Below are 55,883 nucleotides of genomic sequence, written 5' to 3' on the forward strand. Positions count from 1 at the left end.
ACAAAAAGAAGCCATAATGAAACAAGCGGTTCGAAGGCTCGAGAATCTTGGTTTTCAGGTAGCTCTCACCGCCTCGACAGCCTCGTAACCATCTTGATTTCACATAAATTCTATGAAGCACAGTTTTAAAAAAAACACTAAAGCTGGGCTTAGTTTCGTATTGCCAATTTTAGATCTATGCTATGTGAAATTTTCGGGGTAGCGCAACGACGGCAGCCAAACATTTTGGCGCTGCCGTCGTGTCATGATTGAGCTATCTTACCGAGGGAGTTGAAAAAACGGCAATCATGAATCCGACTGACGTTACACTCGAAACATTATTTTGTAACCAATTATTCTTGATCCTTGTTCTCGCAACATAAGGGTCAAGTTCTTGTCGCCCGACAATATCTGACACGATTGTGTCCGATGCGGCCCGTGATTCGGGATGATCGGGAGATACATTTCGATGGGATCGCTCCAGCTCATTCCGTCTGCGGACGTTACGGCAAGCAGCAATCGTTGTAAATCCTGTTTTGCTTCATGGAGCGCCGTGACATCACCCACGCTCTGGCCCGCTTTAGATAGGAGCTCCGCGGCTTTTTGCATACCTGTAGAACCACCAGCTCTCTGCATGTGGTTTCTCCATGTGGTTTCTCCAACCTATCGATTCAATATGATGGCTGGTATCATGGATAATGAACATTGGTTTGTCCTTCTCCGATGGCAAAAAAAGAACCCACCGCAGGGTGAATTCCTCTTTTGTTTGTAAAAGTATGCATTAACCTGACTATTTAAACTGCGGCGCAAGATCTTTGTTCGCCTGCTCCTCCGCCTTGCTCAACGCTGTATTCACATCCGACGTCCCGGTGACTACATCTTTGAGCGCTTGCGTGAGATATTTATCCGGCACTCGGTCAAATTGCGTCGATTTGGCAACCGCTTGCGGTTTCGCTTTGGTGATCGCTTCGATATGCTTGCCCTTCAAATAATCGAGATTGCTGCCGAATGTTTTCATGATCTCCGGATATTTGAGCACAGGCAGAACGCCTCTTTGCGCCAAAAGCGTCTGGTATTCGAACGAAGCGGACAAATACGAAATGATTTTAAAGGCGAGCGCCGTATGTTTCGTTTGCGACGAAATCGACAGCATGCTCGGCGCACCGCTGTGGTTGAAGCCGTTAATCGTCGGCGCCTGCGCCATATCCCAGTTAAAGCCGCTTCCCGACTTCGCTTCTGCCTCCACACGGCCCAGTTCGAAGTGGTACGGGAGCATCGCGAGCGTCTTATCTTTGTAGAACTTGTTGAGCGCCGCAGCATAATCCATATATTCAATGCCCTGCTTACTGAAGCCGTTCTTCAGGATGTCGAACGTCTGTCTCATATCAGGGTTGTTGAAGCTGCTTTTCTTGTTCGCCACATCGACAAATCCGGCATTGAAGAGCGCGTAAGTAAAGCTGTAGTTCCCAGGGAAAAAACCGGTATATTGGACGCCGCCGTCCGCCTTCGTTAATTTTTTGCCCAGCTCGAATGCGTCGTCATAGCTCATCCCGTCCTTTGGGTAAGGAACGGCAAGTCTATCGAAAATATCCTTATTATAGTAAAGAACCGATGCATAATTGGAGTATGGGAGAGCGAACAGCTCGCCTTTCGTGCTGAAATTTTTGATCGTATCGATGAGCGTTGGCTGGTACCCGGTCAAATCGATCGAATCCTTTTTCACCATATCGTTCAGGTTCGTCACCATGTTGCCGTCCACCTGAAGCGGAAAGCTCCACGCCGTCGTGAAGTAAATATCCGGCAGCGTGCCGCTGGAAGCGATCTCGCTGATATAAGTTCCTTTGCCCGGCTTGATGACCTTGAAGGTAACATTCGGGAATTTGCTTTTGACCGGCTGGGCGATCCGTTCGTTGAATACCGTTTCCGACATATTCGTCTCATCATAGAACAATAGCTCCACCGGAGTCTGCAAGTCGGCTTTGACGGACTCCTCCTGTTTGGAGGGGGCTCCTGAGCCTTGAGTGGAACCGCCGTTAGCGCAGCCCCCCAGGAGAGTTGCAGCCAAAATGGCAGCAGTGATCGCGAAGCCTTTTTGTTTCATTCGTTGTTCATCCTTCCGCAAGTTTTTAATGTTGCAGCTGTTACTCCTCAAAGCTGTAGAATTCGTTGTCAACTACTCGTCCCGCCCGACTCTCTCAAATAACGCAAAATATCAAGGAGGTGCGCAGCGTAGTCCGCATCCAGCGCCTTTCCGCGCTGCGCGTCGATTTTTTGGCGCAGTACGTCGAGCTCCTGCTCGAACGCCTTGCTCTTCCGTTCTTCCTTTTGCAAACGTTCGGCCTGGGTCAACAAGCTGCTGTATATTCCCTCGTTCCGGATCGAACCGGTTCGCAAGCCGAACAGCAGCGCATCGTCCAAATGATCGGCATCCATGACCACTTGAAGCGTAAATGTCCGCTTTATTGCATTTCCGGCGCGGTCTTCCGCAGTGACGGTCAGCAGGTGACTGCCAATGGAAAGCGACAGCTCCGGAGCATATACCCGGTCGATAACGCGGCCGTCCAAACGAATCTCTGTCGCCGCAACGCCGCTAAGCGGGTCGGTGACAGAGACAATGCCCTGCCACGGCTCTGTCAGCGGAATCCTGAGCGGGCCGTCGAAGCCGATCTCGGGCGGTGTGCCGTCCACCGTAATGTGTGCATTACCCGATACGGTTCCGCTAACGATGGAAGCTTTTACATCCGCAGCGCCCTCAGCAAGAGCTGTGACCAGCCCGGATGCATCAACGGCAGCGATCCGGGTATTGCTCGAAGACCAGAGGATACCGCCGTAAGTCGCATCAACCGGCGTCACCTGCGCGCTTAGCTTCACCTGCTGCCCGGGCTTTACAAAAGGGCTGCCTGGACTTACGGTCACGGCCGAAGCGGGACGATAATCGGAAATGCGCTCGTACTTCACGGCATCCGCTCTCGTATAAATGATATCGGTCGAAGATGCTGCAGAGGTTACCCTCGTCATCTTGACATACTCGGTTCCGTCGCCGGCAAAATCGAACGTGCCGAGATGGATCCAACCGGATGTCCCCGATGACGCATCGATATACGTAACCTCGGTCACCGATTGATGCTTTACTTCCACCTTGACCTGCGTATCGGCGCCCGGAATGTTGACGATTTTGTAAAAGGAGACCGAGTAGCGGCCCGCCGGAAGCTGCGCCATCCATGAAGCCGAAGCTCCTGGTTCCGTAGTATACCGGGACTTTACATTTTTGCTGTAGCCGGTTAAATTGCTCTGAATCCAGCGTCCCTGTTCGCTGTATGCGCCCGGTAATGAGCTGTCGACAATGACGGTCAGCTCCTTGATCGAAATGGAGATCGGCGACGTTGTTATTGTGCTCCCATCCACGGTTACGGTCGCCCAGACTTGAATGCTCCCCGTCACCCCATCTGTCCGCAAAAGCGTCAGCCGGCCGTTACCGTCCACCGCAGCCATATCCGGTCTGTCGAGCTGGTACTGCACGCTCGCGTTTCCTAGATTCCCCGGCAATCCGGTATCCATATAGCCGATCGCTTTGAGCTGAGCGGTTTGCGTCGTTTCCAGCGCGTCGCGATCCGATGTGAGGACGGCCGACTCCCATTGCGGCTTCACCCGCTCACTCACCCACATCACGGCATCGGCTGCGACCCGTGTGCCGTTCGCCTTGTTGGTCAGCTCGACGTACCCGCTGCGTCCCGACGCGAACGGAAACACTCCAAGGAATACCCAGCTTCCGTCGGCCGTTCTCTCGTTCACCGTGAACGACTGCGAGCCCCCGTTGTAGTTAACCGTAAATAGAGCGTTCGTCGCCGCGTCGGCTATGCCCTGAGGAAGCTTGTAGTATACGCTGTAAGTAACGCTTTCCGGCAGCTCCGGCCGAAAGCGGATTTTGCTCGTGGCCGTGCCCGTAGTCGTTTTCGCGTAAACGTAGTTATCGTAGTAGTAATGATCCGCCGACGTATCGCCCACCCAGATGCCTTCCGTTTCCGCGTCGGCGTTATCGACGACGATGGACGGTCCCGGCTGCCAGGCCGGCTGATCCGGCGGAACCGTCACCCGGTCAGGCAAATACAGCGTCCGCGCACGTGTCTTTTTACCTCCCGACTCCATGTAATAAGTGAATGTCCGCGACAAATCGTTTACCTTGATCGACCATTCCATCGGATAGATAGTATCCGGATCCGCCGTATACGTCTTTCCGCCGTCCAGCGAGTAATGTAGCGTCGCCGCTTGCGTCGTTTTAGCCTGCACATAGGCGTCATAGCCGGTCTCATCGGGTCTGACGAGCAGCATGCCTTTGACGGCGTCAATCGGGCTGTACGTATCGAAGAAATAGCTCGCGCCGGACGTGTCGGTGCCTGTTCTTGCCTTGTGCAGCGGCACGCGAATGTCGAGCCCCTCTATGATGACCGCCGTGATTCCTTTGCCCGAAACGGTGACGCCGATTTTCCCGCCCTTCATTACGGTTTGCTCCGGTGCACCGTTATCGCGGATGACCGTTACGGGATATGTTTTCGCAGGGTCGAAGCCGATGATATGCGGATTCAGCTTAAGCTCCGTCTGCTGCGGATCGGCCGATTCATTCGCGAGTCCGATGTAGAAGCGGTCGCCGCTTTCCGCCGTAATCCAGTTCAGCTGCGGATTGCCCGTCTCAATAATGCCTTTGGGCATCCACAGCCATACGCCCGAATGGCCGTAAAACGTTCCCGGCTTATGCCCGTACAGATGATATTTGAACCAAAGGAAATCGGTTTCAAATACGGACGGAAACGAAATATTCCCGTTCGATTTCAGCGTCTGCTCGGTGATCAAATAATCCATCGTTTGGCCGAGCTGCCCCGGAATATGATGATAATAGATCGAGGTCGCCTTGCTCGGACCGAGCAGCGGAAAGTCCGCTTCCAGCTGGCTGACGGCGAAGCCCCTGTAATAATAGCCTGGGTAGCTTCCGTATCGTCCGATGACCGCGTTATGAGCGATATCCTCCAGCAGCTGATCCCCCGTATACATCGCCAGGCGCAGCATAAACGGCGCTTCCTGCGCATTCATCCGGTACGCCGAGGAGGTCGATCCCGCTTCAAACGTAAGCCCGTTCGGCGAGACGAGCCAGCTGTCCGCCTGTATTCCACCGGCTGCATCTTCCGGAAGCTTCGTTCGGGGGTATCCGTACCTATAGCTTTCCGGCCAATGGAACGATTCGAGGTAAGGGTACGTCTGCGGCTGCGGAACGGTCACGGTGCCATCCGGAACCGGACGCGCCGTAAACATGGTGGCGTACCGCTTCGCTTCCTTATAAGCGGCGTTCAAGTAAGCCGGCTCTCTCGTCTCCTCGTACAGCTCCAGCAGCTCCATCCAAAGCTTGCCGTAATTGTACAAAAAATCGGTCCGGTCCGGGCTCCTCGTCTCCGGAATATCGATCTTCTCTGCGAGATAACGGTCAGCTGCCGCCTTCGCCTCCTGCAAATACGCCCTATCTCCGGTCATGCGGTACATCATGAGCGGCTGAATGATCGGCCCTCTGTCGCTCTGCTCCGGATTGCGGAACCGGTATTCCTCCTGTCCCAGTGCAGATATGCCCGCCGCCGTGCCGCCCGTCATTTGGTAAACGGCGGATACGGTTGAACTATCGAATGGCGCGGAGGCCATCTTCCATGAAGACTCCGAGCCGTAAACCGGCTTTTGCTTCGGAGACCAGCCGACATTGTTGCGCGACACGCCGTACTGAATGGACGGCAGCGCTCTCGTATCGTACAGCTTGCTGTCACCGGTCAAATAATACGCACCGAGCAGTACGCCGCTTGTAGTCGTGCGAACGGCATCCTCGTTCTCGATGTCGATAAAGCCTTTGGCCCGGTTCCACCAGCCGCTCGGCGACGGGACATAATCGACCGAGTCGTCCCCCTGCGGCTCCATTTGGATCAGATCGATCATATGGAACATCGCATCGGTCAGCGACTGTCCCGCAGCATTTTGCCGATAGGCGGCATATTGGTATTCGCTACGGAGAATGTCCCGGTAAGTGTCGTACAGACCGCTTCGCTGCGCGATCAATCCGAAATGGAACCGGTACGAGCTTCCCGCGGTCATCTTCGATGCGCTGCCTAGCTGCGGAGCGTACAGAATCGGCTGCACGTCGCCCTCGTTGTTGACAAGACTCATCCCGAGCCGCTGGCCCGCTGCGCCTCCCGCCGGTTCGAAGACAAGCGGCAGCTCATCGGAAGGCAGGAATACCCCATACGTATAAGCCGCATCCGCGCCGTCGTTTTTTTCAACGAGACTCATCGGCGCGGTCAGCTCCCACAGACCGGTCGATTCCACCGTGCCGACCATTTTCGCATGCGACCGAAAGCCGCTGAGCACCTCATTCACTGCAGCGGTTTTCTCTGCAGTGAAAGACTGATAGCCGATCACATAATTGCCGTCTCTCCGCGGGGTAAAGTCGTACGACAAGTCGGGCCTGCTTCCGGCCATCGACCAGCTTACCCTGAAATCGTAATCGCTTACATGCGAGGAGTCGGTAAGTACCGCCGTTTGGCTGTCGGGAAAATCGACCCGGTCGAACGTAATCCAACGATAGTTCATCGTCTCGTAATAGTTGGTTCGCTTCCCCGCGTCCCCGTCGAACACAACCCACTGCTCCTCCAGCCTTTCCGCTGAGGAATGGGCCGGCACCCAGCTCCCGTGATCGTTGAAAAATAAGTCGCGAACGATCGTTTTACCGCCATCCCAAACCGCTTCATAAAAAACAGCTTTATACCTGTCGTTTTGAATTGCGCCTTTTTCCGTGTAGCGAAGATTCGGAAGCGTGCGGCTGCGCAGAGGACCTTGCTGCGCTTCTTTTTGCGAGATATCGCCCTCGAATTTGACGGCATCCGCCCGGGTAATGATGTTGCTGCTGCTCGCCGTAATGCGAGTCAGGCTGACATATTCGGCGCCCACGCCGGAAAAATCGAACGTCCCGAGCTCAATCCATCCCTCCGCTGCGGGGGTCAGATCCAAATACCGGGTATCCGTCTTCCCATTATGAACGATGTCGATCTTCACTCGAGGGTCCGCCTTATCCGGCCATTTGACCTTGTAAAATGATACGGTAGCCGACCCTTCCGCCAGGTTCGGGTTCCACGTGATAGACGAGCCGCCGATGGTCGTAAATCTCGTCGTGGAACCGTTTACACCTTTCACCGTAGTGGAGGTGCTCCAAGAACCTGCGTCGGAATAGCCGGGGTCGCCGTAATCGATGACGATGCTGCATGGTTGACAGCCGCTGATCGACTGGGCTGTTGCAATGCGGTTCGCCCCCGCCGGCTCCCAAAGACCGGCATAAGCGGTGCTTATGCCGGCCGGTCCGGACGAAAATAAGACTTCCATGCAAACGAATACGAATAAGAGCAGCTTGGCGATTATGCGCATTAGAAACTCATATCCTCTCCAAATGGAATTACAGTCTGACTTCTTTGCCCGTTTTTCCCGATTCGTAAATCGCGTTTAAAATTTTGATCATATCTACACCGTGTTCCGGCGTGTTGATCGGTTCGGCCCGGTTATGGAGACAGTCGATAAAATGCCGCAAATGCTCGGCATGCCCCAGTGCTCCGATTGCAGACGGCAAAACCGGCGTAATATTGGTCAATTGACCGGCCGTCTCGGAGAAAAGGCTCAGCTCTCCTTTTTTCAAATGCGCGCCCGACTGTGTGCCCCGAAGCTCGATGAAATTCATCTCTTCCCCGATATTTGACGCCCAGCTGAACTCGATTTGCAGCGCAGCCCCGTTATCGAAACGGATGAAGCCGATGGCCAGATCCTCTACGTCGAACGTGCCGCCCTCCTGCTTTTCACCGAACTGGCTGTGGGCGGAATCGGACAGCTCATTATTGGCAAACTTCGTATAAGTAGCGCCCGATACGGCAACCGGTCTCGGATTGCCCATCAGCCACACCGCCAGATCGATAAAATGTACGCCCAGGTCGATCAGCGGCCCCCCGCCGGACAATTCCTTCGTCGTAAACCAGCCGCCCTTGCCCGGAATGCCACGGCGGCGAATCCATCCGCAGCGGCCTGCATAAATTTCGCCCATCTGCCCTTGTTCGATATATGCTTTCAAATAGCGGGCCGCAGGGGTAAACCGGTTGTTGCGCATGACCATCAGCGTCCGGCTGGATTCTTTGGCCGCATCCGCCATTTTCTGCGCTTCTTCCGGGCTGACGGCGTCCGGCTTTTCGCAAAATACATGCTTGCCGGCCCGGAGCGCCGCTATGGCGATTTCCGAATGGTACAGGTTCGGGGTGCAGATGTCGATCACGTCGATATCGTCCCGACGCAGCAGCTCTCTATAGTCTGTATAGACGGCGGAAATCCCGTAATCGCTGGCCGCCTGCTTCGCTTTCGCTTCATTGATATCGCACACGGCGACGATTTCTACCTCCGGATGCTCCTTGAGCGGCTTGACATGAGCCCCGCGAAAAATGGCCCCTGCGCCGACGATACCCCACTTCAGCTTTTTAGACATGTTCATACTCCCCCATGATTCGTTTAAGTTTAGGTTTCAAGTTTCATTTCATTTCCGAAATGAGCCTGGTCAGATTGGATATGCTCGTTTGGACGCAGTCCAGCGGATTTCTCCGGCACTGATCCTGCTCGACCACATACCACTCCACGCCGCTTGCTTCGCCCCACGCTAAAATCGGTTTAAAATCGACGCAGCCCGTCCCGATTTCAGCGTAAGTCCGTTCCTCGTCGTCCGTCATATCCTTCAGATGAATGATCGGCATGCGCCCTGCATAAGGCCGGATGAACGATGCAGGGTCCAGTCCCGCTTTTTGCACCCAGTATACGTCGATTTCCGCCAATATCCGGTTATTTGGGAGCGGTTCCAAAAGGAACTCTAAAGCGGATACCCCGTCGACTGGCGCATCGAATTCAAAAGCATGGTTATGGTAACTGAGCCGCAGCCCCGATTTGTTCATGACCGAAGCCGCTTCGTTCAATGCTTGCTTGATCTCCCGGTAGCCCGTTTCCGTCCGCTGCTCCGGCGGAATGCCCGGACAGATGATATCCGTAGTCCCGAACAAACGGGCCTCTTCGATCGCCTGCTCCGGCTGGTCGGTAATCATCTTCAGTCCTACATGCATACCGGCCGTTTGCAACCCCGTTTCACGCAGAACGGACGCCAGCTCGGCCGGATCGTAGTGATAATATCCCGCCATTTGCACACCGGCCCATCCCATCCGTTTCAGCTCCCGCAGCAGCTGCGGAAAATCATTCCTGCACTCCTCACGCAGCGTGTATAATTGAACCGCCAATTTATGTATCATACAACTCTCCTATGCTATCATTTCCTGCCTGGCAGATTACCTTTATTGTAATGCGGAACCCTCCTTAAGGAACATATCCAATCCAAGCAAAAAGTTAACGGATCTGCCTATTTATCCGCTATTTTACGTAAAAATCCTTTTTAATAAGGAAAATATACTTTACGAATCTGCGCATCACTTTATACAATGAAGCTACCTGTATTTCCTGTATATGTATATTCGAGGAGGAATATCGATGAAGTTCGTTGCGATCGGACATTCGACTCATACTAGGCCGAGGTATACCGATAGACGCGAAGGATTAAGGCATTATGTCATTAGGCTGCAGACGGACGGCTCCTGTAAAGTGGTCGTAAACGGAGTGACTCATGTAATCCGTCCAGGAGACTTGATGCTATGCAGACCGGGTGACTCGTATGAGCTGATCATCGGCGACGAAAGCACTTGCAGCTCCGACTATTTCTTGTTAATTGAACCCGGAGAGCCGTGGCTAAGCGAATGGTGGGACAAGTTTCACGCCCCTGACAAGATCCAGTTGGGAGTCGATGACGATTTGATTTCCATGTGGAAATTGATTCGTTATGAGAAAAGAAGGCTGCAGAAGGAGAACCCCGATATTGTGAACTGCCTGGTGCAGGCGTTTTTTCTTCATTTGGGACGGCTGATTACAGAGGGCAAAGGCCCGACTGGTTACGAATGCTCGGTCTCCAATCGAATCAAGGATTTTATCGAAAAACGCGCCGCCAGCAAGCTGACGCTGAAAGATATTGCATCTCATGTCAAATTGAGCGTATCGAGAACTTCGCAATTATTCAAATCTGCATTCAATCAATCGATTATGGATTATGTGATCGAAACGAGGCTGATCATGGCCAAAGAATACATCTTGATCGGAGGAAACACACTAGAGGAAATCGCCTATCTGTGCGGATTTTCAAATTATATTCATTTCAACCGGTCATTTCGCGCCCGTTACGGGATCTCTCCAAGCCAGTATAAGAAGAACTTGTGATCGAAGCCTCTTCGATGAAAATACGACTATGGACATTGGTACAATCCGCAAATCCGCCAATTGCATACGTTGTAGAATGATGTTTATCGCGAACGCAAGCTGATACGTTTAACGGATATTATACGAACAATTAATGAGATTAGCGCCACTTACCAGTAAGTGGTGCTTTGTCATTAGCCTGGCCGATCTGATGGAGCAATTCGTGAGCTCTCGCCGTGCACCTGTTCCTGCTGCCGCACGTAGGCCGTCGGGTAGGTCTTCTCCGTTCAGTCCGATTGGCGCCACCGCCGTTGATAGTCGCCTTTGGCGATACACGTGCGTAGCAACGCACCGCTGTACACCGTCATCGGAACAGCAATAAATTAATGCTATCGCGTCATTTAACTAGTATCTTTACTTTCGTACCATCAGGATACTTCTCAAGTTGATTACTCACCCATGAGCCAGCTCCTCGATTATCCGAAGGGTTAATATACATTACATCGGCACCTTTACCGCCTTCTACACACATCGCCATTGGAAATTCATCTCAATCCAAATTAGGCTTAGTAGGGATGCCCTTTAATGATTCATTTCTATTCTCGTCTGCTCCCTTACGGTCAATTGTGCAAACTGAAGATTCGCCTTTTTCAATCGCTGACTTTATGTGCGCGGCTGTCTCCGGAAAACGATCAGATGGAAAAATTAAAGTAAGTGATGTCTCAGTTGCTTGATTGATGGGCGTAACAATAATTGTAAGTTTACTTTCTTTATTAAAATATAATATTGAAACAATAATGAGTAAGGTCAACAAGTATTTAAGTTTATTTTTCATTTTAATTGGCCTTCTAAATGGATTTTTTATTGTCGTGACCCACTGTCCGCAGCAAGGTTCACACCATCCGAAGCTACACCTTTAAAGCGACTATTAAGTTTCAATAATACTATACAGGGACGAGTATTCATCATAATCTATTCCTTGGTAACTCTTAGCTCGATCAATAATAATTTGAGCTTGATCTATCTTCGTCTGCAGTTGCGGATAAAGCAATAGCCGTTCAGATTCTTTACATTTAATAAGTATGATTCTGTAATAATCAACTTTTTTATCAAAAGAATAGTCTAAGGACCGTTCAGTAAAATCGAATGGCTGACTATAATCAACTAAACTTTGAGCGTTCCGACGGGATATTGCCTCGTTAATGGATTGAAGACCAGCTTCACGTAATCGACGATCTTGGAATTCTATATCGTTCTGCCGAGATATTACGTCGTTTATGAATTGTATGCCTGTTTCCTGGCGCTTTTGGTTCTCAATTTCGACGCGTTCTTGTTCAAGTTTTTCCTTGGCTTTCTCAGAGCGAGCCACAGCATGAGCCAACATAATTTCTTGATGCTCATCTTCATTACCATACCAGCGCAGCGACCGGCTATTCCTTGAGGCCAAGGTCTGGAAAATAAAGTCCTAGACTGTCGTTGGTTCATTGAATTAACGTCTCCGTTAGTTCAACGTTTTGGTGTACTGCTAGCTCGTTAACCTATTATCTCAAATGTCTAGTATCTGGCCATAAAATCTCGACCTTTTGTAGTATGATTCGTTTAGGAATTTTGAATTCTGTATATAGCTCTTGCATATTTTTCTCATTATATTGCGATGTCTTCACATGTTTTGTTTTTGTATCCAGAATTCCTATTTCCTCCAAACTACCATCTTTTCTTTTAAAAACAACATAACGTTCATCCCAACCGACCTCGGCTACATTAGGATTAACAATTGTTTTTTTGTTACTTCTTGGCGCTATTTCATAAATCTCATCTTCTTGTGTAACTTTATAGATCGGACGAAGGAATGTGAGGGCATAGACCCGTCGAGATTTGGGAGAGTGAATCCCGAGGACCTTGTGGAGAGAGACGTGCAGCAAACGATTTTCATGGAGATGTTGTAATTAAGTCAGCACCTTCTATTCCTGCATGCGCCCTAACGGATCTATCTAACCGCATAAGCTCTCGTTTCAACTCCTATTTAAACAGGGTATGTGAAATCCTACGAATGAGCGAGCATTCGTGAGAGAAACCTTATTCTCATAGGGAGCTGAACAGCCTGCCGGATCACGCCGGCAGGCTGTTTAATTAAAGTAACGTTCCCCGTTAGAGCGGAACACCTTGTACGGCGCGACTATTTCTCCAACTCATAGCGGGTCGCGATAATGCCCGACTTGAGCGTTCGGCTGGACAGCAGCTTGAGCCTGATTTTCTCGACGCCGCCGTCGAATACCGATTTTCCGCTTCCCAGGACGACCGGACAAATCGTCAATAGGAATTCGTCGATCAGGCCGAGCTCAAGCAGCGTCTTCGCAGCCCTCGGGCTGCCGAAGATAACGAGATTTTTGCCAGGCTGCTCCTTGAGCACCTTGATTTCCTCTGCGATTTTGTCCTTGATCAGCATCGTATTGTTCCATTCTGCCTTGTCCATCGTGCCGGAAATGACGATCTTCTTAACATCCTGCAGCCATTTAGCATGCTCCATACCGTGTCTCGACGCATTCGGATCATCCAGCACCGTGGGCCAGTAGCTCTCCATCATCTGATACGTCGTACGTCCGTAAACCGGAGAGCCGACTTCGGCTACGACCTCCTCGGCGTATTTCTCTAATTCCTCGTTGTATGGAATCCAATCCAGTCCTCCGTTCGAATCTGACGCATACCCATCCAGCGACACATGCATGAACAATACGAGTTTTCTCATGTCCGTTTCTCCTCCGATTTCGAATATATCTTGTTCGATTTTTTGGCCGTTGTCCTGTGTTTTGTCCTGCTGTTACGTTCACTATAAATCATTACGTTGCGTAAGGTTCAAGGGGGTATCTGAATTTTTTTGCAGACAACAATGTTGCGCAAAACTGCCCGTCCCTCAGTATTAAGGGTTTATCTCACATATACTCACTCATTCGCAGGATTTTAACACCTAGGATTGCAGATGTTGTATAAGAGAGAGCCGATCAAACATAGCTATCCCAATTTTGGGCATACGGGAACAGAAGAAGTACTGGAACACTTCTCCAAGGGTTATTCTTCTGCACGCATACTCCACACTTACTTGGGGTTCACCATCCCATGACTCTACGGGTCTATGCCCTTACATTCCTTCGTTACACCTGACCAAGGCGTGTTATGCGGGTTTGAATCGGGCTATGTTCTTGTCGTCCGACAGTTTACGGACGACAAAGATCAGACGACAAGAACATGACCCGTTAAACGATAAGAACTTGTCCGATTGTCCACTTCGGCCGTTAAACGAAGATTCCGTACAAAATCAAAAAAGTACCTAAACCCTAGGCCTTGCCCAAAGATAAGTACTTTCCTTCCTTTTGGATAATGGGAGCAGCCGCGGCTGCTCCTTGATCGATTGAATTAACGTTATCCTTTAGCTTAACGAGCCTCTTTTTAAATAATCTGATTTCACTATTCCATAAAAGACTAAATCATCGTATAAACCCCACTTCAATACATGCTGAGGGAAAATACCTTCTTCTTTCATACCGATTTTTCTCATTACCTTATATGAACCTGGATTTTTTGTCATTGCAGCCGCAAAAATACGATTTAGGTCTAAGTCTTCAAATCCAAATTGAACGATTCTTCGAGCAGCTTCTGTTGCATATCCTTGCCCCCAAAATGGTTGACCTACCCAGTATGCAAGTTCAGCACGTTTATGTTTTTGAGATATTCCTAAGCTCATATTTCCAATCAGTGATCCATTTTCTTTTATTATCATCGCAAAAGCGTAACTATCCCCTTTTTCTGAGGATTGACGAACATTTTCAATCCATTGTTCCGCTGCCCCATCTGGGTAAGGATGAGGAATTCCTAGAGTTGTACGTGCCACTTCTTCATTGCCAGCTAGCTGTTGGATCATTTTTGCATCGGATAACTCAAAAAAAACGCAGCGTTAAACGAGTTGTCTCCATTCTTAGTTCAATGAAAAAAATGCCCCATAGCAAGGGCTACAGGGCTAAGGTTTATATTTAAAAAGGGGGTCAACTCTTATTATAGGCTACATTTATTAATGCAAGGTGAAATGATGATTTCAAGTTTATTACAAAATACTGTTAATCTTGTTGTTGAAGTAATCCGTCCTTTTGCTTTATGAGGCCGCCTGATCGATCCCGCGGCAGCCTCTTGGTCTAGTTTTCGAGCTATCGTACCCGTTAGTTGATTCCCTTTAATTTGGTTTTGCATCGATTTCCGTTAAAGTTCATGCATCACGAAGTCCCACCGAGTTAAGGCAGCTTGCTGCCGGCCGCGATGCAGTTGGTCGGTGCGGATGTGTCCCGGCAATTACTTCCTCGTTCCTTGTTTCCGGGACCGAGGGTCGCCAAGACCCGGCGCGTGAATGCGGTGTTTATATGATGCACCCGACTTCTTCGAGATACTTTCACACTGCTTTTCTGTTTCTATTTTTACTCTAGCAATGTATATTTCAGTTAAGTCTTCTTTTAAACGTCACTTATTTATTACCGAGTTGTTCCGCCAAACCGATTAGAAGTCCTTCATTTCCACGAATGTAGCAGAGCCGATACGAGTCCTGGTACTGAACCACTTCGCCAACGAGCTGAGCACCATACTTAGTGAGTCTGGATACCATTTCGTCAATGTCTTCAACGGTGAACATGACGCGTAGATAACCGAGGGCATTTACAGGAGCAGTTCGGTGATCTGATATAGTAGATGGGGTGAGAAATCGCGAAAGTTCAAGTCTGCTGTGGCCATCTGGGGTAACCATCATAGCAATCTCTACACACTGTGAACCCAGCCCGGTTACGCGACCAGCCCATTCACCTTCGACAGTAGCTCGCCCTTCGAGCTTCAAGCCAATCTCCTCGAAGAAAGAGATTGCGTCATCAAGAGATTCTACAACGATGCCAACATTGTCCATTCTTAGTAATTTGTTTTTTGCCATAGTTTTATCTCCTTATGAGTACAAATTTATTACCTGATCATCTTCATATTTATTCTATCAAGAATTACCAATTCCTTCCAAAACGATTACCATCTTGTCACAGTTCATGAAAACAAAGATAAGTCACAGTATAGTAAAATGTGAAATTTGGTTTTCGGATATGTCATATTAACTTTTTTTCTACGAAATTCAATTCGTAATTACCGTAATAAGATCGTTTTACGTAATAAAATTACGTAGATACCCCTTTTCTAAACTCCTAGTCAGCCGACAATTTTGTACATATGCACACGTTAAAGTAATACACTAAATTATTCATTTATTTTTTATTTGTCCAATGACACAATATCACCCTCAATGATGAATCAATCATGCCCCCATTCGATTTATTGACACAAATACACCCGCAATCATGAGTTGATTGTGGGTATATTTGTGTCAATTTAGATTTGCCCCGTACCGTATTCGAATGAGTTATAAAAAAGACTGCCGGAGCAACTATTCTGCTATCGTTCTCCTTTAGCTTAGTACATTTGTTCCATACAAAGGAATTGCGACGCGATTTTTTATGATGTAATATCGTCGAAATTCTGCAAAAGGCGCAGCTCCAGCCCTTTTTCGTTTGTTGTTAGTTCTTGCATGATCGGAATAGTCATATCGGTATTGGGGTTGTATTTCAGGCCCCAGTGCATAATGGCAAAAACGACCGGAAACAGGTCAAGCGCCTTTTGTGTTGGTCGGTACATGGTTTGTGCACGGTTTGAATCCCCTTCTATCTTGACGAGCAGGCCTGCTTCGACGAGTGATTGGAGCCGTGCGCTCAAAATATTAGTTGAGATGTGCTCGCGTGAAGCAAGAAACTCGCGGTAATACCGCTTGTTATGGATAAGGACGTCACGAAGTATGACTAGGCTCCAGGGATCACCCCATATGTCGAGCGCATATACGATTGGACAAACTGTGGAAGGTCGCTTTTTCATGAGAATGATTATACAATTCGTGCTTGCGTTTTGCAACTTTGTACTTGCATATTGCAAGTACAAAGTTTATACTCGGTTTGTAGTCAACAATTAACGAGGGGAGATAACTTGCATGAATCAAAGTTACAGCACTTATTTTAAGGTAGACCAAAGCCCCGAAGAAGTCTTCGCCGCCATCAATAACGTCCGCGGATGGTGGTCTGAGGAAATTGAGGGCACTACCGACGAACTCGGTGAATTTAAGTACCACTACCAAGATATTCACCGCTGCACCATCCAAATCACCGATCTTGTTCCAGGTAAAAAGGTTGTTTGGCACATTACAGACAACTACTTTAACTTCGTAAAGGACAAGAACGAGTGGAAGGATACCGACATTGTCTTTGAAATGGCCAAGAAAGACGGCAAAACAGAGGTTCGATTTACGCACGTAGGCCTCGTTCCCACGTATGAGTGCTACGCCGTCTGTACGGACTCCTGGGGCATCTACATAAGCGGCAGCCTTCGCGACTTGATCACCAAGGGTAAGGGACAGCCCAACCAAAGCGAGCAAATTGCAAACAAACACGGCATAAAGAACTCTTAGAACCCACTTGCCATAGACCGAAGCTCGGCGCTTAGCAACCAAGGCTTTACCAAGAGATTGCGCTGCCATTTCTGAAAGCGTCGATCAAAGTATTAGCAATAGTCAACGCAGACTTCTGCGGGTTTCTCCCCAAAAAACTTGCCGTTATTTGTGGTACGGTTCACCCAGCATAATCTTAATTTAACGTACAAGAATACGTTCGTCGGGAATTAGTCAAGTTCTTGTCAATTACGGGAATGGGATCAAGTTCTTGTCATTGGATTTTGACAAGAACTTGATCTCATAACATAAAAAAGCCGCAATTTACGCAGCAATTAATGAGACTATGTTCTTGTCACACGACATTTCTTATATATTGTTACACAATATAATGATAATGTATTTTCGATCATCAAATAATAAGTTCTATATTGGGGGTTTGTTTTGTGTCAATCCGTACCTTGCATGAGCCCCGATTAATCAGCCGTTCTTTCTTGCCAGTTTGTTGAGTAAATCTGACCGATCTTTGAATGATTTAAGATTTTTCGATCAACTGGATCTCCTTGAGCTCGTTTTTAGACCTCGCAATAGAAGTCGCATATTGTGCTTGCTTTTTGACCGACGAAACAACGTCAATTATGATTTTGAGATATGAATTCCAAATTCGTTCGGAGTGACGTTCTCCTCGTTTACGACGCATTCAAAAAACCTCACGATAGTGAGCGTTGAAGAGCCCAACTGGCGAGGTTTCAAAATGATTTCGCGCTTCATCTTCTCCATTCTGTACATGGTCTGGATCGGATTGAATACGAGATTCACGACTGTTTTATTTTTCGTTCGGATGTACAACTTATCTTCGATATACTCCCGAGGATTGCGGAACTACTTCGGCGTGTCCATGACCTTGGCTTGCTCTTTTATCTGGTCATGTATTTTGGCGAGCACATCAGCTTTCCCTCCTTAAAAGAAAACATGTAGATCATGACCCAAATCATGAATGACAAGCAGATTCCGTTATATAACCCGATCAGGAAATTGGATTCTTCGAGATCGTGCATCATCATCCCCTTCACGTCACGTTATCTTGCCATACAGCTCGTGAAAACGGTTTACGCTTGAGTCTGTGGAAATATAGGAACCTCTGTCGATTGCTGTTCATTCAATACAATTTTTAACATTTTAACTCAACTTTCGCAGCTTGAGATTGGTAGATAAGCCTTGATGTAACTGGGCAATCCGGTCATCCATTGCTGGAGTTGACGTTGAATAAAGCCAGAAAGCTTCTTTCCGGCTTTCGTAGCGATCTCGTTGATCAATTCGACTAAGTGTTGTAAAGCTACTGTCCAATCAAGCGTTCCTACTTCATCACATAGCAAATAAAACAGTCCGCCAATGGAACGCTGGTCTGTACTTTGCCTGTGTTACCAAGCCAGCACAAAATATCTGGCGAACACAATCGTTATATGGCTGACAATCATGTCGTAAGAACGTCCTTGAAACTCTTTCTGCAAACGTAAGAGCAATTTGGCGCACTTAAAGAAGACTTCGATCTCCCGGCGCATTCTGTAAATCCGGATGATCTCTTCGGCGCTCAAGATTAGGTCGGTCGAGACAATAGCGAGCCATTCGCTCTTCTTGGAACGATGGCGGACAAATACGACTGTAACCGGAATACCGGGTGCAAGCTTCGTTCGGACCATGCGAATGATATTTCGGTTCTTAACTTCGATTCGCGGTGCGGATACGTACAATGCCTTTAGACATAGCCTCTTTCCGTTGACGATGTAGCGTTTGTTATCGTTCTTCACCATCCCTATGACATGCAGTCCACGCTGCATAACTTCCTGAATCAGTGGTGCATGGGTAAACCAACTATCCATGAGCACATAAGAAGCGGAAATGCCGGATTGAATAGCTCGGTCTAACATGGTAGCGATCACCTGGGGCGCGGGGAGAAAAGCTTCCTGCCGGCGTTTGTACCCGGAGGAACGCTTATCAATTCCTTCAAACATGCCATTGATGGCCGAATTTGCGGACCTCAGCAAGGCAAAGTCCATTGGGATAAAGGAAAGTCCGTCGGACCAACCCATCGTCAACATGCGGAATCCTTTATAAAAGCTACCTGTAGCATGATCCTTGAAACGTGCAAGCATTTCAACAGCTTGCTCCGGTTGCGTTCGAACATAGAATCCAGAGATAAAGGCCGTCACTCTGCTGGCGGAGGTCAGTTTCTCTACGCGCAGGACCGTTTCGGAGCTGAGTGATAGCAAAAATCGTCGCCACCCATACCCGCTATGATTTAGAAAGCGGTAAACCGTATCTTTGCCGGGAAACGATTCGCTTTTATTGCTCTCTAGTAGGCGAAACCAGTTCTTCTGGTGAAACAGAAGGATGAATACAAGGCGAAACAGATAGGCGCCGATTAAACCGAACTTCTTCTTGAAACCCACAGCATTCAGGTGTTTAAGTACGTTCAATTCTTGAAATGCTGGTTTAATCACTTTTGGCAGTTGATCGAGGGGCTGCTTTTGGTCATCATATAGATGACACCTCTTCTGTATGGTAGTGATTGGTCGCACTCTCACTTTACCAAACGAAGCGGTGTTTTTCTGTTTCTTCAAGCCATATATCCAAATGCACTCAAAACTTTGCTGTAATTGAATTAAGTCGAGTTTCGATCTGCGAAAGTTGAGTTATTTAAAATATCTGCAAACTAACGAAAAACTAAGGTTGATTTTTTAAGCACATTATTTGAATGTTACATAATACTATAATATAATATGATTATGTAACGTGGATTAAGGAGCGTTTAGAATGGAATATGTTGAAGCGTTAAGGGATGTCAAGCAAATCAATGCAATAAAGAAATATTTAAAAAAGCATTCTGAGCGTGACTATCTCCTCTTTGTATTTGGTATTAATACGGGGTTGAAAATTACCGAATTGCTTGAAATCAAGGTGGCCGATGTTTTAGAAAATGAGCACACGGCTAAAAATTTTTATCAGTGTTCACACCTCGATTGCATGAAGGAGGTTTACCTTAACCAAAAGGTAAAAAAAGCCCTTCTCCAATTTGTCCAAACCAACCAGCCGGACACGGAAGACTATTTATTCAAATCTGGCAAAACACAAAAGCCTATCACTCGCCAACAAGCATATCGAATCATTCATCAAGCTGCTGAAGCCATCGGTATTGAGGGGAAAATCGGGACCCATTCATTGAGGAAAACATTTGGATATCATGCGTATAAACGCGGGGTGGCCATCTCACTTCTCCAAAAGCATTTCAATCATTCAACCCCATCTGAAACTCTAAAATATATTGGAATCTCTAAAGAGGAGAAAATGAAAACTGAAATTGATGTTAACCTATAATTTTAAAACCCGCTTAATCCATGTGGCAAATTTTATTAGGAGGAATCAAAAATGAACGTTCGCGAAATCGAGCTCCCTGGAATCGGGAAAAAATTTGAAGTCATCACTAAAAGTAAGGATAAAATTGTGGTGATTATTCATGATGACGGCAGAAGGGATATTTATTATTTTGATCAAGATAATTTCGAGGAGGCAATCGCCAACACTTCCTTTGATGATGCCGAAGCACGGCAGATCGCTGCAATCATCGGCGGTATGACGTATGCGCCAAAGGCATTGGAAACGATTGAAATGGCCTTTGATGATTTGGTCATTGAATGGTTTAAGGTGCAGAACGGGGCGGAAGCAGCCCAGCAAACCATAGGACAGCTCAATATCCGTCAATCCTATGAAGTCAATGTCGTCGCAATCATAAAACAAAAAAATTACAAAGAAATTCATACCCCTGGACCTGAAACACTTTTGGAGGAAGGTGATACTGTGATCGTATCCGGACAGCGAAAACAAGTAAAAATGTTTGTAAAAGAAGTGCTCACAAGAAGGGATGGGTGATACTAGATAATGACGAACACTTTACTTTTTGAAGTCGGAACAGCTTTGGTCATAGTGGCTCTTGCCGCCCTATTGGCAAATCAATTAAAATTCTCCATCATCCCTTTTCTCATCCTTTTAGGGATGGCGGTCGGCCCCCATGCCCCCGAAATTGGAATATTCGATTTCACCTTTATTGAAAGCTCAGAAATCATCGAGTTTTTCGGACGCATCGGTGTTTTGTTTTTATTGTTTTATTTGGGAATAGAGTTCTCGGTCGGAAAATTAATACGGTCCGGACGGTCCATTGTAGTTGGCGGGACCATTTATGTAGCGATGAATTTCTTCCTAGGTTTGATTTACGGGTTTGCTACAGGGTTTCCGGTTATGGAAACGTTAATCATTGCGGGGCTCCTAAGTGTTTCCTCCACTGCGATTGTGGCTAAAGTGGTTGTTGATTTAAAAAGAACAGCAAATTCCGAAACAGAATTGATTCTTGGGATCATTCTTTTTGATGATATATTTTTGGCGTTATTCCTTTCTGTCATGTCAGGCCTCTTGTTAGGCGGCTCAACCACCGTATTTGGTACCATCATATCGGTTCTTATTTCTCTATGTTACATGCTGCTATTTTTCGTTATCGCCCGTAAAGGTACCCCTATCCTAAACAAACTATTAGATATTAAATCGAATGAAATCTTTATCCTCGTCATCTTTGCCTTGCTGTTTTTTGTAGCAGGCTTTTCCGAGAAACTCCATGTCGCTGAAGCCATCGGTGCTTTGTTATTAGGTTTGGCCCTTTCTGAAACAAAACATCGGGAACGTATCGAGCATTTAGTTATTCCCTTTAGAGACTTCTTCGGAGCGATATTTTTCTTCAGCTTCGGATTAAGTATTGATCCATTTAGCTTAGGCGGGGCCATATGGCTTGCTATAGGCGCCATCATTCTCACAATCATTAGCAACTTTGTAGCTGGAATGATTTCCGGGAGAAAAGCTGGTTTATCACACAACGCTTCCTCCAATATCGGATTGACAATCGTTTCGAGAGGTGAATTTTCGATCATTGTTGCTAATTTAGGCCTTGCCGGAGGGCTTATGCCTATTCTTAAACCATTTACAGCCGTTTATGTTTTAATTTTGGCAATCCTGGGGCCATTGTTAGCTAAGGAATCCAAAAATATATATAAATTTTTAAATAACATATTCAAATGGGAAAACAAGAAAAAAAACCGCTCACCCCTTCCCCACAAAAGTCTGTAGAGGTTCAAAAATAACCCCTTTTAAAGGAGGCCTCGCCAAGTGGGCATCGAGTTAGCAATTGTATTGTTAACATATGTCTTATTGGTTGTTATGGCGTATCTGGTTTTTGTCTTTACTAGTGATAAGGAGAAACGCGGAATTATCATTATCAACCGGGCCTATAACTATGCATATTCCGCGTTATCTTTTGGCGTTCTTGTCATCTTTGCCCTGATCAAAATGCCAAATGTCACTTTGGATAAACAGACAACGAACTATTTAATTTTGGCGTGTAAGTTTATTTCGGTTATCACGCTTGGAGGGACTGCGTTTATACTAAACAAATATTATAAAAGGTAAGGAATTTTACCTTTAAACTCAACTTTCGCAGATCGAAAATCGACTTCATTTCAATTACAGCTAAGTTTTGAGTGCATTTGGATATATGACTTGAAGAAATAGAAAAACACCGCTTCGTTGCCAATCTCAAGCTGTGAAAGTTGAGATTTTAATAATAGTCTTTTTATAGTTACATGCTTTTAAAAAACCATTCTTAGATTCACTGCTGAAAGACCTTGAAGATTTTGTTTTTCATGCTGAAAATAATGATGAGACTCTTGATTGCTCAATCCAGAACCCACATACTAGCACACATGTTCGTAAATAGTAGTTTCATAATGTCTTCTTCGCTTATTACATAAGACCAGTTCTTTGTACCAGCGATACCCCTCAAATTAGAGAAGCTGCTTAATTGCCCATTCTCATCAACCATCGGTCAACCCGGTTTTGACGGATCCAGCCAGCTTCAAAAGTCCATAGTTAGACGTGCTCTTGTACGATTGGCCGGACGTATCGTTCCATATCGAAATACTGTCGCGGATTCCGTCACCATCTTCGTCGTTATTGAACTGCAGGTCGAATCCAATCAGATCATTTGATTTCGGTGGCGTACCAATCCAAGAAATAGACGCTTCCACCATGTAGCGCTAGCTGTCCGCTTCGTAGCTGAGACCACACTTCCGCTCTTCGACGCTGGGTTGACGGTCCGTTCGTTGTCAAAGTTAATACGATATTGCCCATCATCAGGTTCGAAATGGTCAGTCCTCCCTCTGTTCTGATCGATGAAAATTTCCACTGAATCTTGCTGGTGCGCTTGAGAGCTTCGTTTTGACAACAAGGTGTCGCTAACCTCAGCTAGTATGTACAGATGTCCATCGTCCCAAAGCGTTCGTACTTTCGCGTTCGATCCTTTAGAACCAATAACCCATCGGTCGGTTTCGACTGCATTTGTATTGTTCCAAACCGAGTCGATACTTCCGTCAATAACAGGTGTTCCCTTCGTCGCTACGGCAAGTCGTGTCCCTTCTTCCAACGTCAGCACACCGAATTTAGACGTATTAATTTCCTGTGTGTTGTTTCTATCGTTCCACGAAGTTTCTATCTTCTCATTCCCTGATCGGTCGGCAATTACTCGTTAACCTAAAAACTAGATTTTTCATAAAGAGCTTTAAACTTCTTCTACTTCGAGCAATCTGTCGGGAATGAGAAGTTCTTGTCAATTTCGGGAAAGGGATAAGGTTCTTGTCATTTGATTTTGACAAGAACTTTATCCCATAAAAATGAAAAGCCGCGATTTAAGCGACCTATAATGAGATAATGTTCTTGTCACCCGACAAAGTAAGTAAAACGTCTATTTGTCTTGCCGAATTGGGCACAATTTTGTGTTATCTGTGTCCGATAGTACCACGAACAAACGAACAAGGGCCAACCGGAGCACCTTCTCCGATTGGCCCTTCTTATTACACCGCTGCGCCCTTCCAAGCTTGCTGCTGCTTCTCCGTCAGCTCGCGCATACGCGGGATCATCGAGTACTTGATGACACGGGAGCCCTTGAACGTCACGTTCAGCTCCAAGCCGGGATCCGCCAGCCGCGTTTGCACCGCCCCTACAACGCTGTCCCGCAGCTCCGCATGCTTCTCAGCAATCCGGAACAGCGCCATCACCGTGTAGGAGAAATACTGGAAATACAGCTCCTGCGGATCGGAGATGAACTCCCAGTTCCGCTCCTCGGTCTCCATCGCCGGCAGGGAGCTGGAATTGTTCAGAATGCCGAGCAGCTCCGGCACGATGCCGGCATCACCCAGCTTGCCGAGCAGGTAGATCGCGGCATACCCGCGCACCTGGTTATACTTCCGGCTCGTGTACGGCACGAACATATCCCGTTCCTGCACCATCTCCTGCAGCACAGGGATGCAGGCGTTATCGCCGATGAGCCCGAGCGTCAGCGCGCTGTTCTTCCGCAGGTGCTCCTCCGGTGAGGCGAGCCACTCACGCAGCTGCGGCACGATTACAGAACCCTGCCGCTTCGCAGACCACATCGCAATGCCCGCCTTCGTGCCGGACAAGCCCACACGGATGTCCTCCACAGCGGTCAGCCATTTGCGCGTATGAAGAGCATCGGTCGCCGGCACGGAGCTGTCCTTGAATTCTACCCCAGCACCACTCTCCAGGCAGCCGGTCTCCACCAGCAGCGGACGCAGCTCCGCGTAAGGAATATCCTTCATGGCGTAGCCTTTCGTAATGCTGAGATAAGCCATCACCGCAGCCGCTTCACCTGTCTTTTGCATATCCCGCTTCATCCGGATGCAACTGGCCAGCTCATGGTCGAGCGACATGCTGCGTCCCGCGATGACGAGCCCTTCCTTGCCTGCCGGGATGAGCACGCCCTTCGGAATTGGAATCGTAAAGTTCAAGCCCCACAGACTCGCCACAACCGACCAGTCCTGCTGCGCCTCGCTCTCGAAGGCTACGTCCTTGCTGTGATTATCCAGGTTCGAATAGGCGAAGAATAACGGCTCGCTCGTATACCGGTCTAGACTGAAGTCGCCGAAGGAGACCGTCTCTTCACCTACAATCAGGCGTCCTTCGCGAAGACCGAGCTGCGGCACAACCTTCAACATGCGTCTGCTATCGCTGTAGGAAGGCTTGAGGTGTGTCTCCAGCAGCGCAGAATTGACGATCGCGGCCGACATCGCTTCCGGATCACCGGCATCCACATAACCCGAATCTGTATAGTAGTGCTCTACCCGACTGTTGTTAAGCCACTGCACGACGTTGGAGAACGGCTGCACCTGTCCGTCCGCGTCCCGCCCTCGGCGTACCGCGCAATCGGCCAGCGCACATACTTCAGCTTCACCGGAAGCGTCAATGATGACCCGGCACGATGTACTTTGAACTGTGCCATCCGTCCCGACCCAACGCAGCCCCTTCACACGCTCATCCTCAAGATACACGCCCAGCACTACGGACTCGTACCGGAACACAACACCGGAAGCCGCAAGCGCCCGCTCCAGGACGATGCTCTTCGCATTCGCATTCACTCCGCTCGCCTTGAGGAACAACTCCTGCTCCAGCTCCGCTGTTTGCCTATCGATCTCCTCATAGATTCCTCCGCGCGTGCCGAAGTAATATCCCGTAACGCCGCCCAGCGTCCCGGCACCGCCCATCCCGTGCATCCGCTCGATACCGAGCACCTTCAGCCCCAGCTGTCCCGCCCGAAGTGCGGCGAGCGCCCCCGCAGTACCGAGACCGACCACGATGACATCGTAATCCTCGCCAAACTGAGGCTCACAGCTCTCCTGCTTCACTTTCCCATTCCAACGCTCCGACAAGATCATACCGTCCGCACCTCCGCTGCGCTTTGTAGTCCGGCCTCGAATGCCGCCACCGGATCACGATACTGAGCTGCTGGACGCCACACCCAACGATCGGCGATGTCGAGCCCGGTGCCCGCCTCGACCTCCACATCGAAGCCATCGGCGATCGTGGCCAGCTGCCACGGACGCAGCGCCTCCGGCCGTTTCGCCCAATGCGCCAGCAAGCGCTCCCGAGCTGATGCCCAATCGTCTTCCGCTTCCAGCGCTACACTAGTAACCCACTCGGTCGCGAACCGTCCCCCATGCACCGGATAACCGTCGCAATCTGGAGGCTGCTGTTCTGGAGCGCTCGAGTTATGGATAACCGCATTCAGCCGCCGTTTCCCTTGATAACCCGCTGCCGCTTGGGGCGCCGTCTCACAGAAGTTAGTCGTATCGACAATACGTCCGGTGAGCACCGTAGATAAGCCAGCCGCATCGATCAAAGTGACCCGATAATCCCCGGAAGGATTTGCCGCCACCTCAATAATGCGAGTCAAAAACCGAACCTCCAGCTTCTCCTTCTGAATAACCTGATGCAGGATCGGCACGAAAGCCGGCCAGTGTATACCGCCCTCAGCCGAAATTATATTTCTGCCGTCTGCTTCCTGGCGAAGCGCCTCAGCCCCAGGCGACACCGAGAACGTACGGTCGATAGCAGCCTGCCGGTAGGTGGTCGTAAACTCCACACCGACACCGCCCGTCCGTTCAAACAATACTGCGCGGTTCCCCGCTGCACTTGCTATGCCAAGTCCTTCGAACGTCGCGCCTGCAATCAGGACATCATATCTTTTCAACGCACTCATCAGCGCACCTTCTTTCTTCAAGATGATATAAGCTTCTTGCAGCTAACGTGTTCACGGCATCAGCCGCCCCGGTATTCCCGCGGAGCCATGCCCGTAATCTTGGTAAACACCCTGGTGAAATACAGCGGATCGCTATACCCTACCGCCTTAGCCACTTCATTAATCGGCTTGGAGGTACTGGTCAGTATTGACTTCGCCTGATCGATCCGTACCTTCTCCACGAACTGCAGCGGACTGACGCCGACCGCATTCTTGAACAGCGCGGAATAATGACTCACCGACATGGACGTTTGTTTGGCCAAAATCGTACGATTCAGCTCCTCCGCATAATGCTGCCGGATGTAACGGACGCTGTCCTCCATCTGCCGGTACGACTTCTCCTGCTCCGTCTGCTCGGCGATCACCACGTTGCACAGCGTATCCATCAGCTGGAATAAGCCCAGCTTCGCCTGCCATTCATAGCCCGCCGCCTTCGAATGCCAGCTGTGATAAAGCTCCGAGGCTTGCTTGTGCAGCGCGAATGTCGGCATCGTCAGCACCCGCTTGAAGGGCAGCGGCATATGCGTAATCGTGCTCTGGCATTCGCTCCCCTCCCACTGAATGTTGAGCTGATGGAATTGAACGCCATAATAGTGAAGCGTATTGTGGGCCGTCGTGCTGATGTCCATCCACATCCCCGGGTTGACATGGAAGACACAGCCCGGCTTCAGTTCGAACCGCTCTCCGTTCAGAATAAGCACACCATCGCCTTTATAGACAAAAACAAGATTAAATACATTCGTCACGGGACGTTCGACGCGGTAATGATGAAGCTCCCAGTAAGCCGCTTCCCGATGAGTGACATCCAAGATTCTAGGATAAAAATGATGCAGAAACTCCTTCTCCATAGCTCCCTCCAGTCAGCTGTGCACCGCAGCATCCGGCGAATGATTCCAGCACAATCGTATGCTGATAAATTCAATATAGTCCCTTGCCAGTCCACAGTAAATTCAAGATCGTCCGAAAAATATGGATAATCGTCTTACATTTCTAACAGCCTAATCGAACGGCGGAAACAGCCCTGGCGGCGACTTCCTGCCGTCCAGCCAAGGCTCCTTCCCGTGAGCTTACTTATTCTTCGCTGTCGTGATTGCTTGATTAATTTTCTCGTCCGCCTGTCTTAACGCCGTGTTCACATCTGTGCCGTTCTTGATCATGGCAGCGAACTCACTCTGCACAACGGAAGCCGCATTCACCAGCGGAGCCAGCTTCTCGTTCGCCGGCGGGATCGGAGCGAATTTGTTATAATACAATGCCTTGAAATTTTTATCCTTGAATAGCTTATGGTTGCTTCCCAACGTAGCGCGAATCTTCTCATCATTCAGCACCGTCGGACGAGCTTCCTTATTCGCCTGCAGCTGGACATCGTCCGAGAGCAGCTCGACGACGGCTTTGAACGCTTGGTCCGCTTGCTTATTTACATTGCTTATGAAGTAATAGATCGTATTCGGCTGATATCCGACCTTAGGCTGATCAGAGAACGTCGGAGCCGATACCACATCCCAATCGAGATCCGGATCGGACTCGAACCGGCCGTAGCCGGACAGCGGCGCCATGACCATCGCCATATTCCGGTTCTTCTGGAACGCCGTCAGCTCCTTATCCGCGTTCAAATCCTCCGTAGGCTTATTGCCCGGAATATCGTAGAACGATTTGTAGGTCTGCAGCAGCCTCTGGAACAACGGTCCGTTGACTGCGCTCTTGTCTTCCCTCGGATTGAGGAACGGGGCGGACAACTGATTCTCCGTCAGCATGTTGCTGTAGAAGAAGCCCATTCCCCGGTACTGCGTCCCGTTATCCACCCGGGTCATCGTCGTCGCCAGCTTCAGCACTTCATCCCAGGTCATCCCGTCCGTAGGGAACGGCACGCCGAACTTCTTGAATATATCCTTATTGTAAAAAAGAACGACCCCATTCGTATACTTCGGCAAGCCGTAGATGGCTCCCTTACTGGTTGCGTTCTTCAGCGATTCGATCGTCGACGGCTCAATGCGGTTCAGATTGAAGTTGTACTTCTTGATCAGCTCAGTCAAGTCATATTCCAGGCTGAGCGGGATTAACGAGCTGTACATGCCTCCGATCGAGGTGAGCGTAATATCCGGCGCCTGACCGGCGACCATCATCTTATCCAGCGTCGTTTCTTTCCCATCGATGATATACTTCACTTTGTAGTTGGGGTATTTCGCTTGAATCGGTGCGGCAATCGTCCTGTCGAATTCGTCTTGGGTGATGGATGGAACCTTGGAGAGGACGAGGAGTTCGGCCGACTCCTTCGTGTCATTCACAACGGACTTCGCAGTCTCGGCTGCCGGCGCCGTTCCTTCGCCATTGCAAGCGGTTACAAGAATCAGTGCCGCTGCCGACGTCAGGAGCCCGAATGTTCTTTTTCTATTTATCTCCATAAAAATCCCCCCAAGTGTAAAGATGGAAAATCGTAGGAACTGAAAGCGCTCTTATGTCTAATTATACGTCTTCCATAATGGGAGTAAATGGAGAAAGCATTGAATAATATGGATAATCGTCTGACGTAACATGGCGAGCTGCGAAGAGGTATGAGGAATTAATCGAACAACTGAGTATAAATACACTGTAAGTCGCGTAAATTGCGACTTTTGCTTTTTATGGGATAAAGTTCTTGTCAACAAATTCCCGTGACAAGAACACGCAAGGGATTTCATCGAAATGGAGACATATGTACAATATTTGATACATATGTCTTGTCTGTTTCGCGGCGAAGCCGGACAGAGCTGCGCGGTAGCTCCTTTTTACATCCTCCAGAAAGCAAAAAACTAAAATAACAAATTACGTGCATAAAAGTTACATGTAATTCGTATACAATGTAATTAAATGGGAGGCGATAATGATGACAGATCATCTCGAACACGCATTGATGGAGAAAATTGACGCAAGGAGTCCCTGTAACTGAAAGGCAATTATTGAATTGGGTTGAAAAAGGAAACCTTAAGTCCAGAAGCAATGGACCGGATTTTATCTAAAAACCAACACTCGACGAATGATATAAGAAAGAACGTTGTTACCATGCGTGTAACAGATGAGATTAACCAAGCACTAGAAGGCTTAGTATCATTATCAGTGGCACAAAGTCGTTCAGAAGTTGCCTATATGCTAATTATTGAAGGATTAAAAGCACGAACCGACCTTTTTAACCAAATAAGTAAACGCTCAGAAGAAATCGAGAAAATAAAAAATGAACTGAAACAAGTCATTTCAGACTTTGGACAATTAAAGTAATCTACATGTAGCGCATGACAGGTACGATAGTGAAAAAAGAATTGCTTCATAATGTCCGAATAAAATAAAGTTATAGACTGGATTTGTTGATCCTACGCGGTCCTCTGAATTGCTAAAACATCAGTCTCAAAATAATTAGTATTTGACTGACTCCGATATAAAACAAGCGGCTGTCATGGACTGGAAAATAAAGTCCTAGACTGCCGCGGTAGATTAAACTAACGTATCTGTTCCCCAGTTGGATGATTCCCATTTTATGGAGCGAAGGCATTCAGCGGCTATTTAAGGAACACTTACTGCCTCGTTATTCTTTCAAGATCCTGCCAAGTGATGTTTCGGTATTTCCTTTTCTTGAGTACCGACAGCGTTCCGTTTAGTTCCAGTACTGCGAACTCGACCTGCTCGAGTTCGAAAATATCCTTCCCTCTCAGGCCTTGCTTTAATGCTTCCATCGAGTATTTATACTTCTTCATTTCCTCCTGCAACAGTACGCCGTCCTTAATAATCACTATCGGCTCTCCTGAAATAGCGGCGTCGGCCTTCTTGCTGTTCAACGATATTCTCATCAGCACATACCCGATTACACTGATGACGAACAAGCTCAAGATGAAATTCATCAAACTGATCTTGAGATTGAATGCCATATTACCGCCGATCGTCCCGATCATCATCGTAAGCACGAACAAATGGTACGAGCTCTGCGCAATCAGGCGAATGCCGATCAACTTCGTGTACAACCATAGCCATAAATAAGCAAGGACCGTTCTTATTATTATCTCTAGGGATTCGTTCAAGTTGTGACCAAGGCCCCTTCGTTCTTCGAGTTGTGAGTTGAAGATTTACGAAAAATCCACGTTTTCCCACTATTATTGCTATGGAGATGTTGTTTTATCCACAAGCAAGGCGACTTTCTCATAATTAAGGCTCCTAACTTCAATAAATCCTTGGTCAGGATGGAAGCTGCCCGCTTTCCCGCGGCAGCCTCTTGGTGTAGTTGAATTGAACTATCCTGCCCGTCCCTCGGTTTTAAGGGTTTATCTCACGTATTCTCACTCATTCGTAGGATTTCATCACCATGTATTGCAGCGATCGACGGAAAAGTAAGCTGTTACCATTGTTGAAATCCTTTTTAGGACATGCGGGAATAGATGTATATTTGTATAGATCGATTGGATCATGCATCCTGCTTTATGTACTAATGCCATGAGTCCACCCTTTCGTTAGACTTCTCTCGATACTTTAATGAACAAGGGAGCCAAAATATCCGAGGTCAGCTTGGGAGCAGCCCCATGAAGTGATCGAGTAGTCTGCGCCTTCAATAACGCTCTTTAACGTTTCCGGCTTTGGAGAGCCGTCCGATTCGTTGCGCCGATCGTACCAATCGCTTCCAGCTCCCAAAAGATCAATGAATCGACCTTTTGGGACGGTCCTCAGAAACGAGTTTGTAAGAAATCATAGCCTTGTTCAAGAACTACCATTGGTGGATGATGCCCACTTGCATGATTAATAAAGAGATAGTTCGACGAATCGGAATAGCCAGCCCGTTTTAAATAGTCCAACGCACCTTCGTTGTCATAAAGTCCTGCTATGAGAACGATAGGCTTGAGTCCACCGATGCGGAGAAGCTCCGAATGGTCCATATGGGCGGATTTAAGTTTATTTAGCTTTTCCCCCCAATACCACGGTTCCGACCAATTCGTCCGATCCCAATCAATTCCGAAATCACTGCAAAGCATGGCTTTGATACGGTGATCTAAACAGCCTGCATATAAGGCCACTTTTCCTCCAAGTGAATGCCCAACTATCCCAATACGCTCGTTATCGACGCGAGGGTCAGCGCATAGAATGTCCACCAGAAGTTGCGTATCGGCAATCAGCTTTCCAATGCCCGTCCACTCAGGATGGTCATGGAGTAAGCTGTCGGCAGACAACCGCCAACGTGAGAAATCTTGTCGTTCCAGCTCGAGGTTCTGATAAGTCAGGTGGTAGGACTCCGCTGTGACAGTAGCATATCCGCGGCGCACAAGATGCAGAGCCATTGCGATGCCAGGTTCGTTGGTTGGCTCAAGAGTGTCGAGGTTGTATCCTGCTGCCCGGTCGGGGTAATAAAAAGGAACGACAACTGCCGGCAACTTTTCGTTGATGGTTTTTGGAAGCATCAATAATGTCTTCTGCACGCTACCTGGACCATTTGCTTGCTCGTACAACTCTCCATTGAATTCGGTCGTTTCGAAACGGCGAACCAGCCGCAGATACGGTTTGTAATCATAGTGGTCCGGCTTGCCGATCATGTCAAACCATTTTTGAGTAGTATTATTTAATTCCGTCATTCTGCTCCTCCTTGTAAATGTAGAGGTAAAATCCGATACGGAACCTCCCTAAAATTAATCAATTTCCCTCTGTAAGAAATAACGTTCGGCGGATGACAATTGTTAAGGTCTCCGTTTATTCATTTTACTCTCCAATAACTGGAAGGTTGCGTATGACTGCCAGTTATTTCAGCCAACAGCAAAAAGAGACCCGCAGGTCTAATTGTATATTTTAAACGGGGGCAATGTTTATTATAGGCTTGATTCATTCATGCTGTATGAAAATAAAATTTCAATTTAATTACATTTAATGAACAAACGTTCTCCGTTAACGTAATGAACCTGCCGAATCCCGATGATTGAATATAGGTGTTTTATGAAGTGACCATTACTTGATACAGCTATTGCTGCCAGTTGAAATTGCTCATCGTCTTTCGATCCTCCGCATTCGTTTATGGCAAAATGTATTTAATCAGCACGCCGCCGACTTTGTCGGTCATGAAGCTCGGCGCCTTTTTCCACAGTTCGATAAAGAAGCTGAAGCTCTCCTTGTCGGGCGGGCCCTGCTCAGCCGCCCCGCCGCTATAGACGAGGTAGGTCAGCTGCTGTGGCTTCGCGCCCCACTTCTCCTTGGATTTGTAGTGGCTAGAGCCCGTCTGCGAACGGCCAAGGTCCAAATACTTCATGCCGCTGCGGATGCCGAAGCGGACCGCCTCCCAGTACATGAAGTTGTTCAAGTACTTGTTGTTGTACTGCGTCAGGGTCCCCCCATACGGGTAGTACAGCGTCTCGTTGCTCGGGCTTGTCAGCAGCAGCATGCCGCCAATCACCTCTCGCGTCTCTTTGTCCAGCACCGTAAGCAGCGTGCTGTTGTCCGGCAAACACTCGAAAAACTGCCGAAAAAAATGCAACGGCTCCGCTGGCGACCCCAATTGCTTCATCCGCTTCACGTACACGCGGTGAAACGCCTCCAGATGGCTGTGGTCGAGCGAGACGTCAAACCAATCGTTCTTGTATACTTTGCGAGTATGGTTGCGGTTGCTGCTCGAGGAAAGTGCCAGCACCTGCTCCTCGTCGTCCGCCAATGGGAGGACGAAGGTAAAGTTCTGCAGACACGCGTGCCACTGCGGATCGCTCACCTGCTGCCCCTTCAGTCGCAGCTGCACGTAAGCGAGCTTGAGCTTGTCCTTGAGGCCAGCCGCGGCAGCGACGGCGAATTGAAACGCTTCCTCGCTGTCCGCACAAACGTCCATGTAGTTGACGAATGGCAGCGACACGCCCGCCTTCTTCAAGCTGAGGCTACGCCCGATGACGAGCGGCACGAACGCATGAATGCGTCCGGCCTCATCGACAACGGCGTGGTAGCCGCAGGTATAGCCGTACGCCCGCAGCAGTACGTCGCGGAATGCCGTTGTATGAAAGACGGTGCCCTTCGCGAGCGCCAGCTTGTCCCACTCCGCCTGCATGCTTGGTTCGTAAGCGACAAATCGTAACATAAGCGGTCTATCTTTTCAGCCAGAAAACGACGCCGACTATAATGGAACGCACAGCCGGCCCATTTCATTGGGTGTTTTTCTTTTGTTAATTACGCATAGATTATGATGTTAAAGCCTAGAGCGGTAAGGTCTCAAACGATAAATTAAGGTGCGAAAGTCGAGTTACTAATTTCGCTGAAATTCCATACTTGAAGTATTCGCGAAGTGATTAAACTATCCTGCCAGTTACTTCAACGGTCATTAAAAAGGAGCTGCTCTCAGGCAACTCCACACTATCGTTCTTCGCTAGCTTAATGCTGCTACCGCCGCTTACCCCACCTCCTCCGCTTTTCCATGTATCTCCTTTTTCTTGTGATAAAACATAACCCGCGGTGATTCTAAATCACCACAGATCGCCACTCCCAGAAAACCGCCGCCTTCGAAACTACCTGCCTGGGGTCTGTCTGTGTTCAGTTCACTAAAGAACTTTATTTCAATTAAATAACTTTATTTTCATTCGCCCATGTGCCCCCGTACCAAAGAACAAAATGAGCTCATCCGCATGCAGCGCAGAGAACAGATCCTGGACGCCGCCGCGCGCGCCTACTTCCGCACGGGCGGTAGCTTTGATATTCGCGACGTCGCCCGCGAGGCCGAGCTCGGTTACGGCACGGTATACCATTATTACCCCAACCGGCACTTATTAATAGAAGATGTGCTGGGCAGCGGCTTCGAGCGATGCGAGCAAGCCCTGGCAGAATGGGCGAACATCTACGGCGGAAGCCCGGATGACAGGCAGCTGTTGACGTATTGCAAGGCGCTGCTCCGGCTGTGGCAGTCGGACACCCGCGCATATCTCGTCTATAAAATGGCGGCGGAACATTATGCAGGCCTGCCTGAGAAGGATCGGCACCCCGCCAAGAGACGATTCATGGAACGGCTGTACGTTCCGCTCCAATCGATCGCCCAGCGCGAAGACGACAGCGTCGACCATATGCTTGCCGTGCTGGTCGGCTGCTGCGGGCTGCGCTACTATGCGGGCACTTCCAAGCTGGACGTCGATCGAATCGCCAAGCTCGCGATGCAAGCTATTACGAAGGAGTACTGATACGAACATGGTCATCTTAAAAAGCAAGCATGAAATCGAGGCCATCCGCAAGGCATGCCAAGTGGTGGCCGAATGCCATTGCAAGATCGCCCCGCTCATCAAACCGGGCATCACGACGAATGAGATTGAGCGCATCTTCGAGGACATTATCTTGAAGCACGGCGCAAAGCCCTACACGAAGGGCTACAAGGGCTATCCATATGCGACCTGTGCCTCCGTCAACGACGTGATCGCGCATGGCTTCCCTAGCGATAAGCCACTTGAGGAGGGCGATATCGTGACGATCGACACGGTCGCGGAGCTCGACGGCTGGCTCGGTGATTCGGCCTGGAGCTATGCAGTCGGGAAGATCTCGCCGACGGCCGAGAAGCTGATGCGCGTCACGAAGGACTGCCTTGACCTCGGCATCGCGCAGGCGCAGCCCGGCAATCGGCTCGGCGACGTGACGAGCGCGATCCAACGGCATGCCGAATCGAACGGCTTCGGCGTCGTGCGCGACCTTCTCGCGCATGGCATCGGCCGGGACCTGCACGAGGAGCCAAACTATATGCATGTCGGTAAGCCCGGCAAAGGCCTCCGCATCAAGGAAGGCATGGTGTTCACGATCGAGCCCATGATCACCGAAGGCACCTACTACCTGACAATCGATCCGGACGGCTGGACCGCGCGGACGCTGGACCGCAAGCTCGCCGCCCAATACGAGCATACGATCGCCATCACGGCTGAAGGTCCACAAATCCTGACCGCGCAATAAAATAATTAGAGGCCGACCACGGGATGGTCGGCTTCATTTTTACGTATTCGGCATAGCATCTTTCTTCATCCGACACATGCGTTCATACGCTCTCTTACAGAGCTCAAAAGCATTTTCCGGATAATAGCAGGCTCCGAGATTACGGTAATCAATAGCTCGTTCCCGTCTTCAAGCCGAAGCAGGTTTGCGGACAGCGTATCCTCAAGGATCGTGATGAGGCTGCTCGCCTGGGCGCGATCACATGCCAGTACGACGAATTCATCTCCGGCGAACCGCGCGACAAAATCGGAAACGACGGCTGACTCGGACAATAACCGGGCCAGATGACGCAATGCAAGGTCTCCCGCATGATGGCCATGGGTATCGTTAATCGAGCAATTCTGTCCTTTATTTCGACTGCGGTCCTATTGCGTTATTCTGCCCCAGAAGGAGCAGCTGCCGCTGCGGCAAGCAGCTCCTGGATCGCTGAACTATCGTTCTCCGTTAGCTTAAATAAGAAACTGCATATTGTATTTCATATTATTGTCTTACGTATGATTAAAAGAGAAAACTAGTTTTGACTAAACTTTCTGTTATGATGAGGTTACATTTTCGGGGCTTCCATGCCATAATTAACCCATTCTTCTTTTGACGGGCCATAAATACCAGGAACGGTTAATCCTGCTTGTCGCATAAGAACCGTCATTTGTCCTCGGTGGTGGTTTTGATGCAGAATCAAAAACATTAAAAGAGACCCATTGGGCATTTTTTGACCTAAAAAGTCTATACGTTCTTCTAAGGTATTATCGATCCATTGAGTTTTTAATGCCTGAACAAATGCATCACTGGCTTGATGATAGCTGTCTGCTATAAACTGAGCTGAAGCAGGAACAGGCCAATCTTCAGTTGGGGCTTCAAACGTTAAATTTGTATTTGAGGCAATTATGTGAATGGCAGCTACGGTATGCCAAGCAATACGTCCTAAAGTCCAATTCTGCGAAGTGATCTCCTGTTTAAGTGACTCATCTGTCAGATTGTTTAGTAGACTCTGTGTTGCCTCGGCTTCGTACTCCCAAGATTTCAAAAAATTGTCTAAGGTTTGGAACATAACAAATCCCCCTAAGCCATTTTATATAATAATTTCTCTAATTTTTTGGATTTTCCTTCCATATTATCAATAAAAACACGAATATCAATACGGACACGTTAATTCGACTAAACTCCCGTTACTTTAACAACAACAAAAGAGCCATAACGAAGCAGGCTCCTTAACTATCGTACCGAGGGAGTTCAATGGAAAGCAGACCAAGGCTGGTAAAAATGCTAATTATCTAGTCCGAATAATGCCAAAAAGATCCATTCCCATGCCTCTTGCGGAAACTGATATATCCCCTTTTAGGACGATAGTAATTCTCTTCGAACCCTTTATCGTTTAAACGCAAATAAATTATTCCTTCGACAACACCGATAATTGCCGGTAAAAGCGTCCAAGAAAAAAACGATGAGCACCTATGCTTCCAAGGAATATCGCAAGTAGTGCTGCAAGTACTCTTTTATTTAATTTCATTTCACCCCTGCTCTCATGATTATTTTCCACTCTTTTCCTTTTGGTTATTATTACGTATATGGAATTAATTGGTTCCCTCTAAAACAACTTAAATTAAGCGTATAAGAAAACGTTCATCGGGTAAGAGTCAAGTTCTTGTCACCCGACGCCGACACTTATTGTTGTCCAATGACACAATATCACCCTCAATGATGAATCAATCATGCCCCCATTCGATTTATTGACACAAATACACCCGCAATCATGAGTTGATTGTGGGTGGTGTATTTGTGTCAATTTAGATTTGCCCCGTACCGTATTCGAATGAGTTATAAATAAGACTGCCGGAGCAGCTATTCTGCTATCGTTCTCCTTTAGCTTAGCTCACGTACATTTGTGAGTACGGGACACACTGGCGAATGCTCTCTCAGGTTACATTCAGGATAATGTCCTTTAGCTCAATCAGTGTCTTGATTCGATAGCTGGCCTGTGAGAAGTCATGTGTTTTTGTGAAGTCGTTATGGACAATAGCACAGTCGATACCAGCCGCCACGGCTGAGTTCAACCCTCTGTTTGAATCCTCTACAACCAGGGACTCTTCTTTGGTAGCTCCGAAGCGCTTTAGGCCGGTCAAGTATGGTTCTGGGTGCGGCTTGGTGCGCTCGTAGTCTTCGCGAACAAGGACGAATTCCATGAATTGTCTAATCTGGCGCTTTTCATGAATAAGTTGAAAATCCGCACGTTTTGCAGTCGTCACGATGGCCATGCGTACGTACTTTGACAGTTCGGCTAGAGTTTCAACTACGCCTTCAATCTCTATGGCTTCTGTTCTTAGATATTCCTGATAATAGACGTTGCGGACCTCACGCTGCTTGCTGATGGTCTGTTCATCAATACCTGCCGCCCTAGCTTGGGACCAAGTGCCCAATGACTGGGTCATGTCGCGGAGGTATTGATCTTTTTCCAAGGTAAATCCAATGTCAGCCAGAGCGCGTTCTCCCGCTTTGTAATACCAGAATTCAGTATCAACCAGAACACCATCATGATCGAAGAGTATGTACTTTTTCATTGTTTCGTTCTCCTTTGTCAGCTGCGGCAACCATGCGTGCCATCACGCGCCGTTGATCACCCATAAGTAGACGGGCGACTGATATTCGCGTTGTCGGATTGAACTTTATTGAAATCTTCAATTGGTAGTTTTCCCTGAATGTTTATTCGTGGGTCATTCAAACACCGCCCAAGGTTTCTTCGTGCTTCGTTCAAACACCTCATTTCTCCCTTCATTATAGAATATTGGCTGCTCTTTTAAATTACCGTACATTTGTTCTTATGTAAACAATTACCTGTTAATATTATCCTGCCCGTTAGCCCCCCATGCTCTCTCGGCACCACAGATGATGAAAATTTTGGTGCGACGTTTTATACTAAACTTACGGCTGGTGAGGAAGGTCGTTGCGCTATGGTGTCGCGAGCCCATCCGTTAGTCTGACTACGACGACCACGGTGCACCAATGAATGTCGCTCCTTTTTAGGACGCACGCGGGGTAGAGTAACCCTTTGCTGGTTGTTGCGCCATTCTTCTCAATTCAACTGCCGTAGAAAGGTGAGTTTTATGGATGTCCTGATCGAGCGAGCTTGCGGTTTGGATGTTCACAAGAAGTCTATTACCGCTTGCATCGTAACCCCCGAAGGAAAGGAGATTAAGACGTTTCGTACCCGCACGGTTTTCTTGCTTGATTTGATCGACTGGATCAAGCTGCATCGCTGTACTCATGTGGCCATGGAAGTACCGGGGTGTTCTGGAAACCGATCGTGAATTTGCTGGAAGCCGAAGAGATTCAGTTCCTCGTCGTTAACGCTCAGCACATCAAAGCCGTTCCCGGCAGGAAAACGGACGTGAAGGACGCCGAGTGGATCTGTGATCTACTCCGTCACGGTCTGCTGAAGGCCAGCTACATCCCAGACCGAAACCAACGAGAACTGCGCGAATTAGTCCGTTACCGCCACAGCCTGATTCAGGAACTCTCTCGCGAGCATAACCGAGTCCAGAAGGTACTGGAAGGAGCCAACATTAAACTAGCTGCCGTTGTCTCTGACATCATAGGGGTGAGCAGCCGCGACATGATGGATGCCATGATCGAGGGCGAAGAAGATCCGGAGAAGCTAGCTGCCTTCACAAGGTGAACGCTAAAGAAAAAGAAAGAATAGCTAGAGTTAGCCTTGCGTGGAAATATGAGCGCACACCAGCGGATCATGCTGACTCACATCGATTTTCTGAATGAACAAATTGTTGAACTGGATATGGAGGTAGCCAAACGGCTCGACCCCTTTCAGCAGGACATTGAACGGCTAGATACGATCCTGGGAATCGGTCGCCGTCCGGCTGAATAAATCTTGGTCGAGGTTGGGACCGACCTTCGTTCGCGCTTCCCTTCCGCTGCCCATCTCTGTTCGTGGGTAGGTCTGGTTCCAGGGCAGAACGAAAGTGCCGGTAAACGAAAATCCTCCAAGACTCGCAAAGGCAACAAATACCTCCGTTCGGCACTCATTGAAGTCGCCCACTCCGTCTGCAGATCCGACAATTATCTCGGAGCTCAGTACCGACGCATCGCAGCCCGCAAAGGCAGACACCGAGCGGCAGTGGTGGTCGCATATTCCATCATGACCATTGTTTACCATATACTCACGCGCGGCGAGGATTACAAAGATTTAGGCGGTAACTATTTTGAAAAACGACAGCAAGAAGCAATTGTTAAACAAGCAGTTCGAAAGCTTGTGAATCTTGGCTTTCAGGTAGCTCTCACCGCTTCGACAGCCTCGTAACCATCTTGATTTCACATAAATTCTATGAAGCACAGTTTTTAAAAAAAACACTAAAGCTGGGCTTAGTTTCGTATTGCCTTTTTTAGATCTATGCTATGTGAAATTTTCGGGGTAGCGCAATGACAAATATTTATGCTGGTTTTACCTGAATGAACATATCGAGTTCACTTCCGTCTTCTTCACCCTTAAATCTTTCATCATATACTTCGAAACAGACAACATTGAATTGCTCATAATTATTAGTGCTGAGCCAGTAAATAAGTTTTTCAAACGTCTCGTTTATCTTACTTATGGGTCCTCTATGAGTTACTCTCGCATATAGGCCAGCGGGAATTTTATACATAAACATTCCTTCTGGCACTTCGCTTAAAGAATCGGTTTTCACACCTGCTAGATAGCCGTGTTCATTTCGTTTGATTAATCCAATTGTCTCATGACGATTTATTCGATCTGTTACTTCGTTTATTCGGGTGAACAAAGCTGGCCAGACATCCCCAGGATTGGTCGGTTTACCAATATTTCCAATACCAATAATCTTACATTCAGGAAAATCAACTAAAATAGGCTGCATTTTTCCACTCCTCTATAAATGGGTATGAATTCCTATTCGTTAGACTGGAATAAAATCCCTTTTCGCCATTTAACTATACTGCCTTTTAGCGCAACAAAGCTGCCGTTCAACGCGGCAGCCATGTCATGCAGTGAATTATTCCGCTAACGGAGAACGTTAGTGACGTCGCGAGTTGATTCCTTTCCTATACAATTTCATGTCTCCTTTTCTTTCATTCCTGCACGCTGAACTTGATGTTAGCTGCCTGACACTCCGGTTGTGATTGTGCCTGCACGCTCGTAATTCACGGCAATAACGCCATTCGGGGCGACTTTGCTTTCCGTCACCTTGAATGCTGCCGGGATCGTGCCATCAGCAAACAACCGCTTTCCACTGCCCAACGTTATTGGATATATCATCAGCCAGAACACATCGACCAAATCATGCTTGATAAGCGTCTGAATGAGATCACCGCTTCCCCAAACGTGCAAATCCGGCCCCTGCTGTTGCTTGATTTGAGTGATTTTTTCCGCAATATCTCCACTTAAAAACACGGACGGCTGCCATTCGCCAGATGTCATGGTGTTCGAGGCGACGTACTTGATTGCCTTGTTGGCCCTCGGCCATACTTCCGCATGTTGCGGCCAATACGGTGCCCAAATTTCATAGGTTTTGCGCCCTAACAACAGATCGAACGGCATGTTCATCTGCCTTCTCAGGAGCGTTCCAACGATCTCGTTAGAATATGACGCTGACCACCCGCCATATGCAAAGCCGTCGCTGATATCTTCGTCTGGCCCGCCTGGGGCTTGTATGACACCATCAAGAGATACATGTTCAAGCACAATAATTTTTCTCATAATTGAGTTCCTCCTAAATCTGGATTACTAACTGACTTAATGTTCTTTCATTGATTTGGTCTTAGAATTCTTTCGTATATCTTTTGAAATTGTCCATAATCGTTGCCAGCCCTCATGCTGCCTCACAACATCTTCCTTGGCGAAATCAAAGTCCATGCTGCCATATTTCGCTTCCATCCTTGTATGAAAATTCCTGCGAACCCGCAAATCATTTTCCGATCTTGGCGAATGCCATATCTTTGAAGCGTTACTCTTGTTTTTTGATTAATAGTTTCCATTTTGAATGACCTCACTCGATTATTGTTTTTTTTATTCTCATTTATTTAGAAGAAATTCGATTGCAAAATTCATTGGTCCAATTGTTCAGGAAGCCCAAATCTGGAAAATAAATAGGATAGTTTGAGTCTTTTATAGTGATTTGATTCAGCTTGCTTTCGACATATGTGCCTTTGAACGCCAACGAACCTCCGACTACGCAAATGGCATAAACAACACGAATGATTATTTTGAAGCGTTTCGAGTAAATCCGCATTTTCTCACTCCTTAAAAATTGTAAATGTATGGTCAATAGACCATACACTCACCACTTACTATAACGATTCCAGTGACTGGAAAGTTGCGGTAATCTGCCCGTTACTTTAATGATCAGGGACAGGCTGCCGCGGCGGTCTGCAGTCATAGCCGTTGTTACTATCGTAAACGTTTATTTATATTAAAGGCTAACAATCATGCTTTCATGTGTCCTTATTCTTTATAGGGAAGTGCAACAAAAAATCAGCATTTCCTCGTTCTAACGGTGAATGAACCATAGAATACAACTCGAACCCATAGGTTCCCGCTAGTTCATACTCCGAATTGCTTATCCATTTATATAGCTCTCCATACGCGTTACCAGCTCTGTCAATGTCGCCTCTATATTCTAAAACGGCATAGGTCGTACGTGGAAGTTCATATGAAATCATACCTTTTGGGGGCTCTGCATCTGGACTAACTTTTACACCAGCTATCCAAGTAAAATGATCAGTATCGGGCTTATAATTCGGTGGGTCGATGAAAAGTCCATAGGTAGTTGGAAGATCTATAGCTCCGTTCACCTCTTCTAGTTTTTCATTAAAAGATTGCTGCAGCTTCGGAATTAACATCTGTTCCCTAGTCTCATTCAACAGAGTTTCTAGCTTCAGTCCAATGATTCGGAAATGTTCCCTTTCAACGATTCTTACAACCATCCTACGACCTCCTATGGAAGTTTGATTCCTTATTCTTTTCTCCAAAAGCACATTTTTTCCTCTTTTTGGAACGGTACCTTCTTCAGCTAATCTGCCATTTAGCGTATTGAGGCTGCCGTTATTTCCGCGCAACCTCGTTGTTCAGCTCTAGTACCCTGTTAGCTGGATGCTGATAACGATGACTCCTAAACTTATTAATCCGCAATTACACATACAACCGGCACCGGCTCCTGGTTCCCTACTATGATTTGTTTAATACCGAAACCGGCGTTCATCAGATTTTGACTTGTCCGTTCGGCAATAAACTGGAGCTTATCTGCAGCTGGTGGCTGATTAAACATATAGACTGTGCCTTCTGGCAACATTCGTCTTCTGATGATTTCCAACTCACGGTCAGCTTTCATCCAGAACAAATTGACGTTCACTGCAAATATCTTATTAAACTGACTTTGACCCAACTCGGCTTCGTGGAATTTGGCGGCAAGAAATTTTGCCTTCCCCACTATTTCATATTCAGCATTTTTTTTCCTTGCTATATGTATCATTTTATCTGATTGATCAATAGCGGTTATCATTCCTTCGATTAACTTTCTGCCGATCAAGGAAACCGCCGATCCATGTCCGCAACCAATTTCAAGCATGCGGTCGTATGGAGCTACCTCTAGCATTTCTACTGCCCATTGGATCCGTTCAGCAATGGTTTCCGCCATAAGAACATCCCTCCTGCCGTCTAACATCCTAACTTGACATTCCTTAAAAACGAATTTAACTTCATTTCTTTGAGCGACGATCACATCTTAGGACGTAATGTATAGACAAAATGATCGTCTTCATCATCCTCGGTTGGTTCTAATTCCCATACCATCCTTCAATTTCAATTTTACTGTTCTCCTAGTCTTCAAACCACTTTTTTTCGTTAGCAGTTTTCAACTATTCTGCCCGTTACTTCAATGAGTATAAAAGTGGAGCTACCCTTTGCAGCAGCTCCACACTATCGTTTTCCGTTTGTTCAATGGCAAGGTTGAACGAAAAAAGCGATGGTTCTGTTCCACCGCTGTGCTCTTTCATTCCGTTAGCAGAATCATAACTTGCGGGAGGCCGTGAAGGCTCTTGCTGTCGTGTACTACTTCTGGTCACGAAGGTGCGTCGACAGATTGTCGAGCGTACCAGACCAGCCGTCGTACACGTACTGATCGCCGGGGTGACCAGCGAATCCGCGTAGGTGGAAGATCATCTCGGTGCGATCGCCCTGAGCGGTGAGGGTTAGTGTCACGACAGGGGAGTCCTCGATGGGAGCATCGGGGTAACCCCAGGTGAAGACGAGCCGTTCGAAAGGAATGACGTCAAGGAACACACCTCCGGTGTGATACTCCTGGCCGGTCTCCTTATTGACCATTGTATAGCGGTAGCGTCCGCCTTCGCGGACGTCGAAGGAGATTGACTCCACGGGTGTCGAAGGTAGCCAGGCGGCGAATTCCTTCTTCTCGGTCCAGGCGCGCCATACGAGCTCGCGGCGGGCATTCAGGGTACGGGTGATGGTGAACTCAGGTGCAGATGTGGTCATGTTCATTGTTCCTCCTTTTTGGTCATGGACTTGAGGTGCAATTCCAGTGTGTCGAAGTGCTGGTTCCACTCGCGGCGGTGCTTCTCGACCCAGGCCGATGCCTCATCGAGAGGCTCGGTGCGCATCGTCAGGGTCCGCCACTGGGCTTTTGCTGTGCGTTCGATCAGACCTGCTCGCTCCAGCACTTTGAGGTGTTGGGAGATTGCGGGTGCGCTTATCTCGAAGTGCTCAGCGACCTCCCCGACTGTAGCGGCCCCCTGTGACAGCCTTGAAAGGATGTTTCGGCGCGTCGGATCGGCGAGCGCAGCGAAGATGAGGCTGAGTGTGTCGCTGGCAACCAATTAAAAATCCCCTTAATTAAGAATATACTTAATAAAAAAACGCATTGTGTGGTCGTGTGAATCTGCTTGGAGTGGGCATTGACTCACAGACCTAAGGATCGTCGGTGCGCATCTCGCCTATGTGAAGTTAAAATCCTTATGAGATGGATTAGAAGAGATTCGAACTTATAGTAGGTAAATATGGATTAGGCCGATCGGGGAATACCCGTTCTAATTTGTCTTCCACTGAATAATCCTGCCAGTTAGCACAACGCGGCTGCCGATTCGTTTCGGCAGCCGTGTCTTTGTTTTTATAAGTATCGTCTTCCGTTACTTTAACTAACTTATATCGCCATTGTGTGTAGATTGTTGCCCTCGGGATCCCAAAATTCAAACTACCATGGCCATCATCTGAAATATCGGTTACTACTACTCCTTTTTTCTTTTAAGTACCGAGATTTCGTCATAAAGTTACTTCTGCACAATCTGAATAAGGTTGCCGCATGTATCGTCGAAGACAGCTATTGTGAGTTCGCCCATTTTTGTCGGCTCCATAGTAAAATTCACGCCGTTTTCCAATAATCGTTTGTACTCTTTATTAATATCTACAACGCCAAACATTGTTGCCGGGATGCCATCGGCACATATCTTTTTTTGATACTCTCTGGCTGCAGGATGGTCATTCGGTTCGAGTAAAAGCTCGGTACCGTCTTGCTCATCGGGAGAAACAAGCGTTATCCACCTAAATTCTCCGACGGGAACGTCATGCTTTTTTACAAAGCCCAGCGTTTCTGTATAAAACTCCAATGCCTTGTCTTGATCTTGAACGAATATACTGGTAACAATGATTTTCATAATGTTTTTCCCTCCATTGATATTTGCTGTGTTCTGCTAACAATCTGGCTCCGATAGAAAAAAAACATACATTCGTCAAAAGTTTTTAATTAAAATTACTCTATCCATCCTTTCAGCAAATTTCTAAGTGGTTCATTATTGAATATAACCACTCGATATTTTCCCTTTTTTTCTGATTTTACGAGCCCTGCATCTTCCAGTGCAGAAAGATGTTTAGCTATCGCCTGTCGCGTAATGGAAAGGTCGTGCTTCGTAATGAGACGCACCGTAAGTTCATACAACGTCTGCTCGTTGCGTTCGGATAGTTCGTCTAATATAAGCCGACGAGTCGAGTCACTAAGTGCTTTGAATATAGCGTCTTTGTCCCAATTCATATATCGAGTATAAGCAACTCTGTGGTTGCTTGTCAAGCATAAGTAACTGTAAAGTTGCGTGATTAAGGAACCGTATCATGCAAACCTTAACAAGTTCCTTTCCCTCGGCGCCTTGGAGGCTCGAAAACCATTAAATCAAAGCTCATTTGAAGTCCTCCTGTTTTTAGATAGATTTCACTTCTTTCATTGTTTGATCGCTAGCCCCGCGTCTATCTATCTTTCATCTCAATTTGCTGGAATTATTTAATCTATCCTGCTCGATTCGCGGAGCGAAGGTTTTCAACAAATGTTCGCCGTTAGCGCATTGATCCGGCTTTGTTTGTACTCCCCCAGTAACCCAAAAATTCAAATCACGCATTCCTATGTGATTATCCATTTCAAAATGTTTTTGTTCCCCATACCATAAGACGAGGGGGTGATGAACTGTGGCAAATCCGGTTTTCATTGGCTCGAATTGTATTGCTCGAATAGGAAATCAATTTTTTCTAATAGCAGAAATTGAAGCAAAAGTACCAGGCGTTGAAATCGACCCGTTATTCGCTATTAGAGCGACTGCTGAACAAGCACGCCGTCTCATACGTTCGGGAGTAATGCGCTGCAAAATTCAAAATACGATTCCGAGAGCGACTCGAGGAAAGAAAGTTGAGCTGAAAGGCGTACTATTCGCGAATGGTCAGATATTTTCGGTATTCGATGTTGAAAATTCTACCGATAAAGCGGTACTCGTAAGAATCAACGTTGCTCAGGCACAGAAACTGATTAGCAAAGGTACACGAATTATTAAAGTGATTCGGCGTCCTTTTATCAATGATTAACCAATTATGGCAAACCTCAGCTAACAACAGGCGGCACCCATGGGAGCAGCCGGTTTGTGACTCGGCAAAAAGTGTCGGTCTGTAATCTTGCAGTTCCAGTAAGGAACCGTGATCCAAAGACCAAGTACATTTTTCGTTTATGGTGTTGGTGAGGTCAGCGTCAGGCCATTTGTGCTTAGATACATTACGGTGAACCGGATCATTCATGATAAATCTAAATTTATCATAATTGTCATAAATACCGTATTAAACTGCCCGATACTTCAATGAACTCAAAGAGGAGCTGTCCTTGTGGCAGCTCCTCGCTATCGTTCCTCGTTAGTTTAAAAATGGAAGGTGCTCATAACTTCCGACTTTAGTAATTTCACTTGATTTTAGTAAGCTCGAAAGCGTTTCTCCTGAATTTCGCTCTAGCGTCGCGGTCAGACGATCACGCGGTAGTGAAGATGAACAACGCCGCTTCGGAAGCGGTGCTCACCGAGCAGCTCGAGCCGCATGCGGAGGTTGTCCGGCAATGCTCGCTTACCTCCACCCAAGACGATCGGATTAACAAGCAGATGACACTCGTCGATCAGTCCCGCGCTCATCGCCTGCCCAGCAAGCTCGGGGCCGCCAATCGTAATGTCGGCTTCTGAAGACTCCTTCAGCCGCCGGATCGCATCAGGATCGAATTCGCGCTCGATCCTAGTCCTAGCGCTTGAAACCGCCTGAAGCGTCCGGGAATACACGATCTTCTCAGCAGCTCGCCAGATCTGCGCGAATTCCCGCATTACCTCCGGTTGATCGCCTTTTTTGGCGCTCGCCGTCTCCCAGTACACCATCGACTCGTACATTCGACGCCCGTATAGGTAGGTGCCAATCGGCCGCTGGAAGTCAGTCCAGAACGCAAACACCTCGTCATCGGAGATCGTCCACTCGATATTGCCGCGATCGTCCTCCATGTAACCGTCCAAAGATACGTTAATAGGGTAGATCAGTTTAGCCATTTCAATAACGCCCTCCAATTTTTAGCCGCCTTAAGCTCCAATAGTACCTGTCTTGACTTCTCCAGCTCGCTTGTAAGTGGCAATAATCACTCCGGTCGGTGTATTCAAACTCTCTGTTAATGTAAAGGCTGCCGGAATCGAGCCACTGTCAAACAACTTTTTCCCTTCGCCAAGAGTCAATGGATGAATTAAGAGCCAGAGTTCGTCCACAAGATCATTCTTAAGTAACATCTGAATGAGCTCACCGTTGCCCTGAACTTGCAAGTCTGAGCCATCTGTTATTTTGAGCTTTTCAATATCTGCCAAGCTTTTGAGGAAAACTGAGTTTTTCCAAGCTGACTTTTCCATGGTATTGGACATGACGTACTTTGTCATATCATTGATACCTGGCCAAATGTCTGCGTGTTCGGGCCAGTAAGAGGCAAAGCCTCCAAAGTTTAATGTCTAAAAGACTTTATCATTATTTGGCATTTTTTTGTTCCAGCTCTTCAATTATAGGTAGGGTATCCGCACGATTTTCCATACTTGATCATTTCGCTAAAAAACCATTCCTGCTGCTGGGTATGGCAAAATGTCGAACGTTTACATTAGATCATGGTGTCGGCCGTGACTTGCTGGTGCGCCTGCTGCCGGTCTACCGAAAGCCCGCCCAAAAGCCAATGAAGCTCACTTTTCGTGACCGTCATCGGAAACTGGCCCCTTCAACAAGAAAGAGTTCTGCCACGACACGTGATCCAGCGTCCACGAGACAACGTACTTGGGATTCGGATCGATCTTGCGTGCGAAGTCGAACACGAATTGAGGCCCGACGCCGCTGCTGGCTATGGCTGGCCAGGCACGCTCCATCAGCTGGTAGATTTCACGTCCAAAAGCAGACCATCGGACTGGTCCATCGGTTCCAACGTATACTGGTGGAGCTCCTCATCGGCAATCATCTGCGTGTGGTCACAGCAACCGTCCAGTGTCACATACACGTCCCATATGCAGCTTCCTTTATGTCTACATTTTATCATCCAACAGCTGACCAGGTTTCTCACGGATTGCTAATGTGCACAGTCCGGGCCCGACCGAATACAACTTTAGTTTAACGGAGGATGGTAAATTAAACGATTCTGCCAGTTTCTTCAACGGGAACAGGGAGCAGTTGCCGCGGCTGAACTGCACCCCAATTGTTAGACAAGGCTATTTGATCAAGCAGCTTGTAGGGCATGAGTACGGAATTTGACTGGACTCATGCCTTTTAATTTTGTCTTTGCACGTTTGTTGTTGTAGTAATCGATGTATTTATCCAGTTCTTGTTTGAAATGATCGATACTCTTAAATAAAGGCGCACTGATTGCATAAAGGGCAGCGGCTAACACAGCCCCTAGAATGGCAGCATTTTTCAAGGTTCCTACCTCCACTATTTCATAAATTTATCAATAGCAAGAGACAAATCCTTTAACACCTTTTCATCACCCGTTGTAACCGCATCGGCCACACAATGCTTGATATGATCCTGCAAAATGATTTTCCCGATATTATTCACGGCTGACTTGACAACAGCAATTTGGATCAAGACCTCACTACAGTTCTTCCACCATTTTTTTTACCGATTCTAAATGTCCAATCGCTCTGGATAGGCGATTGATAACAGATTGTGTGCTTTCGTGCTGATGTTGGTGATGATTAGTAGCCAATCTTATCACTCATCTTGCCAATTATCCCCCCGGGGGGTTATATGTCAAACAATATTTCATTGCATATCAATCACACATAACTGCCCTTTAGCTTAATGGCCATGTGAACAATACATTACAAATTCAACCTTTACTATCACCGCGATTATGCGCATATGTTTGTGTCGCAAAACGATTATGCACCTATGTTTGTGTCGTGGCTTCGCGACACAAACATAGGTGCTTGAAATAATAAATCCCCGATTGACGGGGATCTAAAAGCACTCATGTTTGTGTCGCCGGACAACGACATTGTCGGTTATATATATTGTTACACATTATATAACGATATTTTGGAATTTAAAAAAATAGGTTACATGATTCTTCTTTAACTTGAATGAAAAAGCAGCCGATCGTTGTGACCAGCTGCTGCTGCGAGCTTAAATAGCGTAACTTAAATAGATGTTTTATTAGTTTGCCCCATTTCGGCTAGGGTTATAAGTTCTTATCATTCACTTTAGACAAGAACTTATATCCTTAGTACAAAAAAACAGCGACTTACGCGATTGCTAAAGCATATATGTTCATGTCCTCTGACATCTTCCGCCCTCGGTTGATAAGAACTTTATCGCATTCCCGACAGAAAAAGACCCATCGCTATCATGGGGTTAAAAAATGTTTTGACTATTTAAATAAGTTCTTTAAATTATAAGTCTGAATAAGTTTGATCGACGTAACTTCAGTTACCACTCAATCGCACCCATTTGCAGATTAGCTCAATTTAATTAGAGATGGATAAGAATATTGATAAGTTTCCCGAATGGATCTCTAACAAAAAAACGCCGAACTCCCCATGGCTCCTCAGTTGGTCCATACTCTATTGGAATTCCTGCTTCTTTTATACGAGTTAACGCGTCATCAAGATCATCAACCTCAATTGACAGATCAGGCACAGGTGTCCAGAGCCTCCCTCTAATAGGAAACTAACCTGAGTGCTCATTTTCTCATGCGAACCGTATGTTGCAATAAATCCCATATCCATTAGTTGATCAAGTCCAAGTACTTCCCCGTAAAAATACGAAGCTTTGGAAATGTCCTGCGTCTCTATATTTGCAACAATTCGTTTGATCTTCATTTTTCATCCTCCTAAAGTTTTGATATCTAATTTTTACTCAACAATCGTCCCGTTCGCGGAACTACCTTTATTAAAGTCTTTCTGCTTTCAGAATACCACTGATTACTTTTCATGTAAAAAATGGTTTCACTCTATTAATGAAGACGATAGGAAATCTGGAATATATACGTGACTTAATGTTTTTCAACTTTATTGTTTATGGCAAATTTATAGGCTACCCTTCAGGGTCGCCTATAAATTTGCTTATCATGTTTATTTAATTACAGATGCTGTCTCCGCTCATCTATCCTTTCGTCATCTCCCTCATAATCAACATCGCGTTCAAGAACAAGCCTAGCGAGATGACGGGATGTGCCGCTGCCGCAAATCCGATTTCTTCCGAGAAGACAGCCGTCGCGAAGATCAAAAGGATTAGGCCGATCAGCACCAAACTCTTAATTTTAATGCCCTTGGGCAGTCTGGCCGGAAAAGACAATATAAACAACAATACGGGGATAGGCGCGAAGTACATGGCGAAATTACCGTGCATCCCCCATTGAGACGAAACTACGAACAGCGCGAATCCAGCCAAGAACACCTGTAACGCGATGCAGATCGAAAAAAGTGCGTTCAATATGCTAAAACCTAGCCGCGCGTATTGAGCGGCTGACGGCACCAAAGAGCGGGTTGCGGTCATTTTTTGTACTTCCATCGTTTAATTCCTCCCTTAGACTAGCCTTTCGGAAACCGCACGAATGGTGTAGGGGTACGGATCCAATTGAAACTCCCCTTCTTTAGGATCGAGAATCGTCATTTGAATAGGGTGAACTTCCGGAATCTTCATCGAAGGATACCATCCGATTGCTTTATCCCCCAGGATGAACATTCCGTGCTCGTCACCGAGCATCTGAAACGTCTTTCCGTCCCCGATATAAGGCGTGACCTCAAATCGAGAATCTAGGCGCTGAATTACCTCCGATACGCTGCCGCGAAGCGGAAAACCGATCTCGCTGACATTCAGAATGGATTCGTGATCAAAAGGCTCTGTTGAGGCATTGTCCATTCGATGCCGAGCGATGAATTCCACCAGATTCCCCGAAGGATCTTCGAAATAGAAGGCATGCGCATCCGTTCCTTCGAAATAAGCGATATCTTCGATTGCCTGGATTCCCGCGTACGGAAGGGGCGCAGCGGAAAGTACCCGACAGCCTTTGGCCAGAAGCCAGCTTTTCGCTTCGCGAATTTGGTTCTCGGGGATATTCATTGCCAAATGGTAGGACGGCAGTATCCTTCCCTTCTCCTCGTGAACGAAAGTCAATCGCGTTCCCCAGGCAACGATCGTGATTGAATGTTCCGTTATATCTGCTAATGCAAATCCAAGTCTTTCTGTGTAGAACACCTTCATTTCAGCTAACCGGGCGGTTCTCAGTTCCAATTCGATGATTCTCATCTTACTACCTCCTCCAGATACTTGAGTTTGTCAGGATTTGCAACTGCATAGATGGAATGAATCCTACTATCCGAAGCCTCGAACGAGTAAACGTAAGCAATGCGTCCGCCGATCCTCATTACGATTCCCGGGCTTCCGTTCACCGTAGTGATTATATAGGAATAGTGGCTGTCAGGACGCCCGAACCAATCCATCCATTGCATATAAAACGGAATGACTCGCGTCGCTCCGACGACGGGCTGCTGCGCGGCCGGCGCCTTGCCACCTCCATCTGTATAATGGATGGCGTCAGGAGACAGCAACTGCAACAGGCGGTTCGCATCCCCCGCAATCACGCTTTGGATGAATTGCCGCACTTGCGTCTCCGTAACGGTGCTCGTTGCTATGTCCGGCGGTTCATGGCGGATACCTTTCTTGGCCCGATGAAAAATTTGCCTGCAGTTGAAGCTGCTTTTCCCCACCATGCCTGCAATCTGGTCGTACGGATATTGAAATATTTCCCGCAGGAGAAACACTGCCCGTTCGATCGCGCTTAGCTGTTGCAGAAGCATCAAATAGGCTGTTGAGATCGTTTCCCTTTGTTGATAAATTTCAGAAGGGTCCGAGCTTACGTCTTCAAGATGCACGAGTGGCTCCGGCAACCAAGTCCCCACGTAAACTTCCCGTTGTTTCGCGGACGATTGCAACAGGTTCAGGCAACGGTTCGTTACGATTTTGCACAAGTATGCCTTTTCGTTCCGGATATTTGCGTCCGAAGGCAATTGGTTCATCGCCAGGAAGGCATCCTGTACGATGTCTTCCGCATCCATGACGCTTCCGAGCATTCGATACGCCAGTGAGAACAATAACATCCGATAAGTTTGATATAGTTGTTCCGTGTCCATACAGACCTCCTTTCTGAAATCGTCCGTTTAGTGCGCGAGTATATGGAGTGAAGCTCGCTTCGCGCTTGCTGCCGCCCCACCTGCCAAATATTCACCGTGTGACACCCAATCTCCAGCCACGCACAAGCCCTTGATCTGAGGGACGGCAGGACCTGGATTCTCGACCCGCTTCATATGTGGAAAGTCATGAACGACCGTCATCTTGGGCAAATACTGCTCCGCCACCACTTCCCGTCTCCAACCGGGATGAACGAGATCCATTGCTTGCTCAAGTTGTCTGCGGTCTTCTTGCGCATTGCTCCCCTGCACTTGGAACTTGATCATTTGAAACACTTGAACGTCATCGTTCTCGCTGAGTTCTAGCCCTTTGATTCGTGATGAGTTGACCATAAGGACCGGTTGATCGATGCCGTAGACGAATTGATGCTGCGGTGCGGGAAGTCGACGGAGCCCAATATCCAAACAAGCGGCCGTGATCGGAATGGCCTGCTGCTCCCACGTCCGCAGCGAAGTAAGTTCGGCAGATGAAACCAGCCTGCTCGCTATCTGCGGCGATGTCGTCAGGATCACGTAGGGAACCTCAATCGTTTCGGTATTCTCGCATCGAACTCGTTGCACCCGCCCGTCATCATGCTCAACGGATTTGACTTTCCTACCTGTAATCACCACCACGCCGAGCCGACGTGCTTCCGAACACAATTCCTCGATCAGGGATCCCCAGCCTCTCTTCAAATAATACACCCCAGTGATGGAACGTTGCATCTGTCTGAACAAGGGTCCCGCCACTTGTAAATCCGGAGCTTGTACGTATGTTCCTCCTCGGGCCAGTACGTACAGAAGATGACGTACCATCGGGCTTCCTACTTGCTCCTCCATCCAGTCTCGCAGACTCATGTGTGGAATCGTGGCCGTGTCAAGCTTGAGGATCTTCAAGAGGATGGCTCCGAACCTGTATTTGTCCGCCGCCGATAACAAGGGAGTCTTAAGAAGTGAACTGACCGCAGCCGGAAAAGGGTACACCTGCTCTTTCCAGATTCCGTACGGGGTGAACTCGTCGACTTTTCGAAAAATATCCAGATTTAAGTTCAATTCCCGGAAAATGTCGTACGCATCCCCGGCATAGAGTGCATGCGAACCCAAATTGAATCGTACTCGGTCCTTCTTGTTTGTGATCGCCCTTCCCCCCACCTGATTCTGACTTTCCAAAACGACGACGCGTTTTCCTCCTCTTGCTAAATAAAGAGCTGCGGTCAGTCCGGCAATACCTCCACCAACAACAGCCACATCATACTTTGCATCCATTCGAAGAAACCTCCTTCATGCGTTGTCATTAAACAAGACAGGAAGGAGGCCGAAGATGTGACAAAGTGGAAACAGTGATGTAGAAAAAAAGCAACCCGAATAGCGCAGCCCACATTGAGTTACGACAAGAAATTATATAATTACTATTAGAGGAGAGTTAAAATTTATTAAAAGAGAGAATCATATTTCTGAAGACGAAGCAATTTAAATCATGAATAAGGCAACTGAAAGGTCGGAAGGGTTTTTATTCGATTATTTTCCATATTTAACTCCATCTAAGTGATTAGTGACGGAATTAGGAACACAATTTCTATTAACATCTTTTGTATTTGAAATGAACTGATACATATGACAGTTTGCGACTTTCAAAAATCAATGTATAGTTCTTATTAAACGGTGCAGAAGAGTTGATATCTATGGCTTAGGAGGTAAAAAGAATATAGAAATTATTAAACAGAATATTTAATGATAAATATTACAGTATGAAACACTGTGAACGGGAAGGTAAAATATATGAAATTTTAGGAATAAAATGGTTTAAAAGGTTACTACTTAGAATAGCAAGGAGTAGAAAAAACGAATTCCCATTTAATGGATATTTTTTAAAAGAACTGTCAATAGAAGGAATAATCGAATTTGAGAATAAATCTAAAAAAAGTGAAAGAAGTCACGCCATTATAGCAATACTAATCTTATTTTATCAGTTCAGGATAATTATTTTTTTGGAAGGAACTTTAGATGTATTATTTCTTTTATTTTTTACTGTATTGAATGTTATAACAAATATATATCCAATTTTTCTACAAAGATATAATCGAATTAGAATTAAGAGCGTCCTTCAAAAAATGAAATTGATAAAAAAAAGTAATAATTGCTAAAGGATAGAGTTAGTTGCACAAACTGGAGAAATCCTTAATCAATTATAATGCCACCAATACAAGATTTAACGTAGAAATTTATCAAATAGATCATCATGTTGTTACACTGCCTTCGAATTGCCTATTTTTCGCAACCTTGAACACAAAATGAGAATGCACCGGGAGTATTCTCCTTCGACATCCACTTGATCTAAATAAGTTGATCGGGTGGATGTTACCCCACATGTTATGAAGTACAGGGGATCCATTTGATACTAGTTCCTTTATTTGGCGATTACGTCCACTTGTCCTCAACGTGCAACCGAATGGCCTCTGTTTTAGTTTCTTCAGAATATAAGCTGATCTTTTTCCCTTTGATTGACATAAAAAATGCACCCCTTAGAATTCATCGGATTACCCAGGGGGTTTTTCCAACTGCATTCTAAGGGGTGCACTTCAATCCGGACGGGGGTTGCCTTTCTTAATTAATATTTCTTTTATAGCCAAATGCCATCAAGTTCAGGATGTTTGGATGGGTCGCTTGGTCGCTCATCCGTTGGCAAAACTTTCAACTGTCCTGTCTCCACCCACTTCTGCCGCTGAAAACGTTGCAGCTTGCGGCTCACGCCTTCACGAGCGGTGCCGATCTCGAGGCAAGCTCATATCATAGCTACTGCTGCTCCGAAGTGGAACTCAGCTTGTTCAAGACCAAGAAATGCGCTCTTATTCTCCTGAAAATCGATATTTAATCGGTTCAAATACTCCATCCCTCCCCCCCCCCCAATGGTATAATTATCCTTTTAGGATAGCGCACGCACGTTCGTATGTAAAGGTGATAAATAAGACTTTGCACTACGGTAACCTGCCAGTTAGCACAACGCGGCTGTCGATTCGTTTCGGCAGCCGCGTCTTTGTTTTATAAGTATCGTTCTCCGTTAGCGCAATGAGGGAACCGCTTGTACAAGCCCGCCAGCAGGCATTTATATGCTGTTGCAGAACATCCGAGGGGTAAACACGGCGATCATAGCGGATTCTCAGGACTCGCCGCGCAGGGCTCGCCGGCGGTCATGCAGCACTAGCAGGATGATCATCCCCATCAGCACTCCCAAGACAATGCCGGCCTCTGTGGTCAAGACTCGTGCAAGCGGGTACTCCGGGGAGTACTGCGAATCGGGGTGAATGGCAGAAAAGAGATTATAGGAAAACAGCATTCCCGACGAGATCCAGGCCGCCGCCATGGAGGGTAGGAACCTCCGCGACCTGCGGCGGGAGGTCAGCACCAGTAGACCCCATGCCCCCGCGAAGGCCCACA

The 55,883-nt window shown here is 47.4% G+C and carries 50 protein-coding genes and 6 pseudogenes; 14 read left to right on the top strand and 42 right to left on the bottom strand.

Going from position 1 to position 55,883, the window contains the following annotated elements; all coding sequences use genetic code 11:
• Positions 1 to 769 precede the first annotated feature (769 nt).
• The 4 genes from ACFQI7_RS34805 to ACFQI7_RS34820 all read right to left on the bottom strand — a co-directional run bounded on the left by ACFQI7_RS34805 (position 770) and on the right by ACFQI7_RS34820 (position 9,326).
• Positions 770 to 2,080 (bottom strand): ABC transporter substrate-binding protein, encoded by a 1,311-nt coding sequence (locus ACFQI7_RS34805; RefSeq protein WP_218102945.1) that lies wholly within the window; start codon positions 2,078 to 2,080, stop codon positions 770 to 772.
• Positions 2,081 to 2,148: 68 nt separating this feature from the next.
• A complete protein-coding gene (locus tag ACFQI7_RS34810) occupies positions 2,149 to 7,425 on the bottom strand; it encodes a golvesin C-terminal-like domain-containing protein (RefSeq protein WP_218102946.1) in 5,277 nt (1,758 codons plus the stop codon).
• Positions 7,426 to 7,453: 28 nt separating this feature from the next.
• On the bottom strand, positions 7,454 to 8,521 hold the full coding sequence (locus tag ACFQI7_RS34815) for a Gfo/Idh/MocA family protein (protein ID WP_218102947.1): 1,068 nt from the start codon (positions 8,519 to 8,521) through the stop codon (positions 7,454 to 7,456).
• Between the two features lie 43 nt (positions 8,522 to 8,564).
• On the bottom strand, positions 8,565 to 9,326 hold the full coding sequence (locus ACFQI7_RS34820) for a sugar phosphate isomerase/epimerase family protein (RefSeq protein WP_218102948.1): 762 nt from the start codon (positions 9,324 to 9,326) through the stop codon (positions 8,565 to 8,567).
• 235 nt (positions 9,327 to 9,561) lie between these two features.
• On the opposite strand from ACFQI7_RS34820, the gene ACFQI7_RS34825 reads away from it, so the two are divergent.
• Positions 9,562 to 10,338 carry an AraC family transcriptional regulator gene (locus ACFQI7_RS34825; protein WP_218102949.1) on the top strand — a complete coding sequence of 259 codons (777 nt, stop codon included), beginning with the start codon at positions 9,562 to 9,564 and terminating at the stop codon, positions 10,336 to 10,338.
• A 376-nt stretch (positions 10,339 to 10,714) separates the two neighbouring features.
• Here ACFQI7_RS34825 and ACFQI7_RS34830 read toward each other — a convergent pair.
• The 6 genes and pseudogenes from ACFQI7_RS34830 to ACFQI7_RS34855 form a co-directional block, all read right to left on the bottom strand.
• Positions 10,715 to 11,152, bottom strand: a pseudogene (locus ACFQI7_RS34830) (NucA/NucB deoxyribonuclease domain-containing protein).
• Between the two features lie 93 nt (positions 11,153 to 11,245).
• Positions 11,246 to 11,701: a hypothetical protein gene (locus ACFQI7_RS34835; RefSeq protein ID WP_218102950.1), complete on the bottom strand. Its 456-nt coding sequence runs from the start codon at positions 11,699 to 11,701 to the stop codon at positions 11,246 to 11,248.
• Between the two features lie 792 nt (positions 11,702 to 12,493).
• A complete protein-coding gene (locus tag ACFQI7_RS34840) occupies positions 12,494 to 13,063 on the bottom strand; it encodes a dihydrofolate reductase family protein (protein WP_218102951.1) in 570 nt (189 codons plus the stop codon).
• 678 nt (positions 13,064 to 13,741) lie between these two features.
• Positions 13,742 to 14,233 carry a GNAT family N-acetyltransferase gene (locus ACFQI7_RS34845; protein WP_218102952.1) on the bottom strand — a complete coding sequence of 164 codons (492 nt, stop codon included), beginning with the start codon at positions 14,231 to 14,233 and terminating at the stop codon, positions 13,742 to 13,744.
• 591 nt (positions 14,234 to 14,824) lie between these two features.
• Positions 14,825 to 15,277 (bottom strand): VOC family protein, encoded by a 453-nt coding sequence (locus ACFQI7_RS34850; protein WP_218102953.1) that lies wholly within the window; start codon positions 15,275 to 15,277, stop codon positions 14,825 to 14,827.
• Positions 15,278 to 15,843: 566 nt separating this feature from the next.
• Positions 15,844 to 16,257, bottom strand: a complete 414-nt coding sequence (locus tag ACFQI7_RS34855; RefSeq protein WP_143812996.1) for a winged helix-turn-helix transcriptional regulator — start codon at positions 16,255 to 16,257, stop codon at positions 15,844 to 15,846.
• A gap of 112 nt (positions 16,258 to 16,369) precedes the next feature.
• Here ACFQI7_RS34855 and ACFQI7_RS34860 point away from each other — a divergent pair, with 112 nt between their 5' ends.
• On the top strand, positions 16,370 to 16,843 hold the full coding sequence (locus tag ACFQI7_RS34860; RefSeq protein WP_218102954.1) for an SRPBCC family protein: 474 nt from the start codon (positions 16,370 to 16,372) through the stop codon (positions 16,841 to 16,843).
• A gap of 1,400 nt (positions 16,844 to 18,243) precedes the next feature.
• Here ACFQI7_RS34860 and ACFQI7_RS34865 read toward each other — a convergent pair.
• A complete protein-coding gene (locus ACFQI7_RS34865; protein WP_377518403.1) occupies positions 18,244 to 19,443 on the bottom strand; it encodes an IS4 family transposase in 1,200 nt (399 codons plus the stop codon).
• 193 nt (positions 19,444 to 19,636) lie between these two features.
• On the opposite strand from ACFQI7_RS34865, the gene ACFQI7_RS34870 reads away from it, so the two are divergent.
• From ACFQI7_RS34870 to ACFQI7_RS34885, 4 genes are read left to right on the top strand one after another with little or no spacing between them, the layout of a single operon-like run.
• Positions 19,637 to 20,197, top strand: a complete 561-nt coding sequence (locus tag ACFQI7_RS34870) for a tyrosine-type recombinase/integrase (RefSeq protein ID WP_218102955.1) — start codon at positions 19,637 to 19,639, stop codon at positions 20,195 to 20,197.
• A 51-nt stretch (positions 20,198 to 20,248) separates the two neighbouring features.
• Positions 20,249 to 20,749 carry a cation:proton antiporter regulatory subunit gene (locus ACFQI7_RS34875; RefSeq protein ID WP_218102956.1) on the top strand — a complete coding sequence of 167 codons (501 nt, stop codon included), beginning with the start codon at positions 20,249 to 20,251 and terminating at the stop codon, positions 20,747 to 20,749.
• Between the two features lie 9 nt (positions 20,750 to 20,758).
• Positions 20,759 to 21,991, top strand: a complete 1,233-nt coding sequence (locus ACFQI7_RS34880; protein WP_218102957.1) for a cation:proton antiporter — start codon at positions 20,759 to 20,761, stop codon at positions 21,989 to 21,991.
• Positions 21,992 to 22,030: 39 nt separating this feature from the next.
• The gene (locus ACFQI7_RS34885; RefSeq protein ID WP_218102958.1) at positions 22,031 to 22,330 is read left to right on the top strand and encodes a hypothetical protein; all 300 of its coding nucleotides are present in this window, start codon (positions 22,031 to 22,033) and stop codon (positions 22,328 to 22,330) included.
• Positions 22,331 to 22,734: 404 nt separating this feature from the next.
• On the opposite strand, the gene ACFQI7_RS34890 is transcribed toward ACFQI7_RS34885, so the two are convergent.
• The 6 genes from ACFQI7_RS34890 to ACFQI7_RS34915 all read right to left on the bottom strand — a co-directional run bounded on the left by ACFQI7_RS34890 (position 22,735) and on the right by ACFQI7_RS34915 (position 28,912).
• Entirely contained in the window at positions 22,735 to 22,950 is a 216-nt protein-coding gene (locus ACFQI7_RS34890) for a sugar-binding protein (RefSeq protein ID WP_268966864.1), read from the bottom strand.
• Positions 22,896 to 23,351 carry a sugar-binding protein gene (locus ACFQI7_RS34895; protein WP_268966865.1) on the bottom strand — a complete coding sequence of 152 codons (456 nt, stop codon included), beginning with the start codon at positions 23,349 to 23,351 and terminating at the stop codon, positions 22,896 to 22,898. Before ACFQI7_RS34895 ends, ACFQI7_RS34890 begins: the two co-directional genes overlap by 55 nt.
• 418 nt (positions 23,352 to 23,769) lie before the next feature.
• The gene (locus ACFQI7_RS34900) at positions 23,770 to 25,647 is read right to left on the bottom strand and encodes an FAD-dependent oxidoreductase (protein WP_218102959.1); all 1,878 of its coding nucleotides are present in this window, start codon (positions 25,645 to 25,647) and stop codon (positions 23,770 to 23,772) included.
• On the bottom strand, positions 25,644 to 26,471 hold the full coding sequence (locus ACFQI7_RS34905; protein ID WP_218102960.1) for a hypothetical protein: 828 nt from the start codon (positions 26,469 to 26,471) through the stop codon (positions 25,644 to 25,646). The genes ACFQI7_RS34900 and ACFQI7_RS34905 overlap by 4 nt, the downstream gene beginning before the upstream one ends.
• A 59-nt stretch (positions 26,472 to 26,530) precedes the next feature.
• On the bottom strand, positions 26,531 to 27,358 hold the full coding sequence (locus ACFQI7_RS34910) for an AraC family transcriptional regulator (RefSeq protein ID WP_218102961.1): 828 nt from the start codon (positions 27,356 to 27,358) through the stop codon (positions 26,531 to 26,533).
• Between the two features lie 219 nt (positions 27,359 to 27,577).
• Positions 27,578 to 28,912 (bottom strand): ABC transporter substrate-binding protein, encoded by a 1,335-nt coding sequence (locus ACFQI7_RS34915; protein ID WP_218102962.1) that lies wholly within the window; start codon positions 28,910 to 28,912, stop codon positions 27,578 to 27,580.
• A 544-nt stretch (positions 28,913 to 29,456) separates the two neighbouring features.
• On the opposite strand from ACFQI7_RS34915, the gene ACFQI7_RS34920 reads away from it, so the two are divergent.
• Positions 29,457 to 29,762 carry a hypothetical protein gene (locus ACFQI7_RS34920; RefSeq protein WP_218102963.1) on the top strand — a complete coding sequence of 102 codons (306 nt, stop codon included), beginning with the start codon at positions 29,457 to 29,459 and terminating at the stop codon, positions 29,760 to 29,762.
• Between the two features lie 293 nt (positions 29,763 to 30,055).
• Here the strand turns inward: ACFQI7_RS34920 and ACFQI7_RS34925 are convergent, their stop codons facing one another.
• From ACFQI7_RS34925 to ACFQI7_RS34935, 3 genes are all read right to left on the bottom strand, one after another.
• Positions 30,056 to 30,556 carry a DUF421 domain-containing protein gene (locus tag ACFQI7_RS34925; protein WP_218102964.1) on the bottom strand — a complete coding sequence of 167 codons (501 nt, stop codon included), beginning with the start codon at positions 30,554 to 30,556 and terminating at the stop codon, positions 30,056 to 30,058.
• A 636-nt stretch (positions 30,557 to 31,192) separates the two neighbouring features.
• Complete coding sequence (locus ACFQI7_RS34930; RefSeq protein ID WP_218102965.1) at positions 31,193 to 32,092, bottom strand: acetylxylan esterase; 900 nt, start codon at positions 32,090 to 32,092, stop codon at positions 31,193 to 31,195.
• Between the two features lie 431 nt (positions 32,093 to 32,523).
• Entirely contained in the window at positions 32,524 to 33,567 is a 1,044-nt protein-coding gene (locus ACFQI7_RS34935; RefSeq protein ID WP_218102966.1) for a GNAT family N-acetyltransferase, read from the bottom strand.
• Between the two features lie 541 nt (positions 33,568 to 34,108).
• Between ACFQI7_RS34935 and ACFQI7_RS34940 the strand changes: the two genes are divergently transcribed.
• Positions 34,109 to 34,654 carry a TetR/AcrR family transcriptional regulator gene (locus tag ACFQI7_RS34940; RefSeq protein WP_230415675.1) on the top strand — a complete coding sequence of 182 codons (546 nt, stop codon included), beginning with the start codon at positions 34,109 to 34,111 and terminating at the stop codon, positions 34,652 to 34,654.
• 7 nt (positions 34,655 to 34,661) lie between these two features.
• The gene (gene map / locus ACFQI7_RS34945; RefSeq protein ID WP_218102968.1) at positions 34,662 to 35,408 is read left to right on the top strand and encodes a type I methionyl aminopeptidase; all 747 of its coding nucleotides are present in this window, start codon (positions 34,662 to 34,664) and stop codon (positions 35,406 to 35,408) included.
• A 65-nt stretch (positions 35,409 to 35,473) separates the two neighbouring features.
• On the opposite strand, the gene ACFQI7_RS34950 is transcribed toward map, so the two are convergent.
• From ACFQI7_RS34950 to ACFQI7_RS34965, 4 genes are all read right to left on the bottom strand, one after another.
• Positions 35,474 to 35,779 carry a diguanylate cyclase gene (locus tag ACFQI7_RS34950; protein ID WP_218102986.1) on the bottom strand — a complete coding sequence of 102 codons (306 nt, stop codon included), beginning with the start codon at positions 35,777 to 35,779 and terminating at the stop codon, positions 35,474 to 35,476.
• 212 nt (positions 35,780 to 35,991) lie between these two features.
• The gene (locus ACFQI7_RS34955; protein WP_218102969.1) at positions 35,992 to 36,495 is read right to left on the bottom strand and encodes a DinB family protein; all 504 of its coding nucleotides are present in this window, start codon (positions 36,493 to 36,495) and stop codon (positions 35,992 to 35,994) included.
• Between the two features lie 339 nt (positions 36,496 to 36,834).
• Positions 36,835 to 36,954, bottom strand: coding sequence for an NINE protein (locus ACFQI7_RS34960; protein ID WP_230415679.1), 120 nt, complete (start codon positions 36,952 to 36,954; stop codon positions 36,835 to 36,837).
• Between the two features lie 406 nt (positions 36,955 to 37,360).
• On the bottom strand, positions 37,361 to 38,002 hold the full coding sequence (locus tag ACFQI7_RS34965; protein WP_218102970.1) for an HAD family hydrolase: 642 nt from the start codon (positions 38,000 to 38,002) through the stop codon (positions 37,361 to 37,363).
• A 543-nt stretch (positions 38,003 to 38,545) separates the two neighbouring features.
• Between ACFQI7_RS34965 and ACFQI7_RS34970 the strand changes: the two are divergent.
• The 3 genes and pseudogenes from ACFQI7_RS34970 to ACFQI7_RS34980 all read left to right on the top strand — a co-directional run bounded on the left by ACFQI7_RS34970 (position 38,546) and on the right by ACFQI7_RS34980 (position 39,756).
• Positions 38,546 to 39,117, top strand: a pseudogene (locus ACFQI7_RS34970) (IS110 family transposase).
• Positions 39,118 to 39,165: 48 nt separating this feature from the next.
• Positions 39,166 to 39,324 carry a hypothetical protein gene (locus ACFQI7_RS34975; protein ID WP_329958300.1) on the top strand — a complete coding sequence of 53 codons (159 nt, stop codon included), beginning with the start codon at positions 39,166 to 39,168 and terminating at the stop codon, positions 39,322 to 39,324.
• A 3-nt stretch (positions 39,325 to 39,327) separates the two neighbouring features.
• Positions 39,328 to 39,756: a transposase gene (locus tag ACFQI7_RS34980; protein WP_329958301.1), complete on the top strand. Its 429-nt coding sequence runs from the start codon at positions 39,328 to 39,330 to the stop codon at positions 39,754 to 39,756.
• A 130-nt stretch (positions 39,757 to 39,886) separates the two neighbouring features.
• Here the strand turns inward: ACFQI7_RS34980 and ACFQI7_RS34985 are convergent, their stop codons facing one another.
• The 8 genes from ACFQI7_RS34985 to ACFQI7_RS35020 all read right to left on the bottom strand — a co-directional run bounded on the left by ACFQI7_RS34985 (position 39,887) and on the right by ACFQI7_RS35020 (position 45,505).
• Positions 39,887 to 40,327 carry a GyrI-like domain-containing protein gene (locus tag ACFQI7_RS34985; protein ID WP_218102971.1) on the bottom strand — a complete coding sequence of 147 codons (441 nt, stop codon included), beginning with the start codon at positions 40,325 to 40,327 and terminating at the stop codon, positions 39,887 to 39,889.
• A gap of 236 nt (positions 40,328 to 40,563) precedes the next feature.
• Complete coding sequence (locus ACFQI7_RS34990) at positions 40,564 to 41,166, bottom strand: dihydrofolate reductase family protein (RefSeq protein ID WP_218102972.1); 603 nt, start codon at positions 41,164 to 41,166, stop codon at positions 40,564 to 40,566.
• Positions 41,167 to 41,900: 734 nt separating this feature from the next.
• Complete coding sequence (locus ACFQI7_RS34995) at positions 41,901 to 42,392, bottom strand: GyrI-like domain-containing protein (protein WP_218102973.1); 492 nt, start codon at positions 42,390 to 42,392, stop codon at positions 41,901 to 41,903.
• A gap of 194 nt (positions 42,393 to 42,586) precedes the next feature.
• On the bottom strand, positions 42,587 to 43,102 hold the full coding sequence (locus tag ACFQI7_RS35000; RefSeq protein WP_218102974.1) for a class I SAM-dependent methyltransferase: 516 nt from the start codon (positions 43,100 to 43,102) through the stop codon (positions 42,587 to 42,589).
• 413 nt (positions 43,103 to 43,515) lie between these two features.
• Complete coding sequence (locus ACFQI7_RS35005; RefSeq protein ID WP_218102975.1) at positions 43,516 to 43,956, bottom strand: SRPBCC family protein; 441 nt, start codon at positions 43,954 to 43,956, stop codon at positions 43,516 to 43,518.
• 2 nt (positions 43,957 to 43,958) lie between these two features.
• Entirely contained in the window at positions 43,959 to 44,297 is a 339-nt protein-coding gene (locus ACFQI7_RS35010) for an ArsR/SmtB family transcription factor (protein ID WP_218102976.1), read from the bottom strand.
• Positions 44,298 to 44,747: 450 nt separating this feature from the next.
• Complete coding sequence (locus ACFQI7_RS35015) at positions 44,748 to 45,131, bottom strand: VOC family protein (RefSeq protein WP_218102977.1); 384 nt, start codon at positions 45,129 to 45,131, stop codon at positions 44,748 to 44,750.
• Positions 45,132 to 45,226: 95 nt separating this feature from the next.
• Complete coding sequence (locus ACFQI7_RS35020) at positions 45,227 to 45,505, bottom strand: ArsR/SmtB family transcription factor (RefSeq protein ID WP_218102978.1); 279 nt, start codon at positions 45,503 to 45,505, stop codon at positions 45,227 to 45,229.
• 425 nt (positions 45,506 to 45,930) lie between these two features.
• Here ACFQI7_RS35020 and ACFQI7_RS35025 point away from each other — a divergent pair, with 425 nt between their 5' ends.
• Positions 45,931 to 46,320 (top strand): hypothetical protein, encoded by a 390-nt coding sequence (locus tag ACFQI7_RS35025; protein ID WP_218102979.1) that lies wholly within the window; start codon positions 45,931 to 45,933, stop codon positions 46,318 to 46,320.
• Between the two features lie 422 nt (positions 46,321 to 46,742).
• On the opposite strand, the gene ACFQI7_RS35030 is transcribed toward ACFQI7_RS35025, so the two are convergent.
• The 9 genes and pseudogenes from ACFQI7_RS35030 to ACFQI7_RS35070 form a co-directional block, all read right to left on the bottom strand.
• The gene (locus ACFQI7_RS35030; protein WP_218102980.1) at positions 46,743 to 47,306 is read right to left on the bottom strand and encodes a dihydrofolate reductase family protein; all 564 of its coding nucleotides are present in this window, start codon (positions 47,304 to 47,306) and stop codon (positions 46,743 to 46,745) included.
• A gap of 30 nt (positions 47,307 to 47,336) precedes the next feature.
• Positions 47,337 to 47,681 (bottom strand): dihydrofolate reductase family protein, encoded by a 345-nt coding sequence (locus ACFQI7_RS35035; RefSeq protein WP_218102981.1) that lies wholly within the window; start codon positions 47,679 to 47,681, stop codon positions 47,337 to 47,339.
• Between the two features lie 815 nt (positions 47,682 to 48,496).
• A pseudogene (locus ACFQI7_RS35040) lies at positions 48,497 to 48,628 on the bottom strand (IS3 family transposase); the annotation flags it as partial.
• An 80-nt stretch (positions 48,629 to 48,708) separates the two neighbouring features.
• A pseudogene (locus ACFQI7_RS35045) lies at positions 48,709 to 48,994 on the bottom strand (metal-sensing transcriptional repressor).
• A gap of 755 nt (positions 48,995 to 49,749) precedes the next feature.
• Positions 49,750 to 50,099, bottom strand: a pseudogene (locus ACFQI7_RS35050) (VOC family protein).
• A 283-nt stretch (positions 50,100 to 50,382) separates the two neighbouring features.
• Entirely contained in the window at positions 50,383 to 50,790 is a 408-nt protein-coding gene (locus ACFQI7_RS35055) for a DUF6220 domain-containing protein (protein WP_218102982.1), read from the bottom strand.
• Between the two features lie 15 nt (positions 50,791 to 50,805).
• Positions 50,806 to 51,528 (bottom strand): VOC family protein, encoded by a 723-nt coding sequence (locus ACFQI7_RS35060; RefSeq protein WP_218102983.1) that lies wholly within the window; start codon positions 51,526 to 51,528, stop codon positions 50,806 to 50,808.
• Entirely contained in the window at positions 51,525 to 52,412 is an 888-nt protein-coding gene (locus tag ACFQI7_RS35065) for an RNA polymerase sigma-70 factor (RefSeq protein ID WP_218102984.1), read from the bottom strand. Before ACFQI7_RS35065 ends, ACFQI7_RS35060 begins: the two co-directional genes overlap by 4 nt.
• A 27-nt stretch (positions 52,413 to 52,439) precedes the next feature.
• Complete coding sequence (locus tag ACFQI7_RS35070; protein WP_218102985.1) at positions 52,440 to 53,714, bottom strand: phytoene desaturase family protein; 1,275 nt, start codon at positions 53,712 to 53,714, stop codon at positions 52,440 to 52,442.
• Positions 53,715 to 54,172: 458 nt separating this feature from the next.
• Between ACFQI7_RS35070 and ACFQI7_RS35075 the strand changes: the two genes are divergently transcribed.
• Complete coding sequence (locus tag ACFQI7_RS35075) at positions 54,173 to 54,592, top strand: glycosyl-4,4'-diaponeurosporenoate acyltransferase CrtO family protein (RefSeq protein WP_377518414.1); 420 nt, start codon at positions 54,173 to 54,175, stop codon at positions 54,590 to 54,592.
• A gap of 1,013 nt (positions 54,593 to 55,605) precedes the next feature.
• On the opposite strand, the pseudogene ACFQI7_RS35080 reads toward ACFQI7_RS35075, so the two are convergent.
• A pseudogene (locus ACFQI7_RS35080) lies at positions 55,606 to 55,883 on the bottom strand (hypothetical protein); the annotation flags it as partial.

Source organism: Paenibacillus allorhizosphaerae (assembly GCF_042659105.1).
Taxonomy (GTDB): Bacteria; Bacillota; Bacilli; order Paenibacillales; family NBRC-103111; genus Paenibacillus_G; species Paenibacillus_G allorhizosphaerae.

Coding starts and splice junctions, on each gene's coding strand:
- ACFQI7_RS34805 (WP_218102945.1), bottom strand. CDS start 2,080: ATGAAACAAAAAGGCTTCGCGATCACTGCTGCCATTTTGGCTGCAACT.
- ACFQI7_RS34810 (WP_218102946.1), bottom strand. CDS start 7,425: ATGCGCATAATCGCCAAGCTGCTCTTATTCGTATTCGTTTGCATGGAA.
- ACFQI7_RS34815 (WP_218102947.1), bottom strand. CDS start 8,521: ATGTCTAAAAAGCTGAAGTGGGGTATCGTCGGCGCAGGGGCCATTTTT.
- ACFQI7_RS34820 (WP_218102948.1), bottom strand. CDS start 9,326: ATGATACATAAATTGGCGGTTCAATTATACACGCTGCGTGAGGAGTGC.
- ACFQI7_RS34825 (WP_218102949.1), top strand. CDS start 9,562: ATGAAGTTCGTTGCGATCGGACATTCGACTCATACTAGGCCGAGGTAT.
- ACFQI7_RS34835 (WP_218102950.1), bottom strand. CDS start 11,701: ATGTTGGCTCATGCTGTGGCTCGCTCTGAGAAAGCCAAGGAAAAACTT.
- ACFQI7_RS34840 (WP_218102951.1), bottom strand. CDS start 13,063: ATGAGAAAACTCGTATTGTTCATGCATGTGTCGCTGGATGGGTATGCG.
- ACFQI7_RS34845 (WP_218102952.1), bottom strand. CDS start 14,233: ATGATCCAACAGCTAGCTGGCAATGAAGAAGTGGCACGTACAACTCTA.
- ACFQI7_RS34850 (WP_218102953.1), bottom strand. CDS start 15,277: ATGGCAAAAAACAAATTACTAAGAATGGACAATGTTGGCATCGTTGTA.
- ACFQI7_RS34855 (WP_143812996.1), bottom strand. CDS start 16,257: ATGAAAAAGCGACCTTCCACAGTTTGTCCAATCGTATATGCGCTCGAC.
- ACFQI7_RS34860 (WP_218102954.1), top strand. CDS start 16,370: ATGAATCAAAGTTACAGCACTTATTTTAAGGTAGACCAAAGCCCCGAA.
- ACFQI7_RS34870 (WP_218102955.1), top strand. CDS start 19,637: ATGGAATATGTTGAAGCGTTAAGGGATGTCAAGCAAATCAATGCAATA.
- ACFQI7_RS34875 (WP_218102956.1), top strand. CDS start 20,249: ATGAACGTTCGCGAAATCGAGCTCCCTGGAATCGGGAAAAAATTTGAA.
- ACFQI7_RS34880 (WP_218102957.1), top strand. CDS start 20,759: ATGACGAACACTTTACTTTTTGAAGTCGGAACAGCTTTGGTCATAGTG.
- ACFQI7_RS34890 (WP_268966864.1), bottom strand. CDS start 22,950: ATGGTGGAAGCGTCTATTTCTTGGATTGGTACGCCACCGAAATCAAAT.
- ACFQI7_RS34900 (WP_218102959.1), bottom strand. CDS start 25,647: ATGATCTTGTCGGAGCGTTGGAATGGGAAAGTGAAGCAGGAGAGCTGT.
- ACFQI7_RS34905 (WP_218102960.1), bottom strand. CDS start 26,471: ATGAGTGCGTTGAAAAGATATGATGTCCTGATTGCAGGCGCGACGTTC.
- ACFQI7_RS34910 (WP_218102961.1), bottom strand. CDS start 27,358: ATGGAGAAGGAGTTTCTGCATCATTTTTATCCTAGAATCTTGGATGTC.
- ACFQI7_RS34915 (WP_218102962.1), bottom strand. CDS start 28,912: ATGGAGATAAATAGAAAAAGAACATTCGGGCTCCTGACGTCGGCAGCG.
- ACFQI7_RS34930 (WP_218102965.1), bottom strand. CDS start 32,092: ATGACGGAATTAAATAATACTACTCAAAAATGGTTTGACATGATCGGC.
- ACFQI7_RS34935 (WP_218102966.1), bottom strand. CDS start 33,567: ATGTTACGATTTGTCGCTTACGAACCAAGCATGCAGGCGGAGTGGGAC.
- ACFQI7_RS34940 (WP_230415675.1), top strand. CDS start 34,109: ATGCAGCGCAGAGAACAGATCCTGGACGCCGCCGCGCGCGCCTACTTC.
- map (WP_218102968.1), top strand. CDS start 34,662: ATGGTCATCTTAAAAAGCAAGCATGAAATCGAGGCCATCCGCAAGGCA.
- ACFQI7_RS34955 (WP_218102969.1), bottom strand. CDS start 36,495: ATGTTCCAAACCTTAGACAATTTTTTGAAATCTTGGGAGTACGAAGCC.
- ACFQI7_RS34960 (WP_230415679.1), bottom strand. CDS start 36,954: ATGAAATTAAATAAAAGAGTACTTGCAGCACTACTTGCGATATTCCTT.
- ACFQI7_RS34965 (WP_218102970.1), bottom strand. CDS start 38,002: ATGAAAAAGTACATACTCTTCGATCATGATGGTGTTCTGGTTGATACT.
- ACFQI7_RS34975 (WP_329958300.1), top strand. CDS start 39,166: ATGAGCGCACACCAGCGGATCATGCTGACTCACATCGATTTTCTGAAT.
- ACFQI7_RS34985 (WP_218102971.1), bottom strand. CDS start 40,327: ATGCAGCCTATTTTAGTTGATTTTCCTGAATGTAAGATTATTGGTATT.
- ACFQI7_RS34990 (WP_218102972.1), bottom strand. CDS start 41,166: ATGAGAAAAATTATTGTGCTTGAACATGTATCTCTTGATGGTGTCATA.
- ACFQI7_RS34995 (WP_218102973.1), bottom strand. CDS start 42,392: ATGGTTGTAAGAATCGTTGAAAGGGAACATTTCCGAATCATTGGACTG.
- ACFQI7_RS35000 (WP_218102974.1), bottom strand. CDS start 43,102: ATGGCGGAAACCATTGCTGAACGGATCCAATGGGCAGTAGAAATGCTA.
- ACFQI7_RS35005 (WP_218102975.1), bottom strand. CDS start 43,956: ATGACCACATCTGCACCTGAGTTCACCATCACCCGTACCCTGAATGCC.
- ACFQI7_RS35015 (WP_218102977.1), bottom strand. CDS start 45,131: ATGAAAATCATTGTTACCAGTATATTCGTTCAAGATCAAGACAAGGCA.
- ACFQI7_RS35020 (WP_218102978.1), bottom strand. CDS start 45,505: ATGAATTGGGACAAAGACGCTATATTCAAAGCACTTAGTGACTCGACT.
- ACFQI7_RS35030 (WP_218102980.1), bottom strand. CDS start 47,306: ATGGCTAAACTGATCTACCCTATTAACGTATCTTTGGACGGTTACATG.
- ACFQI7_RS35035 (WP_218102981.1), bottom strand. CDS start 47,681: ATGACAAAGTACGTCATGTCCAATACCATGGAAAAGTCAGCTTGGAAA.
- ACFQI7_RS35055 (WP_218102982.1), bottom strand. CDS start 50,790: ATGGAAGTACAAAAAATGACCGCAACCCGCTCTTTGGTGCCGTCAGCC.
- ACFQI7_RS35060 (WP_218102983.1), bottom strand. CDS start 51,528: ATGAGAATCATCGAATTGGAACTGAGAACCGCCCGGTTAGCTGAAATG.
- ACFQI7_RS35065 (WP_218102984.1), bottom strand. CDS start 52,412: ATGGACACGGAACAACTATATCAAACTTATCGGATGTTATTGTTCTCA.
- ACFQI7_RS35070 (WP_218102985.1), bottom strand. CDS start 53,714: ATGGATGCAAAGTATGATGTGGCTGTTGTTGGTGGAGGTATTGCCGGA.